At 70.0% G+C, this 40,910-nt stretch carries 39 protein-coding genes and 1 riboswitch (1 of these 40 cut by a window edge); of the genes, 15 read left to right on the plus strand and 24 right to left on the minus strand.

Translation table 11 applies throughout. The features are described 5' to 3' along the window. Nucleotides 1–702, plus strand: the end of a protein-coding gene (locus ACFUPX_RS22205; RefSeq protein ID WP_383325104.1) for a PEP/pyruvate-binding domain-containing protein. 1,335 nt of this gene lie to the left of the window's left edge; the window shows 702 of its 2,037 coding nt (coding positions 1,336–2,037); its start codon lies off the left edge, out of view; it ends in the stop codon at nucleotides 700–702. Beyond that, the gene (locus ACFUPX_RS22210; protein ID WP_383325107.1) at nucleotides 699–2,087 is read left to right on the plus strand and encodes an MFS transporter; all 1,389 of its coding nucleotides are present in this window, start codon (nucleotides 699–701) and stop codon (nucleotides 2,085–2,087) included. The genes ACFUPX_RS22205 and ACFUPX_RS22210 overlap by 4 nt, the downstream gene beginning before the upstream one ends. 22 nt (nucleotides 2,088–2,109) lie before the next feature. On the opposite strand, the gene ACFUPX_RS22215 is transcribed toward ACFUPX_RS22210, so the two are convergent. Continuing rightward, nucleotides 2,110–2,766 carry a hypothetical protein gene (locus ACFUPX_RS22215; RefSeq protein WP_383325110.1) on the minus strand — a complete coding sequence of 219 codons (657 nt, stop codon included), beginning with the start codon at nucleotides 2,764–2,766 and terminating at the stop codon, nucleotides 2,110–2,112. Nucleotides 2,767–2,934: 168 nt separating this feature from the next. Between ACFUPX_RS22215 and ACFUPX_RS22220 the strand changes: the two genes are divergently transcribed. After that, on the plus strand, nucleotides 2,935–4,077 hold the full coding sequence (locus ACFUPX_RS22220; protein ID WP_383325113.1) for a hypothetical protein: 1,143 nt from the start codon (nucleotides 2,935–2,937) through the stop codon (nucleotides 4,075–4,077). Here ACFUPX_RS22220 and ACFUPX_RS22225 read toward each other — a convergent pair. Beyond that, on the minus strand, nucleotides 4,041–4,943 hold the full coding sequence (locus ACFUPX_RS22225) for an NADP-dependent oxidoreductase (protein ID WP_383325116.1): 903 nt from the start codon (nucleotides 4,941–4,943) through the stop codon (nucleotides 4,041–4,043). The two genes, ACFUPX_RS22220 and ACFUPX_RS22225, sit on opposite strands and share 37 nt — an antisense overlap. Nucleotides 4,944–5,033: 90 nt before the next feature. After that, complete coding sequence (locus ACFUPX_RS22230; RefSeq protein ID WP_383325119.1) at nucleotides 5,034–5,831, minus strand: inositol monophosphatase family protein; 798 nt, start codon at nucleotides 5,829–5,831, stop codon at nucleotides 5,034–5,036. A 139-nt stretch (nucleotides 5,832–5,970) separates the two neighbouring features. Between ACFUPX_RS22230 and ACFUPX_RS22235 the strand changes: the two genes are divergently transcribed. Together ACFUPX_RS22235 and ACFUPX_RS22240 are read left to right on the plus strand one after the other, a co-directional pair. Further along, nucleotides 5,971–6,321, plus strand: coding sequence for a hypothetical protein (locus ACFUPX_RS22235; protein WP_383325121.1), 351 nt, complete (start codon nucleotides 5,971–5,973; stop codon nucleotides 6,319–6,321). Nucleotides 6,322–6,479: 158 nt separating this feature from the next. Then, nucleotides 6,480–7,217, plus strand: a complete 738-nt coding sequence (locus ACFUPX_RS22240) for a hypothetical protein (RefSeq protein ID WP_383325124.1) — start codon at nucleotides 6,480–6,482, stop codon at nucleotides 7,215–7,217. 13 nt (nucleotides 7,218–7,230) lie between these two features. On the opposite strand, the gene manD is transcribed toward ACFUPX_RS22240, so the two are convergent. The 6 genes from manD to ACFUPX_RS22270 all read right to left on the minus strand — a co-directional run bounded on the left by manD (nucleotide 7,231) and on the right by ACFUPX_RS22270 (nucleotide 13,226). Further along, a complete protein-coding gene (gene manD, locus ACFUPX_RS22245) occupies nucleotides 7,231–8,445 on the minus strand; it encodes a D-mannonate dehydratase ManD (RefSeq protein WP_383325127.1) in 1,215 nt (404 codons plus the stop codon). Between the two features lie 65 nt (nucleotides 8,446–8,510). Next, nucleotides 8,511–9,395 (minus strand): carbohydrate ABC transporter permease, encoded by an 885-nt coding sequence (locus tag ACFUPX_RS22250; RefSeq protein ID WP_383325130.1) that lies wholly within the window; start codon nucleotides 9,393–9,395, stop codon nucleotides 8,511–8,513. After that, the gene (locus ACFUPX_RS22255; protein ID WP_383325132.1) at nucleotides 9,392–10,360 is read right to left on the minus strand and encodes a carbohydrate ABC transporter permease; all 969 of its coding nucleotides are present in this window, start codon (nucleotides 10,358–10,360) and stop codon (nucleotides 9,392–9,394) included. The genes ACFUPX_RS22250 and ACFUPX_RS22255 overlap by 4 nt, the downstream gene beginning before the upstream one ends. Then, nucleotides 10,360–11,685, minus strand: coding sequence for an ABC transporter substrate-binding protein (locus tag ACFUPX_RS22260; protein ID WP_383325135.1), 1,326 nt, complete (start codon nucleotides 11,683–11,685; stop codon nucleotides 10,360–10,362). The genes ACFUPX_RS22255 and ACFUPX_RS22260 overlap by 1 nt, the downstream gene beginning before the upstream one ends. A gap of 326 nt (nucleotides 11,686–12,011) precedes the next feature. Next, nucleotides 12,012–12,836: a FadR/GntR family transcriptional regulator gene (locus ACFUPX_RS22265; RefSeq protein ID WP_383325138.1), complete on the minus strand. Its 825-nt coding sequence runs from the start codon at nucleotides 12,834–12,836 to the stop codon at nucleotides 12,012–12,014. Nucleotides 12,837–13,055: 219 nt separating this feature from the next. Continuing rightward, complete coding sequence (locus ACFUPX_RS22270) at nucleotides 13,056–13,226, minus strand: DUF5670 family protein (protein WP_383325141.1); 171 nt, start codon at nucleotides 13,224–13,226, stop codon at nucleotides 13,056–13,058. A gap of 475 nt (nucleotides 13,227–13,701) precedes the next feature. Continuing rightward, a riboswitch (cyclic di-AMP (ydaO/yuaA leader) is annotated at nucleotides 13,702–13,898 on the plus strand. A 3-nt stretch (nucleotides 13,899–13,901) separates the two neighbouring features. Between ACFUPX_RS22270 and ACFUPX_RS22275 the strand changes: the two genes are divergently transcribed. Beyond that, nucleotides 13,902–14,666 carry a transglycosylase SLT domain-containing protein gene (locus tag ACFUPX_RS22275; RefSeq protein WP_383325144.1) on the plus strand — a complete coding sequence of 255 codons (765 nt, stop codon included), beginning with the start codon at nucleotides 13,902–13,904 and terminating at the stop codon, nucleotides 14,664–14,666. A gap of 73 nt (nucleotides 14,667–14,739) precedes the next feature. Here the strand turns inward: ACFUPX_RS22275 and ACFUPX_RS22280 are convergent, their stop codons facing one another. Beyond that, a complete protein-coding gene (locus tag ACFUPX_RS22280) occupies nucleotides 14,740–15,507 on the minus strand; it encodes a haloacid dehalogenase type II (RefSeq protein ID WP_383325147.1) in 768 nt (255 codons plus the stop codon). 80 nt (nucleotides 15,508–15,587) lie between these two features. On the opposite strand from ACFUPX_RS22280, the gene ACFUPX_RS22285 reads away from it, so the two are divergent. Next, nucleotides 15,588–16,127, plus strand: coding sequence for a CGNR zinc finger domain-containing protein (locus tag ACFUPX_RS22285; protein ID WP_383325150.1), 540 nt, complete (start codon nucleotides 15,588–15,590; stop codon nucleotides 16,125–16,127). A 5-nt stretch (nucleotides 16,128–16,132) separates the two neighbouring features. On the opposite strand, the gene ACFUPX_RS22290 is transcribed toward ACFUPX_RS22285, so the two are convergent. The 3 genes from ACFUPX_RS22290 to ACFUPX_RS22300 are packed head-to-tail and all read right to left on the minus strand — an operon-like array spanning nucleotide 16,133 to nucleotide 19,205. Then, nucleotides 16,133–16,984: a carbohydrate ABC transporter permease gene (locus tag ACFUPX_RS22290; RefSeq protein ID WP_383325152.1), complete on the minus strand. Its 852-nt coding sequence runs from the start codon at nucleotides 16,982–16,984 to the stop codon at nucleotides 16,133–16,135. Next, on the minus strand, nucleotides 16,981–17,955 hold the full coding sequence (locus ACFUPX_RS22295; RefSeq protein WP_383325155.1) for a carbohydrate ABC transporter permease: 975 nt from the start codon (nucleotides 17,953–17,955) through the stop codon (nucleotides 16,981–16,983). The genes ACFUPX_RS22290 and ACFUPX_RS22295 overlap by 4 nt, the downstream gene beginning before the upstream one ends. Then, the gene (locus ACFUPX_RS22300; RefSeq protein ID WP_383325158.1) at nucleotides 17,952–19,205 is read right to left on the minus strand and encodes an ABC transporter substrate-binding protein; all 1,254 of its coding nucleotides are present in this window, start codon (nucleotides 19,203–19,205) and stop codon (nucleotides 17,952–17,954) included. The genes ACFUPX_RS22295 and ACFUPX_RS22300 overlap by 4 nt, the downstream gene beginning before the upstream one ends. 126 nt (nucleotides 19,206–19,331) lie before the next feature. On the opposite strand from ACFUPX_RS22300, the gene ACFUPX_RS22305 reads away from it, so the two are divergent. Next, nucleotides 19,332–19,904 carry a GNAT family N-acetyltransferase gene (locus ACFUPX_RS22305; RefSeq protein ID WP_383325160.1) on the plus strand — a complete coding sequence of 191 codons (573 nt, stop codon included), beginning with the start codon at nucleotides 19,332–19,334 and terminating at the stop codon, nucleotides 19,902–19,904. 49 nt (nucleotides 19,905–19,953) lie between these two features. After that, nucleotides 19,954–20,550, plus strand: coding sequence for a TetR/AcrR family transcriptional regulator (locus ACFUPX_RS22310; protein ID WP_383325163.1), 597 nt, complete (start codon nucleotides 19,954–19,956; stop codon nucleotides 20,548–20,550). A 3-nt stretch (nucleotides 20,551–20,553) separates the two neighbouring features. Here ACFUPX_RS22310 and ACFUPX_RS22315 read toward each other — a convergent pair whose 3' ends face one another. Beyond that, a complete protein-coding gene (locus ACFUPX_RS22315; protein WP_383325166.1) occupies nucleotides 20,554–21,594 on the minus strand; it encodes an SMP-30/gluconolactonase/LRE family protein in 1,041 nt (346 codons plus the stop codon). A 54-nt stretch (nucleotides 21,595–21,648) separates the two neighbouring features. Continuing rightward, nucleotides 21,649–22,719 carry an SDR family NAD(P)-dependent oxidoreductase gene (locus ACFUPX_RS22320; RefSeq protein WP_383325169.1) on the minus strand — a complete coding sequence of 357 codons (1,071 nt, stop codon included), beginning with the start codon at nucleotides 22,717–22,719 and terminating at the stop codon, nucleotides 21,649–21,651. A gap of 196 nt (nucleotides 22,720–22,915) precedes the next feature. Between ACFUPX_RS22320 and ACFUPX_RS22325 the strand changes: the two genes are divergently transcribed. From ACFUPX_RS22325 to ACFUPX_RS22335, 3 genes are all read left to right on the plus strand, one after another. After that, on the plus strand, nucleotides 22,916–24,730 hold the full coding sequence (locus tag ACFUPX_RS22325) for a flavin-containing monooxygenase (RefSeq protein WP_383325171.1): 1,815 nt from the start codon (nucleotides 22,916–22,918) through the stop codon (nucleotides 24,728–24,730). Nucleotides 24,731–24,903: 173 nt separating this feature from the next. Further along, a complete protein-coding gene (gene proP, locus ACFUPX_RS22330) occupies nucleotides 24,904–26,448 on the plus strand; it encodes a glycine betaine/L-proline transporter ProP (RefSeq protein ID WP_383325213.1) in 1,545 nt (514 codons plus the stop codon). 60 nt (nucleotides 26,449–26,508) lie between these two features. Continuing rightward, nucleotides 26,509–26,781, plus strand: coding sequence for a hypothetical protein (locus tag ACFUPX_RS22335; protein ID WP_383325174.1), 273 nt, complete (start codon nucleotides 26,509–26,511; stop codon nucleotides 26,779–26,781). A 14-nt stretch (nucleotides 26,782–26,795) separates the two neighbouring features. Here ACFUPX_RS22335 and ACFUPX_RS22340 read toward each other — a convergent pair whose 3' ends face one another. Further along, a complete protein-coding gene (locus ACFUPX_RS22340) occupies nucleotides 26,796–27,335 on the minus strand; it encodes a carboxymuconolactone decarboxylase family protein (RefSeq protein WP_383325177.1) in 540 nt (179 codons plus the stop codon). Between the two features lie 134 nt (nucleotides 27,336–27,469). Next, nucleotides 27,470–29,026, minus strand: coding sequence for a hypothetical protein (locus ACFUPX_RS22345; protein WP_383325179.1), 1,557 nt, complete (start codon nucleotides 29,024–29,026; stop codon nucleotides 27,470–27,472). 185 nt (nucleotides 29,027–29,211) lie between these two features. Between ACFUPX_RS22345 and thpR the strand changes: the two genes are divergently transcribed. Beyond that, nucleotides 29,212–29,790 carry an RNA 2',3'-cyclic phosphodiesterase gene (gene thpR / locus ACFUPX_RS22350; RefSeq protein ID WP_383325182.1) on the plus strand — a complete coding sequence of 193 codons (579 nt, stop codon included), beginning with the start codon at nucleotides 29,212–29,214 and terminating at the stop codon, nucleotides 29,788–29,790. Nucleotides 29,791–29,794: 4 nt separating this feature from the next. Here the strand turns inward: thpR and ACFUPX_RS22355 are convergent, their stop codons facing one another. Then, nucleotides 29,795–30,442: a CGNR zinc finger domain-containing protein gene (locus ACFUPX_RS22355; protein ID WP_383325185.1), complete on the minus strand. Its 648-nt coding sequence runs from the start codon at nucleotides 30,440–30,442 to the stop codon at nucleotides 29,795–29,797. A 141-nt stretch (nucleotides 30,443–30,583) separates the two neighbouring features. Between ACFUPX_RS22355 and ACFUPX_RS22360 the strand changes: the two genes are divergently transcribed. Further along, the gene (locus ACFUPX_RS22360) at nucleotides 30,584–31,327 is read left to right on the plus strand and encodes a metallophosphoesterase (protein WP_383325188.1); all 744 of its coding nucleotides are present in this window, start codon (nucleotides 30,584–30,586) and stop codon (nucleotides 31,325–31,327) included. A 129-nt stretch (nucleotides 31,328–31,456) separates the two neighbouring features. Here ACFUPX_RS22360 and ACFUPX_RS22365 read toward each other — a convergent pair whose 3' ends face one another. Then, nucleotides 31,457–31,645, minus strand: a complete 189-nt coding sequence (locus ACFUPX_RS22365) for an antitoxin (protein ID WP_383325190.1) — start codon at nucleotides 31,643–31,645, stop codon at nucleotides 31,457–31,459. A gap of 166 nt (nucleotides 31,646–31,811) precedes the next feature. On the opposite strand from ACFUPX_RS22365, the gene ACFUPX_RS22370 reads away from it, so the two are divergent. Continuing rightward, on the plus strand, nucleotides 31,812–33,377 hold the full coding sequence (locus ACFUPX_RS22370; protein ID WP_383325193.1) for an oleate hydratase: 1,566 nt from the start codon (nucleotides 31,812–31,814) through the stop codon (nucleotides 33,375–33,377). A gap of 29 nt (nucleotides 33,378–33,406) precedes the next feature. Here the strand turns inward: ACFUPX_RS22370 and ACFUPX_RS22375 are convergent, their stop codons facing one another. The 5 genes from ACFUPX_RS22375 to ACFUPX_RS22395 form a co-directional block, all read right to left on the minus strand. Then, entirely contained in the window at nucleotides 33,407–34,447 is a 1,041-nt protein-coding gene (locus ACFUPX_RS22375) for a LacI family DNA-binding transcriptional regulator (RefSeq protein ID WP_383325196.1), read from the minus strand. 97 nt (nucleotides 34,448–34,544) lie between these two features. Further along, entirely contained in the window at nucleotides 34,545–36,968 is a 2,424-nt protein-coding gene (locus ACFUPX_RS22380) for a glycoside hydrolase family 3 C-terminal domain-containing protein (RefSeq protein WP_383325198.1), read from the minus strand. A gap of 45 nt (nucleotides 36,969–37,013) precedes the next feature. Continuing rightward, nucleotides 37,014–38,768 carry a discoidin domain-containing protein gene (locus ACFUPX_RS22385; protein WP_383325201.1) on the minus strand — a complete coding sequence of 585 codons (1,755 nt, stop codon included), beginning with the start codon at nucleotides 38,766–38,768 and terminating at the stop codon, nucleotides 37,014–37,016. A gap of 117 nt (nucleotides 38,769–38,885) precedes the next feature. Next, entirely contained in the window at nucleotides 38,886–39,974 is a 1,089-nt protein-coding gene (locus ACFUPX_RS22390; RefSeq protein ID WP_383325204.1) for a DUF1996 domain-containing protein, read from the minus strand. A 542-nt stretch (nucleotides 39,975–40,516) separates the two neighbouring features. Next, entirely contained in the window at nucleotides 40,517–40,825 is a 309-nt protein-coding gene (locus tag ACFUPX_RS22395) for a hypothetical protein (RefSeq protein WP_383325207.1), read from the minus strand. Between the last annotated feature and the right edge of the window lie 85 nt (nucleotides 40,826–40,910).

The raw sequence follows: 40,910 nt of genomic DNA on the forward strand, positions 1-40,910 counted from the left end.
GACGCGCTCTGCCTGCAACTCCAGCACCTGATCCGGAACACGCCCGTCCCCGATGCGGTGACCCGGCAGATCGACCAGGCCTTCCCCGCCGCCGCGGACGCGCGCGGGCGCCTGGTAGTGCGCTCCTCGTCCAACGCCGAGGACCTTCCGGGGTTCTCCGCGGCCGGTGTCTACGATTCCGTCACCACCGTCCACGGCTCCGGCCAACTCCTGGACGCCGTACGCCAGGTGTGGGCCTCCCTGGTGTCGCCCCGCAGCGTGCGCCTGCGCCACCAGGTCGGCATCTCCCTGGACGACACCTACATGGGCGTGATCATCCAGGAGTACGTGCCCGCCTCCCTCGGCGGCGTCCTGGTGACCTGCAACCCGACCCGCCGCGAGGACTTCCGCAACGTCTACCTCAACTGCTCCCCCGGCTCCCCCGAGCAGGTGGTCGACGGTTCGGTCCTGCCGCAGCAGTACCTGTACAACACCGTGGAGGGCGGCGGCCGTACCGTCGCCCTGGGCTCCTGGAGCGACGGTCTTCCCGCCGCCACCCGCGCCCGGCTCGCCGACCTGTCGCTGACCGGGCGGCTCCTGCAGTCCCACTTCAGCGGATCCGGCGTCGGCGAATCCGATGTGGACAGGCCGCTGGACATCGAGTGGCTGATGACCGAGCGGGGCGACTTCCGGCTGGTCCAGATCCGCCCGTACGCCCTGTGAGGCCGCGTCCTGGCCGTCCGGCCTCCGGCAAGGGGGCGGGCAGCGGCCTGACGGAGACCGCCCGCCGCATCATCCGCCTCAACTACGGCTTCCAACTGCTGTTCAACCTGCTGTGGTGGATGCCGGTGTTCTACGCCTACCAGAAGGCGGCCGGGCTCTCGGACGGGCAGATCTTCGGCATCCAGAGCATCTACTACGTGGCCTTCTGCCTCTTCGAGATCCCGACCGGGCTCATCGCCGACCGGATCGGCACCCGCAACTGCCTGCGGGCCGGGGCGGTGGTCATGACGGCGGCGAACCTGGCGCCGGTGGTCTCCGCCTCGTACACCGGCTTCCTCGTCCACTTCCTGGCCATCGCGGCGGGACGCTCCCTCACCTCCGGGGCGGCGAGCGCCTACTTGTACGACGGTCTGCGGGCCGAGAAGTGCGACGAGCACTACCTGAAGGCGGAGGGCACCGCGCGCGCACTGGGTCTTGCGGCGAAGGTCGTGTGCTGGCCGCTGGTCGGACCCCTGATGGCCGTCGCGCACTCGGCTCCGTACGTGCTCAGCGCGGCCAGCGCGGCGGGCTCCCTCGCCTGCGCCGTCGCGCTGCCCCGGCTGGCCGGGGCAGCGGTGGCCACGGAGAAGGCGGAAGGCGGGCGCAGGGGCGGTGCGTTCCTGCGGGACGCGGGCTCCGCGCTGCGCTGTGTCGCCTCCTCGCGGTGGCTTGCCCTGGTGATGGTGCAGGGCGTGGCGGTCTTCACGCTGTCGCGGATCTGCCAGGTCAACCTCTTCCAGCCGATCCTGCTCGACCACGGCATCGCGGAGGCCTCGCACGGTGGGGTGCTTGCCGCGATGACGGTGGCCGAGGCGGTGGCATCGGCCCGCCCCCAGTGGCTGAGCCGGCGGCTGCCACCGGTCGCCTGGGTCTCGATCCTCAGCCTCGCGCTCGCGGGCACCCTTGCGGCCATGACGCTCGGCGGGCCGTGGGCCGTCGTCGCGCTGCTCTGCCTGTTCGCCGCCGCGACCGGGTTCGCGTACCCCGTCCAGCGCAAGCTGGTCAACGACGCCGTGCCCGCACACGCCCCGCGCGCCACCCTCCTCTCGGTCGAGAGCATCGTGGATCGCGCGGTGTGCGCACTGGCCGCCGTCGCCGCGGGCGCCTACCTCTCCGCAGGGCACCTGGACGCCCTGCTGTGGCACAGCGCGCTCGCGACGGCGGTGCTGCTCGGGGCCTTCCAACTGCTCCTGCGCAGCGGGGTGGTGAAGCGGGCCCAGGGTGCGGCACTCCCCGCCGAAGTCGAAATCCCTGAGGCCACGGACACGGACACGGACGGAGGCGCCTCGGATGCCGCGGACCAACTGACCGGAGGGGGAAGCCGCGGGCCACGGTCGAAGCCGTAGCCGTGGCCCGCGTGGACTTCGGTCAGCGGGGCCGGTGGCCGAGGAGCTCGACCAGCCGGACCGGGAGGAACGCGGGCCGGTGCGGGCGGCCGACCTGGTAGGAGACGAAGTCGAGCGAGGAGGCCACGTTGACCTCCTCGGCCGTCTCCGCCTGGTAGACGACCCGGCAGCGACCCGAGTCGGCCTTCGCGCGCTGCCAGAGGGTGGGCGCCGGTTTACGTTCGGCCTCGGTGCGGGGCGTGAGGATCCGGTCGCCGAAGTCCTTCCAGGCGAAGGGCGTGGTCCCCTGCCACGTGGCGTCGACCTCCTTCTTCAGCCGGGCGGCACGCTCGGCGTCGGTCGCGCCCCACGAGGACGGAACGTTGGTGATCAGGCCGACACTGATGTGGCGTTCGCGCAGGGCGCGCAGATAGGAGGCGGCGCCGGGCTGATAGCCGGTGCTTCCCTCTTCAGCGGTGTGTACGAGGGTCTCGCCCAGGTCGAAGTACACGATGGGGCAGGCGCGTTCGGTGCCCGCACCCGTATGTGCGACGGTGTCCGTTCCCGTGTCACCGCTCGCGTTCCCGGGCGCGGCCGCACTCGCCGTCGCGCAGAGCACGGTGGACACCAGGGCTGCGCCCAGCGCGAGGCTCGCACGGCTCATGCCCATGCCCGTGCCTTTGAAGGCGGATCTCTTCATGGTGTCGTCGTCCCTCTCCCGGTTCACTGGTCTACCTCGCTCTACCCCTGATCACCGCGCGCCACTCGGGCCCCACGTCTCACTTCCCTCACCCAACTCAACGATTCTTGAAGGGCTTTGGCGGAGAATAGGGAGAACATCGCACGCGCCACGAGGGGAAATCTGCCGGTGAACGTCGGACGGGCACGTTCCGCCGCGGTCCAGTGGGTCGCCCAGCACGCCCAACCCGATGCCGGATATCGGGGCGCGTACTTCAGCGGCTCGACCGTCGGGCTGCCGGACGACGCCGAACTGCCGCCCTCCTCCGACGTGGACATCTTCGTCGTCACAGCCGCCGACAGCCCGCCGGTCAAGCCGGGAAAGCTCCCCTATCAGGGCGCTCTGCTGGAGGTCAGTTACCTGCCCTGGGCCGAGCTCGCCTCCGCCGAAGAGGTTCTCGCGTCCTACCACCTGGCCGGCAGCTTCCGTTCCGACACGGTCATCGACGACCCCACCGGCCATCTGCGCACGCTGCACGCGCACGTCTCACCCCGTTTCGCCGCACGGCCGTGGGTCCGCCGCCGATGCCAGGACGCCCGCCACCGGATCGAGGCCCGCCTCGCGGCGATCGACACCTCGGCGCCGTTCCATGAACAGGTCAACGCCTGGCTGTTCCCCACCGGCGTGACCTGCCACGTGCTTCTCGCCGCCGCTCTGCGCAACCCCACTGTCCGCCTGCGCTACCCGGCAGCCCGCAAGGTCCTGGCCGACTACGGCCACCTCAGCCTCTACCCCGAACTCCTGCGTCTCCTCGGCTGCTCACACCTGGCCGCACACCGCGTCCAGCACCATCTGAGGGAACTGGCCGCGACGTTCGACGCCACCGCTGAGGTGGCGAGGACCCCGTACTTCTTCAGCAGCGACATCACCCCACCGCACGGCCGATCGCCGTCGACGGAAGCCAGAGCCTCATTGATGCCGGTGACCATCGCGAGGCGGTCTTCTGGATCATCGCGACCTTCGCCCGCTGCCACACCATCCTCGCCGTCGACGCTCCCGCCCTGCACGCGTCCCGCGCTCCGGCCTTCCGGGCAGCCGTCGCCGACCTCGGCATCAGCTCCAGCCACGACCTCCTCCGCCGAGCCGAGGACGTCACCCGGTTCCTGCCCCGGCTCTGGCAGGCCGGCGAGGACATCATGGCCAGGAACCCCGAGATCACCGGATAGCGAAGGCAGAAGGACGCGCCGCGTTGCCGGGCGTCCCGTGCGCCGTCCGCGGGAGCCGCGACAGCCGTATCAACCCACCAGCAGGACGAGCTTCCCCCGCACATGACCGTCCTCGCCGACGCGGTGCGCCTGCGCGATGTCGGCCAGCGGGAAGCTTCGCGCGACCGGTAGCGAGAAGCGCCCGGACTCGATCAGCTCACCGATCCCGCCGAGCGCGTGGACCGCGCGGCCGGCGTCCCCGCGGCTGAACGTCACCCCATGCTGCTGCGCTCCGGCGAAGTCCGCGAGCGTCACGACGTGCTCCGGGCCGCCCGCGAGATCCATGAGCTCGGGCAGAACCCCGCTGCCTGCGACGTCCAGCGCCAAGTCGACGCCGTCGGGCGCGAGCGCCCGGACCCTCCCGACGAGGCCCTCGCCGTAGGCGACGGGCTCGGCCCCCAGCGAGCGCAGGTAATCGTGGTTGGCCGGGCTGCCGGTGCCGATCACACGCGCACCGCGCACCACGGCGAGCTGGACCGCGGCGCTGCCGACGATTCCGGAGGCGCCATGGATGAGCAGGGCGCTGCCGCTCTTGACGCCGAGCTGGTCGAGCGCGCGCGTGGCCGTCTCGATGGCGGCCGGCAGCGCGGCGGCGCCGGGGAAGTCGAGCGAGGCCGGGACAGGGGCGTAGTGCGAGAGCACCGCCAGCTCGGCCTGAGCCGCCCCTTCGACGGAGAAGCCGAACACGCGATCGCCCACCGCCACGTCCGCGACACCCTCGCCGAGCTCGTCGACGACGCCCGACGCCTCGTGGCCCATGGTCTGCGGGAGCTCACTGTCCATCAGGCCCTCGCGCTTCTTCCAGTCGCTCGGGTTGATGCCGGCCGCGCGCACGGCGATCCGGACCTGGCCGGGACCCGGATGCGGATCGGGGAGATCCACGATCTCCAGCACCTCCGGACCCCCGAACCGACTGAAACGGGCTGCCTTCATCGTCCACTCCGATCTCGCCCCCGGTCCATTGCGCCCAACGTAGATCACGAGGGCGGTCTTCTCGCGCCCGCGCGCTCCAGCCTTCAGCCTTCAGCCGCGACCGCGGAGCATCGACAGCAACAGCCCGTGAGTCTCCAAGTCCGCTGCCACTACAAGCCCCTGGCCTCCACGCCCTGGCGGTGTGCCGTCCACTCCGGTGACGACACAGCCCGCGGCCCGGCACAGCGCGATGCCGGCCGCGAAGTGCACGCTCTCGGCCAGGTTGCCGCCGTCGGTGACGTAGGCCGCGCGCTTGCCTGCCGCTACCCATGCCAGGGCCAGCGTCGTGGACACGACCCGCGGCCGGAACCGCTCGACGAATCCAGGGTGAGCGAGCAGATCCACGGCCCGGAAGCCGGGCGCGTTCGGGAAGGGCGGGTCCAGGTTCACGTCCACCAGCTGCGTGGCAGCCGTCGGGGCCAGCTCGGTGTCGCTCCCGTCGCGCCGAACCCAGGCGGCGGCGCCGTCGGTGAAGAAGACCTCGCCGCTGAACGGGTCGGCCACCGCGGCAGGACCGTCGCGCAGTGCCACGTTGACGGCAACCATCATGCTGCCGACGGCGTAGTTGAGCGTGCCGCACAGGGGGTCCACGAACCACTGGCGCTCCGCGTCGGCCGCACCCTGCCGCCCTCCCTCCTCACCGTGCACCGCGTCGTCGGGCCGCGCGGCGCGGATGACGCCGAGGATCGCCTCCTCGGCCGCCACATCGGCGTCAGTGGCGAAGTCCCCGGCGCCCTTGTCGATGCGGGTGAGCCGCCGGCCGTACCTGCCATGTACGACCTCTGCGCCGGCACGCGCCGCGGCTATCGCAACTTCAGCGTCGTCGACGCTCGCACTTGAGTCGATCACGGAGTGCAGAGTAGCGGGGTGGTTCCGGTGGCCCGGCGGTTCCGGCCCGGGTGACAGGTACACCGGGTGACAGGTACACGTAAGATCATCCCGCGCCCCTGGGGCGCGAGCACAGGCACATCAGAACTGGAGTACCCCTTTGAAGAAGCGTCTCATCGTTCCCGCGGTCGTCGCGGCTCTGTCGCTGGCCGGGTTCGTACCGGCGGCCTCCGCCGCGACGACCGCGCAGAGCGGCACCGTGGCCACCGCGGCCGCGGCCAAGTGCAAGAGCCTCAAGTCGCTCAGCACCCTCAACATCCGTAAGTCGGCCACCACCAGGTCGACCATCCTCGGCACCTGGCCCAAGGGCGCCAAGGGCTGCGACATCTCGGGCACCACCGGCGGCTCATACACGAACACGTGCGGGATCGACAAGTACAACGGCTGGCGCAAGGTCAACTACAAGGGCACCGTGGGCTACGTTCCCAACGTCTGCGTCATCTACGCGTAGTCCCGATCCACGCGTCAGTTCCAACAGCGGTCCCGGATCTCGGCGAGCTGCTGGAACCCGGCTGACCTGTAGGTGACGACGGCGTCGCCGCCGCGGCGACGGTGATCGCTTTCCCGTAGCCGCGGCGGCACACAGGGCTGTCGTTACGATCCGCAAGTATGAACGACGACGTGCGCAACATCCTTCTTGGCATAGCGGCTTCCGGGATCAGCGCCGGGCTCGGCTGGTTCACCCGCACCTACTTGTGGCGTCGCGCCCTCGCACGCAAGCAGCGCTTCTTCGGACTCGCACCGGACTCCGAGTGCCTCCTGGTGGTCAACGGCAAGGCGGGCGACGCACGTTGGGCCGTCGCCCGGCATGATGTGTTCGCGCTCCTCGAACTGTCCATGCTCATCAAGGAGTGCCGGGCGAACGTGCAGATCGTCGCGCACGACACGGCGCGGCGGGGCCTGGGCGAGACGACCGAGTTCTGCGTGGGCGGCCCAGTGTCGAACAGCCGGATGGCGGCGCACCTGCGCAATCTGTTGCCGGGCTTCACGATGAACACGGTCGCCTCGTCGGGACCGGACTGCGGGGCCTTTGCCGTCGGCGGCGATATCTACCGGATGGACCGGGGCAGGGCCGAACACGTGCTCCTGGCGCGGGTGGTGAATCGCGCCGAGGGGCAGGGAACGGCCCGGCCGGTCTTTCTCATCTGCGGGCAGCACTCCAACGCCAACCACGCCGCGGCGCGCTACCTCGCGCGTCACCACGCCCGACTGGCGAGCACCTACAAGGACGCCGCCTTCTGCCAGCTTCTCCGGGTCGTCGACTCCCAGGCCTACGGCCCCGATGTCGTCGAGCTCGTCGGTGATGTCACCCGGGCCGCCACCTCTCCCCCGGTGCCCGCCGCGTAGCGGCCGCTACTTCTCACCAATCGTGGACGGATCCGTCCTGCAGCCGGTTGACCGGCAGATAGGCCGCTTCGTAGGGGTGGGCCGCCGCCAGGTCCTCGTCCAGTTCCACGCCGATGCCCGGGGCCTCGCCCGGGTGCAGGTGGCCGTCCGTGAACGTATAGGCGTGCCGGAACACCTCGTCGGTGAGCGGGGTGTGGCCCGAGTACTCCTGGATCCCGAAGTTGTGCACCGCCAGGTCCAGGTGCAGGGCCGCGGCCATGCCGACCGGGGAGATGTCCTCGGGGCCGTGCACCGCGCTCTTGATCTGGTACTGCGCGGCGAAGTCGAAGAGCTTGCGCAGGGGCGTGACGCCGCCGAAGTGGGTCACGGCGGAGCGTACGTAGTCGATCAACTGCTCGGTGATCAGGGCCTGGTAGTCGTGCACGGTGTTGAAGACCTCACCGATGGCCAGCGGTGTCGAGGTGTGCCGGCGCACCAGGCGCAGCGCCTCCTGGTTCTCGGCCGGTGTGCAGTCCTCCAGCCAGAAGGGCCGGTACGGTTCCAGGTCCTTGCCGAGCCGGGCCGCCTGGAGGGGGGTGAGGCGGTGGTGTGCGTCGTGCAGCAGCGGGAGTTCGGCGCCGAACTCCGCGCGCACCGCCTCGAAGACCATGGGCGTGTGGCGCAGGTAGGCGTCGGTGTCCCAGTCCTCCACCAGGGGGCGGGCCTGCTGGTGCAGGACGGGGGAACCGTCGTCCTCGGTGCTGTGAACGCCGTAGACGGCCTTCAGGCCGGGGATGCCGGACTGGACGCGCACCGCGGTGTAGCCCTCGGCGAGCCTGGCCCGCACGGAGTCGATGAGCTCGGGGATGTCGCGGCCGTTCGCGTGCCCGTAGGTGCGTATGCGCTCGCGGCTCGCTCCGCCCAGGAGTTGGTAGAGCGGCAGGCCCGCGGCCTTCGCCTTGATGTCCCACAGGGCGACGTCGACGGCGGCGATGGCGGCCATGGTGACGGGGCCGCGCCGCCAGTAGGCGCCTCGGTACAGGTACTGCCAGGTGTCCTCGATCCGGTGCGGGTCGCGGCCGATGAGGAGGGGTACGACGTGGTCGGTGAGGTAGCTGACGACGGCGAGTTCCCGGCCGTTGAGGGTGGCGTCGCCCAGTCCCGTGAGCCCGTCGTCGGTCGTCAGCTTCAGGGTGACGAAGTTGCGGCCCGGGCTGGTGACGACGACCTTCGCGTCGACGATCTTCATGCTTGTGCTCTTTCCGATGCGGTGGGGATGGGCGGTGCGGTGGGGGAAGGTCCCGGGGGGCTGCTTCAGCCCTTGGTGGCACCTGAAGTCAGGCCCGCCACCAGGTACTTCTGTCCGACGACGGCGGCGATGACGACGGGGACGGTGATGAGGGTGGCGGCGGCCATGAGGCCGCCCCAGTCGGTGCTGGCGTACGAGATGAAGTTGAAGAGGGTCACCGGCACCGTCTGGGTGCGGTCGTCGGCGAAGACCAGCGCGAACATGAAGTTGTTCCAGCTGAAGACGAACGCAAGGAGAGAAGCGGTCGCGGTCCCGGGCGCCGCGAGCGGCAGCGAGATGCGCCAGAAGGCGCCGAACGCGCTCAACCCGTCGGTGCGGGCGGCCTCTTCCAGCTCCACCGGAAGTCCGGCGAAGAAGCTGATCATGATCCACATGATCAGCGGTACGGAGACGAACATATGGCTCAGGACGAGCACGGTGTAGGAGCCCACGAGCCCCATCTGCGCGAACAGGTAGTACCAGGGCACGAGCAGCGAGATCGCGGGAACGATGCGCGCGACCAGGATGACGGAGCCGGTGCGGTGCATGGCGAACCGGCCCACGGCCCACGCGGCGGGCACGGCGATGACCGCGGAGAGCACCGTGGACACCACCCCCACCAGCAGGGAGTTGCCCATGGAGCGGACGATCTGCCCGGCCTCCACGATGCTGCGGAAGTTGTCGAGGGTGGGCTTGAACCACAGGCCCACGCTGGGGTCGGTCACCTGCACGTTGGTCTTGAACGCGGCGGCGAACATCCACACCAGGGGCAGCGCGAAGACCAGCGTGACGAGCGTGATGGCGATCCCGCGCAGCCACGTCCACTTCGTGCGCCCGCGAGGATGCCTCCCGCGCCCGCGGGGCTGGGGTGCGATCGGCGGCCGGGGCGCGGGGGTGACGGTGGCACTCATGCGTTCTTCCCTCCTCCGCGGCGGCGCAGCACGACCACGACACCGATGATGAACAGCGTGAACAGGACCAGGACGGCCGCGGCCAGGCCGTACTCCTGGTAGTCGAAGGTGAGGCCGTAGGCGTAGACGTTGAGCGTCTCCACCTCGAAGTCGGAGCCGCCGCCCGCGCCCTTGGTGGCGTAGAGGATGTCGAAGGTCTTGAGCGCGTCGACGGCGCGCAGGACCAGGGCCGTGGCGAGCGTGGGGCCCAGCATCGGCAGGACGACGTGGCGAAAGCGCTGCCAGGCGCCTGCACCGTCGACGAGCGCGGCTTCCTCGGGTTCCTCGGGGAGGGTGCTCAGGCCCGCGAGCAGGAGCAGCGTCATCATCGGCGTCCACTGCCATACGTCGATGAGCATCAGCATCGGCAGTGACTGGCTGACCGAGCCGAGGAACTCCTGGCGGGGCAGTCCGAGGCCGGCGAGGAGGTGGTTGGCGATGCCGTTGGTGGGGTCGAGGATCAGCAGCCACAGGATGCCGATGGCGACGGGGGTGGCGAGCAGCGGAATGATCAGGACGGTGCGCACCATGCGCATTCCGCGGAACGGCTTGCGCATGAGCATGGCGAGCGCGAGGCCGAGGACGGTTTCCAGGACCACGGCGCCAACGGTGAAGACCAGGGTGCGGCGTGCCGCGGGCCAGAACCGGCGGGTGTCGCCCAGTGCGTCCGTGAAGTTCCGCAGGCCGATGTGGCGCTTGTCGGCGTTCACCGCGCCGAAGGCGTCGGTCAGGCTGAGGTCGAGCGTGAAGGCCAGCGGGAAGACGATCATCAGGCCGACGAAGAGCAGCGCCGGGGCGAGCATCGCCCACTTCAGCCGCCGGTTGGCCTGTTCGAAGGTGCGCGGGGCGCGGGTGCGGCGGGCGCTCGGCCGCGGCTCCGACGACGGGGGGTCGGTGCGCGGCGGGGAGACCTCGGTGGCGGCCATCAGGACTCCTTGTGGCGGTTGTCGCGGACGAGGAACTCGGCGAACTCCGCGTCGGCGTCACGTACGACGGGCCGTACGGACTCGCCGAGGATCGCTGCGACCAGCGGACGGCCGACGATGTCCCTGGCCCGGCCGACCTGGAGGACCTGCGGCCGGTCGTAGCCCAGGCCGCGTTCGGCGTTGACCCGCATCGCCTCGGCGAGGTCCGGCGGGAAGGCGGTCAGCGTGCGGCGGTTGGCCCATACGGAGCTGCGGGCGCCGGGGATGCCGTCCGACTGGAGGGCCGCGGACATCTTCGGCCCCGCGGCCCACCTGATGAACTCCCAGGCGTCGTCGCGCAGGAGGGAGAACTTGTTGATGCCAAGGCTCCAGGACGGGATGTTGTGGGGCTTGGCGCCGGCCGGTCCCGCGGGGAAGGGTGCGAAGCCGACCGCCTCGCGCACGGCCGGGGTCGCGATCTTCGGGTCGAGGAAGTTGCTGTAGATGGCGTCGGCGTCTATGTAGAACGCGGCCTTGCCCTGCGCGAAGATCGGCATGGCCTGTTCGAGGCTCATGTTGGTCGCTCCCGGCGGTCCCGCTCTGCCCAGGAGCCTGCCGTAGTACTCGTAGGCGGCCAGCGACTGGCGGCTCCCGATGGCGGACTTGCCGTGGTCGAGGAAGTCGCCGCCGTGCGAGTACAGGAAGCTCGACCACTGGGAGACGGCGCCGCTGCGCTGTCCGCGCCCGACGTACCCGTAGAAACCCTTCTTCTTCTCGGTGAGTTCCAGTGCGGCCGACATCAGCGCGTCCAGGGTGCGCGGCGGTCCGCCGAGCCCTTCGACGAGGTCCTTGCGGTAGTACAGCGTGGGGCGTTCGGTCACCACGGGGACGCTGAGGATCCTGCCCGCCGCCAGGGACGCCTGGCGCGGCGCCTTCTGGAAGTCCGCCCAGGCGAACTCCTTGTCGCCTTCGACCCGGTCGGTGAGGTCGGCGAGCCAGTCGTTGTGCGCGAAGACCAGTTGCTCCTGGAGCGCGCGCACCATCATGACGTCCACGTCGGTGCCGGAGGCGTTGAGCTTGACGTTGTAGCTGCTCGACAGCTGGTCGGAGGTGAGCAGGGTCATCGAGACCCGGCGCCCGATCCGCTCCTCGAACTCCTTGATCCGGCGCTTGATCGCCTGCGACCACACGTGGTTGATCGCCATGATCCGCAACGGGCTGCGGGCCGACGGCCTGGCGTCCCGCGGCGAACAGGCGCCCGACGCGCCCAGGCCGACGGCTCCCGCCGTGCCTGCGGCCAACCTGCCGAAAGAGCGCCGACTCAAGGGCTGGCTGCTCGTGGACATCGTTGTCCTCGTCTCTGTGCTGGGAACGATCCCGAACCGTGGCTCCGACCGTGGGAAGCGTGACTCAGGGGTGGTCCAGGGGGCGGTCCAGGGGGTGATCCAAGGGTGGTTCAGGTGTGGTCCAACTGGTAGGACCAGTTGGAATCTGACGGGACCGTAGCAGGACACGCGGGTTTCCCGACAGCCCCTGAGAGAAAGATCCACGCAACGGAACGGTCACGCCCACCGCCGCGAGCCATGCAGCGGCCGGCCCTCAACAGCAGGTCAGGGGCTCACCGGGAGCAGGGCGCGGCTGCGCCCCCGCCCTGGCTACTCCCCCGCCCTGGCTACTCCCCCGCCCTGCCGCCCGCCCGTCGGGCGTCCGCCTGCCCGAGCAGCGTCTCGATGTGGTTGCGGGCCATGATGTCGACCTGCACGTCGAGATCCGCGCCGTAGGTGCGCAGGCCGAGCATGAGGTGCTCCCGCATGCGCGCGGCCGCGAGCTCCTCGTCACGTGCCTCGATCGCCTCGAAGATCTCCGGGTGATGCGGCACACCGGGCTCGCCGATGGAGGGATCCGAGTTCGAGCGGAGCATCATCTCGAACATCATCCCGCTGATCGACGACAGCATGATCCGCAGTACGGGGTTCTTGCTCGCCACCGCGATCGCGTCATGGAACTCCATGTCGGCCTGTGCCTTGACGACGACGTCCGTGGCCGACTCCAGGGCGTCGCTGGCGCCGCGCATCGCCGCGATGTCCTCGTCCGTGGCCCGCAGGGTCGCGAGGCGGACCATCTCGACCTCCAGCGGAAGCCGCGCCTCGATGAGCTGACGGACCGTGGGCCGCCCCGCACGGTACAGCGCGTCGTACCCCCTGGCCTGGCCCGAGCTCTGCTCCCGCACGAAGGAGCCACGCCCCGGGGCGACCTCGATGAGGTGCTGTGCCTCCAGCCGCCGCAGCACTTCTCGCACGACGTTGCGGCTGGAGCCGAACTGGGCGGCCAGGTCACGCTCGGAGGGCAGCTTGGCCCCGACCTCGATCTCGCCGGAGCGGATCTCGTGTTCCAGCTGGCGCGCGATCCGCTCGGTCAGCAGGCCGCGCTCAGCCGGATCGGCAAGACGACCCGGCTGCGTGAAACCTGGCGACGAGGAGGATGCGGGCGGCTGCATGGTCGCAGCGTACAGCGGGGCGTTGGGCTCATCCCAGGTAGTGGTGATCTTGCCGATCGACGGCTCGGACGAGACCGGAGGGGATCAGACAGAGCGAAGGGGTGGGCCCGACCGTCCCAGGTCGGGCCCACCCCTCAGGCGCGCACGCCACCGCCCGTGGCGCCGCGCCGCTCTAGGCCGCGCTCAGGTGGACATCGCCATGTCACACCAGCGCGGGCGTCACCATCGGTACCAGCGGCCCTTGCGACCGCCGCTCGCCGCGGGCCGGATCACGAAGCCGAGCAGCCACACCACCAGCAAGATCACCGCGATCCACCACAGCGCCTTGAGCGCGAAACCCGCGCCGAAGAGGAGCAGGGCCAGCAGAAGAACCACAATCAGGGGAACCATTTTTATCAACCTCCAGACCACCATGTGCTCTCAGGCCTGCCCGACAAACACACAAAAGACGTGTTTTCTCCACAGCCCCAAGGGCATGCGCCCGCACCACGGAGTGCCCCCTTCCGCGCTGGCCATGCATGCCGCCAACGATGGACATCGGCAAGCACCGGCGGCCGCGCCATGTCCAGGTTGCCCAGTAAAGGCACTTCTTCACACCATTGGCGGCGTATATAAAGCTCTGCCTGCATTGCGGACCACTCGGGCGAAATAGTAGAACTGCATTCCATTCAGTGAAGTGAGTCACAGCTATCGGCGTCACCCCTCGGTGTCCGCCGAGCGCATTTTCGTTCTGCGCAAAGAAGGTTGGGGTTTTTGATCAAAGCGGGTGAAGACTCCAGATCGTCGACTATCCGACCTAGTACATTCCGTCTCCGAATTCGGGTCTTGTTTCGTTCCGGCTTTCTCGCCTAACGTCACCGTCAATCCGGGTGGAACGCCGAATCCTGCCGCTGTCCGGAATCACTCCCACCCACTCACATACGCACGGCAGGAGCGGGGGACCCAGGTAAGCCGCCGATCCGGATTCCGGAACGGCTCGGGGTGAAGTCGCGCGCTCAGCGCGACCGGACATCTCCCGTCCGAACCCGACAGCTCACCTCGTAGGCGACGGAGAGGAAATTCGTCATGCCTTCCAAGGGAAAGCACCGCCGTCCCAAGTCCAGCTCGCTCAGCCGGGGTATCGCCGTCGCCGGCACGGGCGGGGCCGTGCTCGTCCTTCCCGTGCTCGGCGCGACCACCGCCGGCGCGGCGCAGAGCGGCCCGGCGCAGGCCGCCACCGCCAAGCCCGCCGCGGACGCCAAGACCTACGTGGTCGTCGCGGGCGACACGCTCTCCAAGATCGCCCGGGAGCACTCGGTGAGCGGCAGCTGGAAGAAGCTGTACGAGGACAATCGCAGCGCCCTGGGCGACGACCCGAAGCTGATCCGCCCCGGCCTCCGGCTCACCCTCGACAAGGAGGGCTCGGCCACTGCGGACGCCTCCAGGGCCTCCGCCGAGCGGGCGGACCGCTCCAAGCGCACGGACCCCTCCGCCGCCGAGCCGGCCGCCGCCCCCGCGAAGAAGTCGTACACGAACGACCTCGACGGCTGGATCAACGAGTCGCTGGACATCATGGCCCAGCGCGGCATTCCCGGTTCCTACGAGGGAATTCACCGCAACATCATGCGCGAGTCCTCCGGAAATCCGCTGGCCACCAACAACTGGGACTCCAACGCCGTCGCGGGAACTCCCTCCAAGGGGCTTCTTCAAGTGATCGCCCCCACTTTCTCCGCCTACCACGTGCCCGGCACGTCCCAGGACAGCTTCGACCCGGTCGCCAACATCACCGCCGCGTGCAACTACGCGGCCGACCGGTACGGCTCGATCGACAATGTGAACGGCCCGTACTAGACCGCGCCGAGTCTGTTCGGCGTTCTCGCCGAATTCGTCGGCCCGCGCACCGAGATGTCCCCCGATTCTTCTCCTACGGGGATTTCCGCTGCGCGGGCCGCGTCAGTGAAGCACCGTCATGTTGCGGCGTGGCAGGGGCATACGACGTCAGCACGGCAGCCAGCTCCTCCAGGCTCCGCGCCTGCCAGTCGAAGGAATCGGTGGCCATGGGCGGGTCCCCGACCGGCCGTTGGACGAACGCGGTGCGCATGCCCACCGCTTGAGCTCCCCGTAGGTCCCAGGCATGCGCGGCAACCATCAGCACGTGCTCGGGCGGACACCCCGCCGCCTCGATCGCGAGCCGGTAGACCTCCGGAGCCGGTTTGTAGGCCTGAGCGTCCTCGGCCGACAGCACCTGGTGCCAGCGCAGCCCCGCATGCGCGTTCAGCCGCAGCAGAGTCCCATGCCCGGCATTTGACAGCCCCAGCACGGGAAAGTGCCGCGCAAGACGCGTGAGTCCGGCAACGGAGTCCTCCCAAGGGCGGAGGCGCCGCGACGCGGCAGCCAGCCGTCCGATGGCCACCGGGTCCTTGATCCCGGCGCGCTCCGCCACGCGCTGAGCCGCTTCGCGGTCGATGGCCTCGCTGTCGGCGTACGCCCGGGTCCCCTCCCCGATGCGCCGCTGCTCACCCTCGACATGCTCGCGCCACACCGTGAGCAGGCCGTCGGCGGTCACTTCGCCTGAAGCACCGTCAGACGCGTGCAGCGCGTCGCCGATGGCCGCACGAAGCCCGCCGGACTCGTCCACCATCGTTCCCAGAACGTCGAAGACGACGACCTCGATATCGCGGGCCCCACGCATCCGTTCTCCTCAGCATCGCGTCACCGGCCAGACAGGTGACGAGTGTTGCCCGGTGGTGCGTCACCGGTCAAGATGGTGACGTGCACTTCGCCTTCGTGAGCGGCAACCCCGCCCTGGACCTCATCGCCACCCTGGAATCCCGCCGCGACCAGCCCCGCGACCTCCTGGCCACCCCCGCCGACCTCGAACAGTGGGTCCTGGCCTGCGACGAGCTCCCCGACGACGTGACCGCCGACCCCGCCGACCTCGACTGCGCCCTGCGGCTGCGCGAGGCCATCCACCGGCTCGCCCTCGACCGCATGAGAGAACGCCCCTACACGGCAAGTGAGCTGGGCATCCTCAACAGCGCCGCCGCCGGGGCGCTGCCCACCCCACGCCTGTCCGACGAGGGCGTGCATCTGACGGGGGATCTGCGCTCCGCGCTCGCCCACGTCGCCCGCCGCGCGATCAGCATGCTGGCCGACCCCCACACCAGCCTCAAGGAATGCGGGCGCACCACCTGTACGCGCCTCTACCTCGACCGCTCGCGCGGCACGCGCCGCACCTGGTGCGGCATGCAGGCCTGCGGCAACCGTGTCAAAGCCGCCGCCTACCGAGCCCGCAAACAGACCGCCCCATAGGCGGCTCAGTCGTCGATGCCCGAGCGCTCCACCCCTGCCACGATCCACCGCTGGAAGAACAGGAACACCACGAGCAGCGGCACGATCGACACAGCCGCCGCGATGAACAGTTCGTGCAGTCTGATCACCTGTGACGTGGTGAACGACGACAGGGCCACCTGCACCGTCCACGCGTTGCGGTCCTGGCCGATGACCAGCGGCCACAGGAACGAGTTCCACGCGCCGATGAAGACGATCGTGCCCACCGCCGCGAAGACCGGCCGGGAGTTGGGCACGACCACCCGCCAGTACGTGCGCCAGTACCCGAGCCCGTCGACACGCGCCGCATCCTCCAACTCCCGGGGGAATCCGAGGAAGTACTGCCGGAAGACGAAGCAGGCGAAGGCGGAGAACAGGGTCGGGACGATCAGTCCGCGCAGCGTCGACACCCAGCCGAGCGACGACACCAGGACGAACGTCGGCACGAAGGTGACGGACGCCGGAACCATCAGCGTGCCGAGGATCGCGTAGAAGACCTTGTTCGCGTGGCGGTAGGGGATGCGGGCCAGGCCGTAACCGGCGAGTGAGGCCAGCAGCAGCGTGCCGAGTGTCGTCGCGACCGCGATGAGCGAGGAGTTGAGCAGGGAGCGCGCGAACGGTACGGAGGTGTCGTCGAAGAGTTCCTGGACGTTCCCCCAGCGCAGGGTGGAGGGGAAGAAGGTCCACTCCGGCGAGGTGATGTCGCTCTCGGCGGAGAGCCCGTTGCGCACGAGGAGGTAGAAGGGGATGAGGAACAGGAGCGCGAGCGCGATCAGCAGCGAGAGCCGCAGCGCGCGGCCCGCCCTGACCCTCGCGTCGGCGCCCGAGTGGTCTTTCATTCCGCGTCCTTCCTGCCGAGCCCGAACCACTTGGCCTGTCCCACCGTCACCACCGCGATGATCAGCGCGAGCAGTACGGCGCCCGCGCTGCCCAGGCCGAGGTTCTGTCCCTGGCCGAGCGCCGTGTAGTAGAGGTAGACGAGCGGGGGTCTGGCGTAGGGCGGGTAACCGCGGGAGTCCGAGAGCAGGTTGTAGAACTCGTCGAATGCCTGGAAGGCGTTGATGACGAGCAGCAGCACGACGGCCACGGACGTGGCGCGCAGCTGCGGGAACGTGATGTGCCGAAAGACCTGCCAGCCGGGCCGCGCCCCGTCCACCGCCGCCGCCTCGTAGAGGGTGGGGCTGATGCGCTGGAGTCCGGCGAGGAAGAGCACCATGTAGAAGCCCGCCTGGAGCCAGAGCCGCACGGTGACGATGACGGCCCAGTACCAGGGCGGATCGGTGGTCGAGAGCCAGGCGATCTGGTCGCCGCCGAACCAGCCGAGGACGGTGTTGGCGAGCCCGAACCGCACCCCGTTGAAGATCGACATCTTCCAGATGAGCGCGGCCACGACGTAGGAACAGGCGGCGGGCAGGAAGAAGACCGAGCGGAAGAACGCCTGGGCGCGGCGCTGGCGGTGGACCATGAGGGCCAGCGCGAGGGAGAGCGCGTAGGTCGCGGGGACGATGAAGAGCGAGAAGACCAGGAAGGTCCACAGGCTGTCGGTGAATGCCTCGTTCTGGAGCATCTGCGTGTAGTTGCCGAGGCCGACGAAGTCGCTCGGGGTGACGGTGTTGTGCGCGTCGAAGAAGCTGAGGTAGACGCTCCAGCCGAGCGGGATGTACGTGAAGACGCCAAGGCCCAGCAGGAAGGGCCCGACGAACACCCAGAACCACAGGGTGCGGTTCTGGTGGCCCCACGGCTTCCTTCGCCCGGTCGGCTGTCGCTGACGTCCCGTCGTGTCCTGTTCGCCAGGGGCTGCTGTGGTCACGACTTCTTCTTCACCCGGCCGAGCTCGGCGCTCACCGTACGCACGACCTTCTTGAGCTCGCTCTCGGGGTTCGCGCCGTCCTTGATGATGCGGCTCAGGGCGTCCTGGTAGGCGCTTCGGCTGGCCGGGGTCCAGAGGAGGGGTTCGGCGTGGCCGTGGTCCGTGGTGTAGCGGACGGCGTCGGCTGCCGCGCCCTTCCTGAGCTTCTCGGCCTTCTTCGCCAGGGAGACGCGGGCCGGGATGTGGAATCCGTAGGAGAGGGCGAAGTCCTCCTGGCGGTCGGTGCTGTCGATCCACAGCCACTTGAGGAAGTCCTTGCCGGCCGGCTGATGCCTGCTGCGGGTGCTGACCGCGGCGGCGTACGCCCCGACCGGCACCGCGGGCTTGCCCGCTGCCCCGTCCTTCGGGAACGGCAGGACGCCGAAGTCGTCGCCGAGTTCCTTCTGCACGGTGGGCAGCGCCCACAGGCCCGACCACTGCATGGCGGTCAGCCCCTGGACGAACGCGGACGGGTCGGACCAGTCGGCGGGCGCGCCCAGGAGCAGCGACTTGTCGGCGTACAGCTGGTGGATCTTGCCGAGGGCGCGGGCGGCCGCCGGGTCGTCGAAGCCGACCTTCCCGTCGGCGGTGACGAGTTCGAGCCCGGCCGCGTTCAGGGGCGTGCCGCCCAGGACGCCGGCGCCGCCGTCGTTGCCCAGGAACAGGCCCTTCGTCTTCTTGGTGGTGAGCTTCTTCGCGGCGTCCACGAGCTCGTCCAACGTCTTGGGCGGCTGGACGCCGGCGTCGGCGAGCAGGCTCTTTCGGTAGTAGAGCAGCTGCATGTCGATGACCTGGGGGATGCCCCAGATCCTGCCGTCGTACGTCTTGGGGGCCAGGACGGCCGGGTTGAAGTCGTCCTTGACGCCGTCGAACAGCTCGGTGAGGTCGGCGACCTGCTTGCCCTGGATCTGGTCGAGGGTGGGGCCGTTGACCTCGAAGACGTCGGGGCCGGATTCGGTCAGGAGCGCCGCCGCGGTCTGTTCGTCGTAGTTGCCGGGCCGCCACTGGACGGTGACGTTGGCCTTCTTGTAGGCCGTGGCGTACTTCTTCACGGCTTGTTCGGTGCCCTGCTCGCCGTACTGGTGATACCACTGCGACAGCTTGGGCCCGCCACCTGAACCGCCCTCGTCCCGGCCCGTGTTGGAGCCGCACGCGGTCAGCAGCCCCAACGCCGCGCCCGCTCCGAGCAGTCCCCTGCGGCTGATGGTCATTGATCGTCCCCCTGTTCGGCGTACGGGTGGTTCCGACGGCCCAACGATCAACCATGCAGGCGGATTACGACAGGGGGACTACGGCCGTGTGTCGGCCGATCCGGACACGCGCTCTACCCTCTTCGGATGGCAGTCACCAGATACCTCCGAAAGGGCCCGCGCGTGGCCGTACGCCGGCTCCGGCGTACGGATTTCGAGGAGCTCGCCGTGCTGCGCAGGGAGAGCGCCGAGATGCTCCACCGCTGGCTGGGCGCTCGCGAGCTGACGGCGGAGGCGTTCGAACGGTCCCTGGAGCGGTTCGAGCAGCCCACCCACGAAGGCTTCGTGGTCTGCCGCCACGACACCGGCGCGATCGTGGGCGGCATCAACATCAACAACATCCTCGGAGGCAGCCTGCAGAGCGGTTCCCTCGGCTATACGTCATACGCTTCCACCACCGGGCGCGGCTACCTGACGGAGGGCCTGGGGCTCGTGATCGAGTTCGCCTTCGACGAGTTGGGGCTGCACCGGCTGGAGGCGAACATCCAGCCGGACAACACCCCTTCGCTCCGTCTCGTCAAGCGTCTGGGGTTCGAGCGCGAGGGCCTCTCCCCCGCCTTCCAGTTCATCAACGGCGAGTGGAGGGACCACGAGCGGTGGGCCATCACCGCCGAGACGGCACGCGACGGCTCCGCGCACGCCGGCTCCCCGCGGCGCTGAAGGTGTCCGGCTGCGGGGTCGGACAGAGGGGTCGTACTACCCTTCCAGCGTGACAAACCCCACCGATCCCCAGGACGGCGCAGGTCGTCCGGCCAATCAGGGGCGGCGGGTCGCGGCCCGTAACCGTGCCGCCCTGATCGCCGCCGCCCGCGAGGTCTTCGCCGAACAGGGCCTGGACGCCCCGCTGTCGGCCGTCGCGCGCCGCGCCGGGGTGGGGCAGGGCAGCCTCTACCGGCACTTCACCGACCGGATCGCGCTGGCCTCCGCCGTCCTGGACGAGAACGTCCAGCACATCGAACAGGCCGCCGACGAACCCGACGCGGGCCTGGCGAGCGTGCTGGGCGTGGTCACCTGGCACCTGACGCGCTCGACGGCGTTCGTCGATCTGCTGCGCATACGGGGAGCGCGGGGCGACGGCGAGCAGGCACGGGCGCTGGCCGGACGCGTGCACGGCGTCCTGTCCCGGTGCCTGCCCGCCGGGCACCGGCTGTCCGCCGACGACGTCATGCTCGCCGTCGCGATGGTGTCCGGGGCGGTCACCGGTCCCACCCCGGCCGAACGGGAGGATCGCGCTCTGGCGGCCTGGGGGCTGCTCGGCATCGAGGTGGGTCCGTTGCGGCCGGTGGAGACCGCGGTCGAGGGGTGACCGTCAGCCGCCGTTGGACTGGCGGATGCCCTTGCCGAGCGCGGTGAAGCCGAAGACGTGGCCGCCGTCGGGGCCGCTGACCGTCATGTAGGCCTTCGTTCCGCCGGGTTCGATGGCGACGTTGGTCGCCGACTCCAGGCCCTTGGCGGCCTTGGCCGGAATCTCGACGGTGGCCAGCCGTTCGCCCTCGGGGCTGTAGACGGCCATGGCGGGTCGGCCGTGCAGTGCCTGGTAGAGGTTGCCGTCGGCGTCGACGGCGATGGAGTCGGTCTGGGCCACCCCGGCGTCGACGTGGATGGCCTCGTGCTGGGAGGTCACGGTGGTTTTGTCCGCGTCGAGCAGCAGGTACGAGATGGTGTTCTCGGCCAGTTCGCTGATCCACAGGCCGTGCAGCCCGGGGTCGAACATCACCCCGTTGGGGTGGGCGAGCCCGTCGGCCAGGACGGTGGTCCGCTCGCCGTCGCGGTCGATGCGCACGATGCGGCCCTTGGCCTCGCCGGGTTTCATTCCGTGCAAGTCGCTGACGTAGAGGTTGCCCTCGTCGTCGAAGGCGATGTCGTCGAGGTTCGTGGCGGAGCCGTCGATCTCACCGGAGAAGAACGTGCGCGGGTCCGAGCCGTCCGGCTCGATGCTGACGACGGATCCGGTGTAGTCGGTGAGGTAGAGGCGGCCGTCGTGCGGGCTGATCTGCGCGGAGGTGTAGGCGCCGGTCTTGTCGGTGTAGACGCCCTCGCTCTTTCCGGTGGCCAGGTCGACGGAGATGACCTTGGGTTCACCTGCGGGCGCGGTGACGTCCACGACGTACAGGCCGCCGTCCTCGTCCAGGACCGGGCCCTCCAGCAGGGTTCTGCCGGTGGCCTGGTGAGGGTCGGTCACCTGCGTGATGTGGGTGGCGCGGATCGTCCTGCCCTCGCCGGACGGCGCGGGGCGCGAGGATGACGCGGCGGGGGTCTGGGTGCCGCATGCGGTCAGGGCGAGCAGGGCTCCTGCGGCCATCAGCGCCAGGGCGGCGCGGCGGCGGTGGGGTGTGCGGTGGGCGGGCATGTGGTGGGGTGCTCCTTCCCGTCGTCCGGGCGGCCCGGACGTGGTGGTGTGTCGTCAGGCCGCCGACCAGCCGCCGTCGGAGGGCAGGACGGCTCCGTTGAGGTTCACCGCGTCCTTGCTGAGCAGGAACGTGATCGAGGCGGCCAGTTCCTCGGCCATGGCCAGGCTGGGGATCGCCACGCGCATCTTCGCCGTGCGGGCCGAGCCGTAGGGGGCCGCGGCGGGCATCGGGATGCCGGTGGCGACCGCGCCGGGGGCAACGGCGTTGATCTGTACGCCCGTTCCCGCGTACTGGTAGGCCGACGACTTGGTGAGGCCGACCAGGGCGTGCTTCGAGGTCGTGTACGCGGCGCCCGCCGCCGAGCCGCGCAGGGCCGCCTCGGAGACGATGTTGACGATGCGGCCGCCGCCCGCGGCGAGCATGCCGGGCACGACGGCGCGCATCAGGCGCATGGGCCCATCGACGTTGACGCGCATCACGCGCTCCCAGATCGTGTCGTCGACTTCGTGCACGGCGGCGTCGTCGTCCATCACGCCCGCGACGTTGGCCAGGGCGTCCACGCGACCGCCCGCGGCGGCCAGAACGGCGTCGGCGGACGCGGGTGCGGTGATGTCCGCCGTGAGGGGCACGAGGGCCTCGCCCAGGTCGGCGGCCAGGGCCGCGAGGCCGTCGGCGGAGATGTCGACGGCGACCACGCGCCCGCCCTCGCGCACGACGCGGGAGGCCACGGCCTTGCCGATGCCGGAGGCGGCGCCCGTGACGACGACGTTCTGGCCGCCGAAGCGGCCGGGGGTGATCTGCTCGGTCCACGGCTCGGGGGCGCCGATCTCGACGCCCGTGTCGGGCTCGACGGCCTTGGCGGAGCCGGTGGGTGACGCCGTCGGCAGGCCATCGGGGAGCTGTCCGGTCTCGGCCGCGGTGGCCAGCACGTCCACCAGCTCCGGCGGGAACTTGCCCGCGGACATCTTCACCAACTGCTCCAGCGGCAGGCCGAGTGCGGGGGCGAGGGCTTCCTCGCTCTGCCCCTGGGAGGCGAGCAGGCCGCGCAGGACCTGCCCGGCGGTGGGTTCAGCCAGCCAGTCGCGCAGCGGAGAGGCGGGGGTGACGTTCGGCTTCGTCGGCATCGCGGGCCTTTCAAGTCGTGGCGCTCGGGCGGGACGCGGGGCGGCGGACCCCAACCGGACAACACTGTCCGGTTCCTGGGTTACGGTACCGGTGACCGTGCGGGACGCTCCAGCGAGGGCGCTGATCACGCCTGCGTCCTCGACGCGCCTGCCCCGCGAACCAGACGCCCCTCCCCCCACGAGAGGACCTCGCACCATGCCCCTGCCGCAGTGCGCCACACAGCCCACCCCGCAGGAAATCGTCGCCCTGCGCGAGCGCTACCGCCTCGAGCGGGAGCGCCGCGTGCGCCCCGAGGGGGCCGGCCAGTACCGGTCCGCGGAGGCGGAGTTCGGCTACTTCGCCGCCGACCCGTACGTGGGCGAAGTGCCGGATCGCGAGCCGCTGCACGACGTGGTGGACGTCGTGGTCGTCGGCGGCGGATTCGGCGGGATCCTGGCGGGCGCGCGACTGCGCCAGGAGGGCGTGGCGAAGGTGCGTGTCATCGAGAAGGGCGGTGACCTCGGCGGCACGTGGTACTGGAACCGCTACCCCGGCATCCACTGCGACATCGAGTCGCACGTCTATCTGCCGCTGCTCGACGAGACCGGATACGTGCCCGAGTGGAAGTACGCCCCGGGCGAGGAGATCCGCCGGCACGCGGTGCGTGTCGCCGAGCAGTTCGGCCTGTACGAGGACGCCCTGTTCTCCACCGCCGTCACCTCCCTGGCCTGGGACCGCACGGCTGAGCAGTGGGTGGTCACCACGGACCGGGGCGACGCGTTCCGGGCCACCTACGTCATCACCGCCACCGGCACGCTCTCCGAGCCCAAACTGCCCGGCATCCCCGGCATCGAGGACTACCGGGGCCACACCTTCCACACCTCGCGCTGGGACTACGGGTACACCGGCGGCACTCCCGAGGGCGGCATGACGGGCCTTACGGGCAAGCGGGTCGGGGTCGTCGGCACCGGCGCCACGGGTGTGCAGGTCATCCCGATGCTGGCCGAGGACGCCGGTCACCTGTACGTCTTCCAGCGCACCCCCTCGGCCGTGGACGTGCGGGGCCAGCAGCGCATGACGCCCCGGCAGGTCGGCGCGGACCGGCCGGGCTGGGCCGCCGAGCGCCGCGAGAACTTCCTGCGGATCTGCTCCGGGGAGGATGCCGAGCGGGACCTGGTCGCGGACCGCTGGACGGAGTCGGCCGCGCTGCTCGAAAAGCTCCTGCCCAGCTTCCGCCGCCACGGTGAGCCGGATTTCGAGGCGGCCTACGAGTTGGCCGACCACGCGACGATGAACGAGATCCGTGCGCGCGTGGCCGCCGAGGTCACCGACCCGGCCACCGCCGCGGCCCTCAGTCCCTGGTACCGCTACGCGTGCAAGCGCCCCACGTTCTCCGACAAGTACCTGCCCGCGTTCAACCTCGACAACGTCACCCTGGTGGACACGGCCGAGACCCATGGCATCGAGCGCATGACCGAGCACGGTGTCGTCGTGGGCGGGGTGGAGTACGAGGTCGACTGCCTGGTGTTCGCCACCGGGTTCTCCGTGGGTCTCTCCGGCATCACCTCCGGGAAGCTGCCCGTGACCGGGCGCGACGGCATCACGTTGCTGGACACGCTGAGGCAGCGGGGGCCGCGCAGCCTGCACGGCTTCACCAGCAGCGGGTTTCCCAACCTGATCCGGATGGGCTCGCTGCAGAACGCCAGCAGCGTGAACTTCACGCACATCCTGGACGAGCAGGCCGTGCACGCCGCCGCCCTGGTCGCCGCCGCACAGGCGAAGGGCGCCGTCGTGGAGCCCGCCCCCGAGGCCGAGGACGCCTGGACCGCTGTCTGCGCCGAGGGCGCCCCCGACCACGCGTGGTTCCACGCCGAGTGCACCCCCGGCTACTACAACGGTGAGGGCCGCGGCCGTCCGAACGGCCCGACGGCCTATCCGCACGGCGCTGTCGCCTTCCACGAGCTGCTGCGTCGCTGGCGCGGGGAGAACATGGGCGAGGCTCTTCAGGCCAAGGCCGCGCCCTCGTTCTGAATTCCCTGCGTTTGCCGGTCTCTCTTGATCGGCCTAATTTTGCGGCGAGTCAGCTTTTTCTCAGGCAAGGGGAGAAAAGCTTCATGGTGAAAGGCCTGCCGCACCGCACGCCCCGAAAGCCGCGGGGACCGGAGACGGAATCGACGCGCACATCGCGGTCGGCGACCGACCGTATGGCCCGCACGCTGCTGCGTCGCCGCAAGAAGGCGCTCAGTGCCGAGGACGTGATGGTCTCGGACCGGCCGAAGGTGCGGCGCGCGGTGACGGCTGCCGCGCTCGGCAACACCATGGAGTGGTTCGACTTCGGCGTCTACGCCTATTTGGCGGGCACGATCGGAAAAGTCTTCTTTCCGTCCAGCTCGCCCGGAGCCCAGGTAGTGGCCACCTTCGCCACGTTCGCCGCTGCCTTTCTCGTTCGCCCGCTGGGCGGCCTCGTCTTCGGGCCGCTCGGGGACCGCATCGGCCGGCAGAAGGTGCTCGCCGCCACCATGATCATGATGGCGGCGAGCACGTTCGCCGTGGGCCTGCTGCCCACGTACTCCTCGATCGGTTTCGCCGCCCCGCTGCTGCTCCTCGTATGCCGACTGGTCCAGGGGTTCTCCACGGGCGGCGAGTACGCCGGTGCCACCACCTACATCGCCGAGTACGCCCCCGACCAGCGGCGCGGTTTTCTGGGCAGCTGGCTCGACTTCGGGACCTTCGTGGGCTACTCCCTGGGCTCGGGTCTGGTGACGATCCTGACGCTGACCCTGGGCACGGACGGCCTGGAGAGCTGGGGGTGGCGCATCCCCTTCTTCATCGCCGGTCCGCTCGGGCTCATCGGCCTGTACATGCGGCTGAAGCTGGAGGAGACGCCCGCTTTCCAGCAGGAGGCCGCATCCGCCGCGGCGGAGCGGGACGCGGGTCCCGAGAGCGGCGAGGAAGACCCCGTCGAGCAGGCCCGCCAGTCCGGCAAGGGGCGGCTCAAGGAGATCTTCACCCGGCACTGGCAGGCAGTGCTGATCTGCATGGGTCTCGTGCTGCTCTACAACGTCACGAACTACATGGTGACCTCGTATCTGCCCACGTTCATGACGGTGACCCTGGGTGAGAGCGACACGACCGCCCAGCTCCTCGTGCTCGGCACCATGCTGCTGGTCGCGCTGGCCATCACCACGGTGGGCCGCAGCTCCGACCGGTGGGGCCGACGGCCCATGTTCATGGGCGGCAGCATCGCGCTGATCGCTCTCGCCATTCCGGCGTTCCTGCTGATCCGGGAGGGCGGCATCCTGCTGCCCGCGTTCGGCTGCGCCATCCTCGGTCTGCTGCTGGTCTGCTTCGCCGGAACCGCCGCGGCAACGCTCCCGGCCCTGTTCCCCACTCGTTTGCGCTACGGCGCGCTGTCGATCGCGTACAACATCTCCGTCTCCCTCTTCGGCGGCACGACCCCTCTGCTCGCCTCCTTCTTGGTCGACAAGACCGGCAATACCCTGGTGCCCGCCTTCTACCTGATGGTGGCCGGAGCGATCGGCCTGGTCGCGACGTTCTTCCTGCACGAGACCGCCGGACGGCCGCTGCGTGGCTCCGGGCCCATGGTCGAGACCGACGACGAGGCCCGCGAGATGGTGGCGCGCAGCCGCACGGAGGCGGGGCGGCACGCACGGGACGTATGGCTGCGGTTGTGGCATCCCCGTGGGGGCCGGAACGATTCCACGAGAGACCGCAAGCGCGGGGACTGATGCGTCGCCGGGTACGGAACAGGGTGGTTCGCCCGCCGAGTCGAGGGCATTCGGCGATGTATGACGATTCGTGATGAGCATGCTGGCTCGCCCGACATCGGCGAGATGGAACGAGGTACTCCACACCGCCTGGCCGCACGCAACGGGATGTGGAACCTGGCCTGGACCGCCCTGTGTGTCCTCCTCTCCGTCTGGTCGGTGGCCTGGGCCATCGGCGCGGCCAGGGGCAGCACCGACGCATGGGCGTACTGCTTCGCCGGTCTCGTGCTGCTCGCCTGCGCGCTGTGGGCCCGCCGCTCGGCGATCCGCAACAGTCCGCCGCGCCACCTGTGACGTCGGACGAGCCCCTAGCCTCCGGCCGGGGGCTCGTCGCCGTCGGGCGACGGGGTCCTGTCCTCGACCGACACCTCGAAGGTGTTGAGGAAATCGCAGATGAGCTGGTAGAAGCCCACCGTGATGACCAGGTCGGCGAGCTGGTTCACCGTCAGGAACGCCAGCAGCTCGTCGCGTGCGGCCTCATCGAGGGTGTGCCGGTCGAGGAGCCGGTCCGTGGCGGCGAGGACGGCGGCTTCGGGCGCGGAGAGTTTCCCGGCCTCGCCGGTCCTGGCGGCGTCCAGTGCCTCCTCCCCCAGCCCTACGTGACGAGCGGCCTTCTCATGGTGGTGGACCTCGTAGGCCGCTCCGTAGGCATGACCGATCCGCACTATGGCGAGTTCCCGCAGCGTGTCAGGAAGCGAATTGCGCTGGAGAATCGCGTCTCCGAGCCTGAGTACGCCCGGTGCGAGGACCGGTGAGTGCATCAGCATCCGGAAGACGTTGAGCGAGCCGTGAGCGGTCACGACCTCCTGTAGTTCCACGGGCAGGGTGGAGAGATCCGGATACTCCATGGCGTCTCCCATTCGCTTTCGCTCGAGCTGGTCGCGCGCTTGAGCCTAGGGGAGCCACAGGAGCGTCGGGTTGTCGTCCGGAGAGGAATTCCCGGGAACTCTTACTCACACCAGGTACTGGCGCCGCCCCGCCGTCAGAGGGCGGAGAACACCCGCTTCAACAGGTCCAAGGCCTCATCGGCCCAGCCCAGGGCGCTCAGGGACGACCCCAGATTCCCCGGCGGACGGTTGATCAGCGTGTCGTGGCGGATCAACCGGTCGAAGTCGACCAGCACCGGATCCTGGCGCGGGGTGCTGCCGTCCGGGCGGAAGAAGCTGACGCCCGCCAACCGCATCACGTTGATGAGTTCCTGGGCCAGGATCCCGTACCCGACCGTCGTGGGGTGCACGCCGTCCAGCGAGAACAGGCCCCCGTCGGTACGCCGTCCGTCCTGCGCCGCCAGGAAGTGGGAGTTGGGCGGCGGCGACAGCGCCCGCAGCGCCGACGGCAGCTGATAGGGCTGCCACCAGTCCGGACGCGCCAGTGGGTCCTCGGCGAACCTGCGCCAGGCCAGACGGTCCATCAGGCCGCTGGTCTCCAGCAGGTACCAGTCCTTGCCCTTGGTCCGGGCGGCGCGGACCGTCTCGGTGATCGCGTCGTTGTACGCGTCGATCGCCTCGTCCACCTGGCGCGCCTGCTCCGCGGTGATGTTCGGGTCCTTGCGGGCGTCGAAGTCCCGGTCCTTGATCCATGGGCGGGTGTAGTAGGGGAAGTACCGCGAGCCGGGCTGGACCTTGCCGGCCACGCCACGGGCTATCGGTGCGATCGTCACGTGGGGGACGGTGCACCAGATGACGTGGCGGGCCTTGATGGCGGCGACTTCCGCCGCCACCTTGCGCAGTTCGGACGTGAAGTGCTTCGGCCGCCAGACCGTGAAGCGCCGTTTGTCGTCCAGGCTGTCGAAGCCGGAGTCCTCGCTCCACACCACACGCAGATCGGTCACCGCCCGCAGCGCGTTGTTCGCGCCCAGGAACACGACCAGCGTCTCGATGCCGTGCTTCGCCCCGGTGCCCTCGATGTCCTTGCCCAGCTCAGCCGCGGCGCCCAACTGCGTCAGGGCCCCTGCCGTCCGAGGCCGGGTGGGCAGCACCCGCAGGGCCGCGCGCTCGCCGGCGTTCTGCACCAGCTGATTCACCAGGTCGTCCTTCGGCACGTCGATGCGCTTGCGGCACTCGTCCGCCGACTTCGACAGCGCGTCGCGCAGGTCCCACCCGAACACGGCGAGGTTGTGCATGATCGCCGTGGTCGACGGCGCGCTCCGGCCTGCACCCCGCTCCCAGTAGTCCTCCACCCGGTCCATGACACTGCGGGCCCGGAACAAGGCCAGTGGGGCCTCCCACCAGTCCACGGTCCGCCCGTAGCGGTCCTCCAGGTCGCGCAGGAACAGTTCGAGGTTGAAGGGCAGCCCGCCGAAGCCCCCGTAGAGGGGGTAGCGGAAGTTGGGCAGACATCCCATCTCGTGGGCGACGATCGCCGGGTACGACAGCGACGTGTTGAAGATCGCCGCGCTCTGGAAACCCTGCGTCAGGGAGTCCCCGATCGTGACCAGCCGGTGCCGTGGATCCCCCGCCCACTGCGTACTGACGTCGACCCCCACCTTGGGATCGGTTTCGGGTACCCGCGGCCCTTCACGACGTACGGAACCGGCCATGATTCCCCCTCTGGCACACCGCGGCCCGCCCACTGCGCCCTCGCGCGAGGCCTGTTCCTGCCTAGCAGAGCCCGCCCCTGGGCGGCACTTCGCCGACGAGAGATACGCAGAACTCGGTGCCGACCGGCTCCTGGCACCACCGGGCGGTGACCGTCCCCCCGCCTGGATGCGGTACGAAGTCTTCTGTGAACGAACAGATTCAGCCCGCGACCGTTCGCGTGTTCATCGCGCTCGCCCCGCCCGACGAGGCGAAACAGGAACTGGCCCGGGTGCTCGACCCCGCCTGTCGCGCGCATCCACGGATGCGGTGGAACCGCATCGAGGACTGGCACATCACCCTGGCGTTCCTCGGTGAGGTGCCTGCCTCGGTGGTGCCGCTCCTCCGTGCGCCGCTTGCTCGCCTCGCCGCCGCCCGGGCCCCTCTCACCCTGGCTCTGCGCGGCGGCGGGCACTTCGACGAGCGCGTGCTGTGGAGCGGGATCGACGGTGACCTCGACGAGCTGCGGCTGCTCGCCGCCGAGGTGCGTGCCGTCGTCGACGACTGCGGCCTCACGCATACGAACCGGCCGTTCCGCCCGCACCTCACGCTGGCCCGCGCCCGCAGGGACACCCCGTCGTGTGCGGTACAGGCCGCCGCCGGTCTCACCGAGTTCACCGGCCGCCCATGGCAGGCCGCTCGCCTGCACCTGGTCGCCAGTAACGTCGGCCGCGGCCCGGGGCCCATCCACTACCGCGATGTCGGCGCTTGGAGCTTCGGCGCCTGAGCGCCTAGCCGACCTGAGGGGCGTCGGCGGATGCCCGCAGGGCCGGAGGGCCGCCCTCCGGTGCCGTGTGGTGGCGCCGGTAGTGGCGAGCCGCGCGGGCCCGGTTGCCGCAGGAGGTCTTGCACCACTCCTGCCTGCCGTGGCTCTTGACGAAATAACGCACGCACCGGGGCGCCGTGCAGGCCCGCAGCTGCTCGCGCTGCGGGCCGCTCAGGAAGTCGACCGTGGCGCGGGCCAGGCTTGCCAGGAGGCCGATGTGCGGGTCGTCCTGCGCCGTCAGGAGCCGTGCGGCCGGGGCCTGGTCCTGGGGCCAGTCCAACTGCGGGGCAACCAGTTCCCGGGCGGCGATCGTGTTGAGGTGGGCCAGCGCTTGGTCTGCGGGCATCAGGTGACGGGCGTCCGCGGGGCTGGGCGGCGCGGGGCGCACCGCCCGCGCGAACAACGCCCGTACCGCCGACCGCAGTTCGATGATCTCCCGGCCGAGATCCTGATCCGCCGTGAGCTCCAGGGCCCGGACGTGGGCGGGCAACAGGCCGTCCTGCGCGCGAATCCAGCGGGTGACCTCCTCGGCCGTGGCCAGGTCGTCGGTGACGCCGCCGTCCCCGTCATGGCGGATCGTGCTCGCCAACTCCAGTGCCAGCCACCGCTCCACCGCTGGTCCCCCTCTTCTTCCGCTGCTACTTCCGCTACTTGATCACGTCTCCAGGCATACCCTAATATCCCTAACGGTAAATTCACCAACTTCCGTTAGGGATGTGTGGCGGGGCTCCCGCCACTTGGAGGAGACAGAGCGATGACAGCGTTGCTTGCCCACATCAGCGACCTGCACCTGGACGGCAGCGACAGGTCGACCCGGCGCGCCGAGCACGTCATGGATTATCTGCGCGCCCTGCCCCAACCGGTCGACGCCCTCCTGGTCACCGGGGACATCGCCGACCACGGCGCCGAGTCCGAGTACGAGGAGGCGGCCCGGATCCTGGCCGCGCCCTTCCCCGTCCTGACCTGCCCCGGCAACCACGACGCGCGCCCCGCCTACCGCAAGGCCCTGCTCGGCCTGACGCCCGACGACAGCCCTGTCAACGAGGTCCACCACATAGCCGGCGCCGCCATCCTGATGTGCGACTCCACCATCCCCGGCCGCGACGAAGGCAACCTCGACGCGGCGACACTCGCCTGGATCGACGCCACCCTCTCCGCACTGCCCGACGGCACCCCCGCGCTGATCGCCTTCCACCAGCCGCCCGTCGCGCTCCACCACCCGCTGCCCGACGCCTACCAGCTCCAGCGCCCCGAAGAGCTCGCCGCGCTGCTCGAAGCGCACCCGTGCGTAACCGCTGTGCTCACCGGCCATGCCCACACCGCGGCCGCCACCACGTTCGCCGCACGCCCCCTGATCGTCGGCCCAGCGATCACCTGGACCCTGCGCCTGCCCTGGGAAGGCGACCAGCCCGCCGACCGCGAGCAGCCCCCCGGCCTGGCCTTCCACATCCTGGACGACGACCACCGCCTGACCACCCACTACCGCGTCCTGCCCTGACCCGGGAGGCCGTCACCCGAACGCCGAGTGCCCCGCCCCCTGCATCACGGGGGCGGGGCGGCAGCGCTGCAGCCACAGCGCGGATGGAAGTGCCCAGACTATCGGCGGGCACTGACAACCGCGGGGCGCCTACGACTGCGGAGGCTTGTCCTGGTCCCTCCCGAACTGGTCCTTGAGCTTGTCCTGGGCGGTGTCGACCTGGCCGGAGTACTTGCCCTGGGTCTTCCCGTCGACGAAGTCACCCGCCTTGTCGATTCCCTGCCCGGCCTTGTCCTCGTGCCCCTTGAGCATCTGCTTCAGCTTGTCCATGACTGACATGGGCAACCGCCTCTCTGTGTCGCCCCCACCACCAGGCTCACACCGCGGGGCGTGATCCGCATCCGGTAACCCGTTCGCGCGCCCCCTGCTGCACCGGGCGAGGCGCCCCCTGAAGCTGAGGACGCGGGTGGCACACCGTACGGAATCGATTCGGAAGTAGGCGTTCATGGCGAAGGCGTATCTGGTGGGCAGCGGCATCGCGTCCCTGTCGGCGGCGGCGTTCCTGATCCGCGAGGGCGAATTCGCGGGCTCCGACATCGTCATCCTGGAGGAGCAGGACCGTGAGGGCGGGAGTCTGGACGCCTCCGGGTCGCCCGAGACCGGCTATACGATGCGCGGCGGCCGGATGTTCGAGATCCACTTCGAATGCACCTACGACCTGCTCGGTTCGATCCCCTCCCTCGACGATCCGTCGAAGTCGGTGACCGAGGACACCTTCGCCTTCCACGACGACTTCGCCTGGGACGACCACGCCCGGCTCGTCGACGCCTCGGGCAAAGTCATCGACTCGCACTCGATGGGCTTCTCCGAGCGTGACCGTCTCGAACTGGTCAAGTGCGTGGGCACTCCCGAGAAGCTCCTCGACGGCAAGCGCATCACCGACTGCTTCAGCCCGGAGTTCTTCCGTACGAACTTCTGGTGGATGTGGTGCACCACCTTCGCCTTCGAGCCGTGGCACAGCGCGATCGAGTTCCGCCGCTATCTCAACCGCTTCATCCATCTCTTCAAGACCTTCGACTCCATGTCGGGGATCTACCGGACCCGCTTCAACCAGTTCGACTCCATCGTGCGCCCGCTCCTGAAGTGGCTCACCGACCAGGGCGTGACGCTGCAACTCGGCACCACGGTCACCGACTTGACGCTGGCCGACGGTGACGCCCTCACCGTCGAGGCCCTCAGCTGCACGCGGGGCGGCAAGGCCGAGGAGATCACGCTCACCCCCGGCGACCTCGTCCTGGTCACCAACGGCTCGATGACGGCAGGATCGACCCTCGGGTCCACCGACACGGTGCCCGCCCTGGACACCTCGGGGCGCGACGGGGCCTGGCGCCTGTGGGAGACCCTGGCGGCCAAGCGGTCGGGATTCGGCAAGCCGGAGGTCTTCAACTCCTCAATTCCCGAGTCGACTTGGGAGTCCTTCACGGTGACGACCAAGGACCCCACCTTCTTCGAGCTGATGGAGAAGTACAGCGGCAGCGAGGCCGGCAAGGGCGGCCTGATCACCTTCAAGGACTCCAAGTGGCTGCTGACCATCGTCCTCAACCACCAGCCGCACTTCCACGACCAGCCCGAGGACACCTTCGTCTGGTGGGGCTACGCCCTGTTCCCCGACGAGGAGGGCGACTTCGTCCGCAAGCCGATGCGTGAGTGCACCGGCCGGGAGATCCTCGACGAGGTCCTGCACCACCTGCGCTTCGACGAGGGTCCGCGGATCCTGGACAACTCGATCGTGCTGCCCGCCCTGATGCCCTACATCACCAGCCAGTTCCTGGTGCGCGGCGCGGGCGACCGGGCGCCGGTCGTCCCGGAGGGCTCCACCAATCTCGCCTTCATCGGGCAGTACGCCGAAGTCCCCGACGACGTGGTGTTCACGGTCGAGTACTCGGTACGCACCGCCTGGACGGCCGTCGCGCAACTGCTCGGGCTCGACAAGCAGCCCCCGCCCGTCTACAAGGGCGGGCACGACCCCAAGGTGCTCGTCGAGGCGTTGCAGACGATGCACCGGCGCTGACCGCGCGTCCACGGGCGCTGTCGTCGCGGCTAGGCCGACTCGCGCACCACCAGTTCCGGCTCGAAGATCACTGAGGTGGGGTCGGTCCGTACGCCTTCCATCTGTTCCTGCAGCAGCCGGGCCATCTCCGCGCCCATCTCCTCGACCGGCTGCCGCACCGTGGTCAGCGGGGGCACGCAGGTGACCGCCACGCTCGAGTCGTCGAACCCGATCACGGCCACGTCCGCGGGCGCCTGCTTGCCCTGTTCCCGCAGGACCTGGCACGCCCCTTGTGCCATCAGGTCGTTGGCCGCGAACACCCCGTCGATGCCGGGGTGTTCGGCCAGCAGATGGCGCATCGCCTTCGCGCCGCTCTCCAGGGTGAACCCGCCCTCGGCGACGGGGATGTAGGGCTGCCCGCCCCGTTCCATGCCGTCCTGGAAACCGGCGAGGCGTTCTCGGCCCGCGGGGATGTCCAAGGGTCCCGAGATGGTCGCCACCTTTGTGCAGCCCCGGGCCAGCAGGTGCTCCGCGGCCAGCCTCGCCCCGTCCCGGTGCGCGAAGTCGACGAACGTGGCGTGGGCTCGCAGTGCGGGGCGCGCGAAGAACACCGCGGGCAGCCGTGCCTCGGCGAGCAGCGCCGGAAGCGGGTCCTTGGCGTGTGTCGAGACGACCAGGGCGCCGTCCGCGTTGCCCTGGCGCAGGTAGGTCAGGACCTGTTGGCGGGCGTCCTCGGTCTCGGCGAACATCAGCACCGGGTGCATGGCACGCGGGCGCAGGAATCCCACGATCCCGCTGACGGCCCGGCCGAAGAACGGGTCGGCGAACACCCGGGCGGCGAAGGCGTTCTGCGCGGTGTCGGAGTTGTCCCCGGCGCCCGAGACGACCAGCGCGATGGTGCCCGCGCGCTGGGTCACCAGGGAGCGTGCCGCCCGGTTGGGCGCGTAGCCGGTACGCTCGATGGCCGCGCGGACCACGTCCTGGATGGCGGGGGCGACATTGCGCACGCCGTTGACCACCCGGGAGACGGTGGCGCGCGAGACCCCCGCTTCGCGCGCCACGTCCTCCAGCGTCGGCATCTGTCTGTCCATCCGGGAACCCTAACGCTCCGCCCCCGGCCGTCATAGAGCGCTCTCCCGCGGCCACACGCCGGTTAGGGGCGGTTGTTTGACCTGCGTGCCACCCCCGTCACCTGCGTACCGTGGCCGTCAGGGGAAGATCCCCCGCGCTGCGCCCCGCGAGGATCTGCCAGTCGCCCGCTTCGGTGCGCCAGCGGCCCTCCCGCACGTCCCAGTGGCGCAGCATCCTGGCCGGCACCTCCACCGTTGCCGTCACGGTCTCCCCCGGCTCCGCACGCACCGCCGTGAAGCCCGCGAGCCAGCGGACCGGGCGCTCCACGGCGGAATCGGGCCGCGCGAGATAGACCTGCACCACCTCACGTCCGCGCCGTGCGCCCGTGTTGCGCAACCGGACCGCCACGGCCAGCGCCTCTCCCTTCGCGGCCGCGCCCGCGACGCGAAGGCGGTCGTAGCTCCACGTCGTGTAGCCCAGGCCGTGGCCGAACCAGTAGGCGGGCGTGCGGCCCGCCCGCAGCCAGGCCCGGTAGCCGATGTGCGGGCCCTCGTCGTAGGTGAGCGCACCGTCGTGCGGGCGGGTCTCCCTGACCGGCACGTCCGCCAGCGTGGCCGCCCAGGTGGTGGGCAGCCGGCCGCCCGGTTCGGCCTGCCCGAACAGGACGTCGGCGAGCCCGGCTCCAGCCTCCTGCCCGGGGAACCACGAGAGGAGCACCGCCCCGGCCTGTTCCCGCCAGGGCAGCTCCACGGGGCCGCCCGAGTTGACGACGACCACGGTGCGCGGGTTCACGGCGGCCACCGCGGCGACCAGTTCGTCCTGACGGCCGGGGAGCGTGAGCGAGGTGCGATCGTGCCCCTCGGACTCGCTGCCCTCGGTGGTGCCGACGACGATCACGGCCGCGTCCGCGTTCCGCGCGGCCTCGACCGCTTCGGCCAGGGCCTGTTCGGGGTCCGGCTCGGGCGCGGCGGCGGTCACGACGACGGCGCGCCCGGTGCCGGGTGCCAGTTCCCGGCGTGCCACGACGTGCGCGGGCTGACCGCCCGCCAGCCAGACCGAGGCGTGGCGGCGTGGCGGGTCCAGGTGAACGACCGCCGGGTCGTCGGTGTCGCGCGCGAACTCGCCTTCCACCAGCGGCTGGCCGTCCACGGCGAGGCCCATCCGGCCGTAGCCGCCCACTCCGAACGTCCACTTTCCGTCACTGGCCGGGCGCACCAGCGCGCTGATCTCGACGGTGTGCGCCAGCGGTGCCAGCGGAGGCTCCAACTGCCGTCCCGACAAGCGGTGTTCGGCAAAGAGCTCGTCTCCGGACGCCGTCAGGACCCGCATCAGCACGCCGGGCGCCCCGGTGAGGGGGTTCTCGCACCGTGCGGGATCCAGCGGCGGCGGCTGCCCGCCCAGGTCCGGGCCGGGGGCGTACAGCACCTGGGCCCGCCCGCGCAGGTGGGCCCGGATGCCGTCCAAGGGGGTGACCACTTCCGCCGGGAAGACCCCGGCGCTGCCTCCTCCCTGGAGCCGTGGGGCTCCGGCGTGCCGCCCGATGACCGCCACGCCGTGCAGCGCGGAGACGTCCAGGGGCAGGACGTCCTCGTTGCGCAGCAGGACGGTTCCGGCCGCCACGGCCCGGCGCAGCAGGCCGCGGGTGGTGGTGCCGGGCCATGCGCGCGGCGGGAGCCTGCGCCCGCCGCCGAGCGCGCCGACCCGGTCGGCCAGGGTGAGCAGGCGTACGACCTTGTCGTCGATCGCCTCCTCGGCGACGCTGCCGCCGCGGACCGCCGCCACCAGCGCCTCGCCCCACGGGCCTTGCGGGCCGGGCATCGCGAGGTCCTGGGCCGCCGCCGCGCTCTTCGCCGTCAGCCGCACGGCGCCCCAGTCGGAGACGACGGCCCCGTCGAATCCCCACTCTCCTTTCAGCGGTTCGGCCAACAGTTCGTTGGCGGTCATCGTCGTTCCGTTGACGCCGTTGTACGCGCTCATGACGAGCCACACACCCGCCGCGACGGCGGCTTCGAACGGGGCCAGATACACCTCGCGCAGCGTCCGTTCGTCCACCCTTACGTCCAGGGTGAGCCGCTCGGTCTCCGAGTCGTTCGCCACGTAGTGCTTGGCCGTCGCGGCGACCCCGTGGGCCTGGATGCCGCGGATCAGGGCGACTCCGGTGCGCGCGACCAGTTCCGGGTCCTCGGCAAGGCACTCGAAGTGGCGCCCTCCGAGCGGGCTGCGATGGAGGTTCAAGGTGGGCGCGAGGACCGCGTGCACCCCCTTGCGCAAAGCCTCGAAAGCCAGCAGCTCGCCCAGTTGGCCCGCCAGACTCTCGTCCCAGAGCGAACCGAGCGCCGAGGCGGAGGGCAGGAGCAGTGACGGTCGGCGCTCGTTCCACTCCTCCCCCCGCACACCGGCGGGACCGTCCGAGAAGACCATCTCCCGTAGCCCCACGGCCGGTTCGGCCCGGCTGCGCCACACCGTGGCGCCGGTCAGCAGACCCACCTTCCGCGCCAGGTCCAGCGTGCCCACCAGCTTCAGCAACTCGTCGCGCGTCATTCGTTGCTCCTCCTGCCCCCGATGGGAAGCGGCCCCGGCGTCAGATCACTTGTAGACGCCGAATTCGTAGAGCGAGTAGCCGTATCCGGTGCCTCGCTCCGTGCCGTTGACCCGCACGTAGCGGCCCGAGCCGCTCACGTCGAAGTCGTCGACGCCGCCGTTGCCGCCGCGCACCTCGCGCACGGTCTTCCAGTTCTGTCCGTCGTCCGAGGTCTGGATCGTGTACGTCTTCGCGTACGACGTCTCCCAGTTGAGCTGGACGTGCTTGAAGGAGGTGGTGGATCCGAGGTCGACCTGGAGCCACTGCGGATCGCTCCAGTCGCTGGCCCACCGTGTGCCCTGCTTGCCGTCGACCGCGTTGCTCGCGGTGCACGGGCAGTCGCCGCTGCCGGGCTGGAAGGACGAAGCGGTCGCGGGCTTGCCCAGGGCGATGTTCGTGCCGTCGACCGGCGGTACGACCACGCGCACGGAGCGTGTCTCGATCCCGACGTTGCCCTTGCCGTCGGTGACCTTGACGTAGATCTTCCAGACGCCGGGCTTGTCCGGGGCCGTGACCTTCAGACGGCCCGAGCCCTGGCTGGTGGCGGCCAGCGGGGTGAGGTCCTTGTTCTTGTCGATGTACATGCTGTTGGCGAGCACCTCGTAGGAGAACGCGTCGCCGTCGGGATCGCTGACCTTGGTCGTGAGGGTGAGCGGGCCGCCCGCGGGTATCTTGCCCGCGTCGCCGTCGACACCCAGCTCGGAGATGACCGGCGGAGTGTTGTCACCGGCGGTGCTGCCCTTGTAGGCCTTCTTCACCGCGTAGTACGAGAGTCTCTTCTGACCCGCGGGGAGCAGGTTGAACCAGACGCCGCCGAAGTCGTACTCCGTGCCGTAGTGGAACATGGTGGCGCCCAGCGCGACGCCCCGGTGGCCGGTGACGCAGTTCCAGGCCTTGGTGTAGCCGGCCGCCTTCGCCTGGTCGGTGGGCTCCTGCGGAACCCCGTTGGCATCGTCCGGGACCTCCCACTCGCCCGCGGGCCCGGATTCGGTGACGATGTAGGGCTTGGTGTACCCGCCCTTCTCCCAGTCGGTCTTGATGTCGCACGCGGCGTTGTAGGAGTTGACCGCGTAGAGGTCGAGGTCGGGGGCGTTCTTCTTGTAGTAGGGCCAGGCCCCGGTCCAGGCGTCGGTGGAGGTCACGGGGTGGTTGGGGTCCACGGCGTGAATCTTCTTGGCGACGTCGTTGACGAAGGTGGTGTAGGCGTTGCGCTGCTTCTCCAGTTCGTCTCCGGCGAAGCAGTTCTGCAGGCCGAGCACCGACTCGTTGCCTACGTTCCACATCAGGACACCGGGGTTGTCCTTGTAGGTGTCCACCCACTTGGGGAACTCGTCGAGCATCTTGTTCTTGTACGCCGTGTCCGTCAGGTAGTTGACGCAGCCGCCGCTTCCCGGGCCGCCGCCGGGCTGGAGCCAGAAGCCCGCGACGACCTTGATGCCGTGGGCGGCGGCGGAGTCGAACAGCGGCTTGCTGGAGGCGTCGGTGCCCCAGGTCCGGATGGTGTTGACGCCCATGGATCGCAGGTCGGGCAGGTACTTGTCGGCGTCGGCCACCGAAGGCCCCCAGGTCAGGCCCTTGACCTGGTAGGGCGAGCCGTCGACGGTGAGTTGCCAGTTGCCTTGCGAACCGGTCACCTTCACGACGCTGCCGGCCGCGTGCGCCTGCTGCGCGGGGAGCGCGAGCGCGCCGGCCACGAGCAGGCCCGCGATGGCGGGGGCCACGATGGTGCGTGGGGAGAGAGCGGTACCAGGTCTGCGCATGGGGGTCTCCTGGGCGAGGGGGATGGGGAGGGAGGGAAGGCGCGGGGGTGGGGCCGGGCGCGGGTACCTGTGAAGGGCAGGGCCGAACAGAACACCGCTGCCCTTCACAGGCCTCGGTCACGGCAGTTCGTAGTTCTCGTCCAGCGCCGCGCCCGCTTCGGGGTGCGTCTGGTCATAGCCGCGCGGGTCGCATTGCAGGCCGCCGACGATGCAGTGGTCCACCAGCGCCTTCTGCGTCGCGTCGTCCCACGCGTTGAAGAAGTCGTAGTGGAAGGAGTGGCTCGCGCCGCTCGCCAATCGGGCCTTCGAGAGATCCCCGTTGACGGGGAACGCCATCTTGAACTCGATCATCGGCAGGGCGACGGGGTGGCTCGTCGGGCAGACGTTGTCGTTCGTGCCGTTCTTGACCACCGGGTAGGACATGTGACTCTGGTGGTCGGGGGCGTCGAGCGACTTGCCGTCCCAGCAACTGGGCGCCTGGAAGCGGATGTTGAGCTGGGTGTCCGCCGTGGTGGGGCAGTCCTTGGGGAACTCCACGTTGAAGTAGCTGGTGCCGCACTCCCACCCTTCGACGAAGCCGGGGTGGTCGCGGAACTGCTTCGCGGTCTGCATCGGGCTGCCGACGACGAACCTGAGCCCCTTGGGGAACGGCCGCACGCTCGTGTAGTCGGTGACCCCGGCCTTGTAGTAGATCGTCTGGTCCCCCAGGGGACGGATCTCCTTGTCGCCGTTGTACAGCGTGGGCATCCAGTACGCCGACTTGTCGCCGGGGGCCAGACACTTGGTGGAGCCGGCGTCCAGCGACGCCGTGGTGCTGTTGGCGTTCGTGGTGGTGTTGCCCATGAACGTGTGGTCGTGCGACTTGCCGGGCTGCCCGGGGTAGACGATGGGGTCGTCGGGGGCGGTGTGGTTCACCGAGCAGTGCGCCTGGAACTCGTGGAAGTAGCGGTGCGGCGGCTGCTCGGCCGCCGGTTGGGCGCCGGTGACGCGCTTGGTCGCCGGGATGTAGCCGTCCTCGTCGGTGTCCTCCGCCGAGGCGCGGGTGGATGCGGCCATGGTGTGGCCCGCGTGCGATGTCGCGGCCTTCGACGTCCGGGACTCGGACGCGTGGTCGGCGCTCACCGCGATGCCGCCGATGCCGAGTGAGCTCACTATCAGGGCGCCGGCGATCAGCGCTCCTGAGATCGTTCTCGATCTCCGTGCCATGGAGACCTCCTGCCACATGGAGAGGGATGTGGGGACCGGCCTGCCGCGAGCCGTGGCCGTGCGCTCCCGGAAACCGGGTGGGGACATGGATGGCCGCGGGCACACCAATCGGCCGCCCCTGGTCACCTGTTGCGGAGCGCCCGTACGGCGATGGAGCCGGGAGAGCGCTCTCCCGGAGTGTTCCCACCGTGACACGAGCGTGTCAAGAGTGGGTGAACGAATGCGTGCCGATGGGTGCGGCGCGACGGCACGCAAATGATGTACGAGGCCGGCCGATCCCCTGTTCACGCGGGGCCGTGGATCACAACTTACGTGTGGTCAGGGGTGGTTGGGGGCTCGGTGGTCGTGCCGTCGAGCGTCTCGACCGCTGCTCGGCACCGCTCGGCGGCAACTTCACGAGGTGAGTCACGAGCGTTGACGTCTCGGGCGGCGGCGTGGAGGATGCGGCACGGGAGAGCGCTCTCCACGCCTCCCGTAGGGGCACCGTCGATGCGTTGCCGCGAACGTCCGTGATCAGCCGTCAGCCGCCGTCCAGCCAGCCGTCAGCCGCCGTCGCAGGTGAGGTCGGTGGGCCGCATGTAGCCGAGCTTCTGGCCGTTGTCGGTGCGCGAGACCTGCCACAGGGCGTCCGCGCCCTGGCGGGTGCCGTTCACCGGGGTGCCCGGGTCGAGGTAGCCGACGATCTCGGTCCACGGGTTGTCCCCGGCGTAGATCGGGGCATCGGCGTGGGTGGCGAAGCACGTGCCGCCTGCTGCCGCGGTGCCGCCGAGCACCGGGAGGGACAGCAGGCTCAGTGCGAGCACGGCCGCCAGTCGGGTCGCGCTCTTGCGGGCCTGTCGGGTACGGGACATGGGTGACCTCTAGGTGCGGGCGAGCGCTCCACGTGTTCTTCAGGGCGGGGTGGCGGACGACGACGCGGGGCCGGGACGCGTACGT

It is taken from the genome of Streptomyces sp. NPDC057302 (assembly GCF_042667685.1).
In the GTDB taxonomy this organism is placed as follows: Bacteria; Actinomycetota; Actinomycetes; order Streptomycetales; family Streptomycetaceae; genus Streptomyces.

Bases quoted from the DNA above. Each gene is read 5' to 3' on its own strand.
- ACFUPX_RS22370 (WP_383325193.1), top strand. From the start codon at position 31,812: ATGGCGAAGGCGTATCTGGTGGGCAGCGGCATCGCGTCCCTGTCGGCG.
- ACFUPX_RS22360 (WP_383325188.1), top strand. From the start codon at position 30,584: ATGACAGCGTTGCTTGCCCACATCAGCGACCTGCACCTGGACGGCAGC.
- ACFUPX_RS22225 (WP_383325116.1), bottom strand. From the start codon at position 4,943: ATGAAGGCAGCCCGTTTCAGTCGGTTCGGGGGTCCGGAGGTGCTGGAG.
- ACFUPX_RS22340 (WP_383325177.1), bottom strand. From the start codon at position 27,335: ATGGAGTATCCGGATCTCTCCACCCTGCCCGTGGAACTACAGGAGGTC.
- ACFUPX_RS22275 (WP_383325144.1), top strand. From the start codon at position 13,902: ATGCCTTCCAAGGGAAAGCACCGCCGTCCCAAGTCCAGCTCGCTCAGC.
- ACFUPX_RS22345 (WP_383325179.1), bottom strand. From the start codon at position 29,026: ATGGCCGGTTCCGTACGTCGTGAAGGGCCGCGGGTACCCGAAACCGAT.
- manD (WP_383325127.1), bottom strand. From the start codon at position 8,445: ATGAAGATCGTCGACGCGAAGGTCGTCGTCACCAGCCCGGGCCGCAAC.
- ACFUPX_RS22240 (WP_383325124.1), top strand. From the start codon at position 6,480: ATGAACGACGACGTGCGCAACATCCTTCTTGGCATAGCGGCTTCCGGG.
- ACFUPX_RS22305 (WP_383325160.1), top strand. From the start codon at position 19,332: ATGGCAGTCACCAGATACCTCCGAAAGGGCCCGCGCGTGGCCGTACGC.
- ACFUPX_RS22315 (WP_383325166.1), bottom strand. From the start codon at position 21,594: ATGCCCGCCCACCGCACACCCCACCGCCGCCGCGCCGCCCTGGCGCTG.
- ACFUPX_RS22390 (WP_383325204.1), bottom strand. From the start codon at position 39,974: ATGGCACGGAGATCGAGAACGATCTCAGGAGCGCTGATCGCCGGCGCC.
- ACFUPX_RS22280 (WP_383325147.1), bottom strand. From the start codon at position 15,507: ATGCGTGGGGCCCGCGATATCGAGGTCGTCGTCTTCGACGTTCTGGGA.
- ACFUPX_RS22395 (WP_383325207.1), bottom strand. From the start codon at position 40,825: ATGTCCCGTACCCGACAGGCCCGCAAGAGCGCGACCCGACTGGCGGCC.
- ACFUPX_RS22335 (WP_383325174.1), top strand. From the start codon at position 26,509: ATGACGATTCGTGATGAGCATGCTGGCTCGCCCGACATCGGCGAGATG.
- ACFUPX_RS22250 (WP_383325130.1), bottom strand. From the start codon at position 9,395: ATGAGTGCCACCGTCACCCCCGCGCCCCGGCCGCCGATCGCACCCCAG.
- ACFUPX_RS22260 (WP_383325135.1), bottom strand. From the start codon at position 11,685: ATGTCCACGAGCAGCCAGCCCTTGAGTCGGCGCTCTTTCGGCAGGTTG.
- ACFUPX_RS22365 (WP_383325190.1), bottom strand. From the start codon at position 31,645: ATGTCAGTCATGGACAAGCTGAAGCAGATGCTCAAGGGGCACGAGGAC.
- ACFUPX_RS22385 (WP_383325201.1), bottom strand. From the start codon at position 38,768: ATGCGCAGACCTGGTACCGCTCTCTCCCCACGCACCATCGTGGCCCCC.
- ACFUPX_RS22380 (WP_383325198.1), bottom strand. From the start codon at position 36,968: ATGACGCGCGACGAGTTGCTGAAGCTGGTGGGCACGCTGGACCTGGCG.
- ACFUPX_RS22270 (WP_383325141.1), bottom strand. From the start codon at position 13,226: ATGGTTCCCCTGATTGTGGTTCTTCTGCTGGCCCTGCTCCTCTTCGGC.
- proP (WP_383325213.1), top strand. From the start codon at position 24,904: ATGGCCCGCACGCTGCTGCGTCGCCGCAAGAAGGCGCTCAGTGCCGAG.
- ACFUPX_RS22300 (WP_383325158.1), bottom strand. From the start codon at position 19,205: ATGACCATCAGCCGCAGGGGACTGCTCGGAGCGGGCGCGGCGTTGGGG.
- ACFUPX_RS22290 (WP_383325152.1), bottom strand. From the start codon at position 16,984: ATGAAAGACCACTCGGGCGCCGACGCGAGGGTCAGGGCGGGCCGCGCG.
- ACFUPX_RS22320 (WP_383325169.1), bottom strand. From the start codon at position 22,719: ATGCCGACGAAGCCGAACGTCACCCCCGCCTCTCCGCTGCGCGACTGG.
- ACFUPX_RS22375 (WP_383325196.1), bottom strand. From the start codon at position 34,447: ATGGACAGACAGATGCCGACGCTGGAGGACGTGGCGCGCGAAGCGGGG.
- ACFUPX_RS22255 (WP_383325132.1), bottom strand. From the start codon at position 10,360: ATGGCCGCCACCGAGGTCTCCCCGCCGCGCACCGACCCCCCGTCGTCG.
- ACFUPX_RS22215 (WP_383325110.1), bottom strand. From the start codon at position 2,766: ATGAAGAGATCCGCCTTCAAAGGCACGGGCATGGGCATGAGCCGTGCG.
- ACFUPX_RS22325 (WP_383325171.1), top strand. From the start codon at position 22,916: ATGCCCCTGCCGCAGTGCGCCACACAGCCCACCCCGCAGGAAATCGTC.
- ACFUPX_RS22265 (WP_383325138.1), bottom strand. From the start codon at position 12,836: ATGCAGCCGCCCGCATCCTCCTCGTCGCCAGGTTTCACGCAGCCGGGT.